Annotated in this window: 50 protein-coding genes and 1 tRNA gene (1 of these 51 running past the window's edge); 22 read left to right on the forward strand and 29 right to left on the reverse strand. The window is 66.0% G+C overall.

The window, feature by feature from the left end:
• Positions 1-309: 309 nt before the first annotated feature.
• The 3 genes from RT614_RS16660 (at position 310) to RT614_RS16670 (ending at position 4776) form a co-directional block, all read left to right on the forward strand.
• Entirely contained in the window at positions 310-1968 is a 1659-nt protein-coding gene (locus RT614_RS16660; protein ID WP_313623241.1) for a CYTH and CHAD domain-containing protein, read from the forward strand.
• 392 nt (positions 1969-2360) lie between these two features.
• Positions 2361-2534, forward strand: a complete 174-nt coding sequence (locus RT614_RS16665; protein WP_313623242.1) for a hypothetical protein — start codon at positions 2361-2363, stop codon at positions 2532-2534.
• Positions 2535-2580: 46 nt separating this feature from the next.
• Positions 2581-4776: a phosphocholine-specific phospholipase C gene (locus RT614_RS16670; protein WP_313623243.1), complete on the forward strand. Its 2196-nt coding sequence runs from the start codon at positions 2581-2583 to the stop codon at positions 4774-4776.
• A 190-nt stretch (positions 4777-4966) separates the two neighbouring features.
• On the opposite strand, the gene ftsY is transcribed toward RT614_RS16670, so the two are convergent.
• Positions 4967-6043, reverse strand: coding sequence for a signal recognition particle-docking protein FtsY (ftsY, locus tag RT614_RS16675; RefSeq protein WP_313623244.1), 1077 nt, complete (start codon positions 6041-6043; stop codon positions 4967-4969).
• Positions 6044-6416: 373 nt separating this feature from the next.
• Here ftsY and rsmD point away from each other — a divergent pair, with 373 nt between their 5' ends.
• The 4 genes from rsmD (at position 6417) to RT614_RS16695 (ending at position 9132) form a co-directional block, all read left to right on the forward strand.
• On the forward strand, positions 6417-6983 hold the full coding sequence (gene rsmD / locus RT614_RS16680) for a 16S rRNA (guanine(966)-N(2))-methyltransferase RsmD (RefSeq protein ID WP_076516703.1): 567 nt from the start codon (positions 6417-6419) through the stop codon (positions 6981-6983).
• Positions 6984-7041: 58 nt separating this feature from the next.
• Positions 7042-7545 carry a pantetheine-phosphate adenylyltransferase gene (gene coaD / locus RT614_RS16685; protein WP_056558877.1) on the forward strand — a complete coding sequence of 168 codons (504 nt, stop codon included), beginning with the start codon at positions 7042-7044 and terminating at the stop codon, positions 7543-7545.
• Positions 7546-7660: 115 nt separating this feature from the next.
• Positions 7661-7912, forward strand: coding sequence for a YfhL family 4Fe-4S dicluster ferredoxin (locus RT614_RS16690; RefSeq protein WP_006391351.1), 252 nt, complete (start codon positions 7661-7663; stop codon positions 7910-7912).
• The gene (locus tag RT614_RS16695) at positions 7909-9132 is read left to right on the forward strand and encodes a benzoate/H(+) symporter BenE family transporter (protein WP_313623245.1); all 1224 of its coding nucleotides are present in this window, start codon (positions 7909-7911) and stop codon (positions 9130-9132) included. Before RT614_RS16690 ends, RT614_RS16695 begins: the two co-directional genes overlap by 4 nt.
• 26 nt (positions 9133-9158) lie before the next feature.
• Here RT614_RS16695 and RT614_RS16700 read toward each other — a convergent pair whose 3' ends face one another.
• Positions 9159-9545 carry an MOSC N-terminal beta barrel domain-containing protein gene (locus RT614_RS16700; protein WP_313623246.1) on the reverse strand — a complete coding sequence of 129 codons (387 nt, stop codon included), beginning with the start codon at positions 9543-9545 and terminating at the stop codon, positions 9159-9161.
• Entirely contained in the window at positions 9542-12037 is a 2496-nt protein-coding gene (locus RT614_RS16705; RefSeq protein ID WP_313623247.1) for an AsmA family protein, read from the reverse strand. The genes RT614_RS16700 and RT614_RS16705 overlap by 4 nt, the downstream gene beginning before the upstream one ends.
• A gap of 343 nt (positions 12038-12380) precedes the next feature.
• On the opposite strand from RT614_RS16705, the gene RT614_RS16710 reads away from it, so the two are divergent.
• Positions 12381-13979 carry an MDR family MFS transporter gene (locus tag RT614_RS16710; protein WP_313623248.1) on the forward strand — a complete coding sequence of 533 codons (1599 nt, stop codon included), beginning with the start codon at positions 12381-12383 and terminating at the stop codon, positions 13977-13979.
• Positions 13980-13982: 3 nt separating this feature from the next.
• Positions 13983-14426, forward strand: a complete 444-nt coding sequence (locus tag RT614_RS16715; RefSeq protein WP_313623249.1) for a MarR family transcriptional regulator — start codon at positions 13983-13985, stop codon at positions 14424-14426.
• 107 nt (positions 14427-14533) lie between these two features.
• Here the strand turns inward: RT614_RS16715 and ychF are convergent, their stop codons facing one another.
• From ychF to RT614_RS16765, 10 genes are all read right to left on the reverse strand, one after another.
• Positions 14534-15625, reverse strand: a complete 1092-nt coding sequence (gene ychF, locus RT614_RS16720) for a redox-regulated ATPase YchF (protein ID WP_313623250.1) — start codon at positions 15623-15625, stop codon at positions 14534-14536.
• Between the two features lie 162 nt (positions 15626-15787).
• A complete protein-coding gene (locus tag RT614_RS16725; protein WP_313623251.1) occupies positions 15788-16558 on the reverse strand; it encodes a type II CAAX prenyl endopeptidase Rce1 family protein in 771 nt (256 codons plus the stop codon).
• Complete coding sequence (gene pth, locus RT614_RS16730; protein WP_313623252.1) at positions 16558-17154, reverse strand: aminoacyl-tRNA hydrolase; 597 nt, start codon at positions 17152-17154, stop codon at positions 16558-16560. Before pth ends, RT614_RS16725 begins: the two co-directional genes overlap by 1 nt.
• A 99-nt stretch (positions 17155-17253) precedes the next feature.
• Complete coding sequence (locus tag RT614_RS16735; protein ID WP_313623253.1) at positions 17254-17862, reverse strand: 50S ribosomal protein L25/general stress protein Ctc; 609 nt, start codon at positions 17860-17862, stop codon at positions 17254-17256.
• Positions 17863-18012: 150 nt separating this feature from the next.
• Positions 18013-18963 carry a ribose-phosphate pyrophosphokinase gene (locus RT614_RS16740; protein ID WP_006227587.1) on the reverse strand — a complete coding sequence of 317 codons (951 nt, stop codon included), beginning with the start codon at positions 18961-18963 and terminating at the stop codon, positions 18013-18015.
• Between the two features lie 160 nt (positions 18964-19123).
• A tRNA-Gln gene (locus RT614_RS16745) sits at positions 19124-19200 on the reverse strand.
• A 1-nt stretch (position 19201) separates the two neighbouring features.
• Positions 19202-20173, reverse strand: a complete 972-nt coding sequence (ispE, locus tag RT614_RS16750; RefSeq protein WP_313623254.1) for a 4-(cytidine 5'-diphospho)-2-C-methyl-D-erythritol kinase — start codon at positions 20171-20173, stop codon at positions 19202-19204.
• Positions 20174-20254: 81 nt separating this feature from the next.
• A complete protein-coding gene (locus tag RT614_RS16755; protein ID WP_313623255.1) occupies positions 20255-21853 on the reverse strand; it encodes a methyl-accepting chemotaxis protein in 1599 nt (532 codons plus the stop codon).
• 212 nt (positions 21854-22065) lie between these two features.
• Entirely contained in the window at positions 22066-22605 is a 540-nt protein-coding gene (gene lolB, locus RT614_RS16760; protein ID WP_313623513.1) for a lipoprotein insertase outer membrane protein LolB, read from the reverse strand.
• A gap of 59 nt (positions 22606-22664) precedes the next feature.
• The gene (locus tag RT614_RS16765) at positions 22665-24551 is read right to left on the reverse strand and encodes a tetratricopeptide repeat protein (RefSeq protein ID WP_313623256.1); all 1887 of its coding nucleotides are present in this window, start codon (positions 24549-24551) and stop codon (positions 22665-22667) included.
• Here RT614_RS16765 and mutM point away from each other — a divergent pair.
• The 4 genes from mutM to RT614_RS16785 all read left to right on the forward strand — a co-directional run bounded on the left by mutM (position 24550) and on the right by RT614_RS16785 (position 28472).
• Positions 24550-25377: a bifunctional DNA-formamidopyrimidine glycosylase/DNA-(apurinic or apyrimidinic site) lyase gene (gene mutM / locus RT614_RS16770; RefSeq protein WP_313623257.1), complete on the forward strand. Its 828-nt coding sequence runs from the start codon at positions 24550-24552 to the stop codon at positions 25375-25377. The genes RT614_RS16765 and mutM overlap by 2 nt on opposite strands.
• Before the next feature lie 139 nt (positions 25378-25516).
• Positions 25517-26470: an MBL fold metallo-hydrolase gene (locus RT614_RS16775; RefSeq protein WP_313623258.1), complete on the forward strand. Its 954-nt coding sequence runs from the start codon at positions 25517-25519 to the stop codon at positions 26468-26470.
• Positions 26471-26583: 113 nt separating this feature from the next.
• Positions 26584-28254 (forward strand): FAD-dependent oxidoreductase, encoded by a 1671-nt coding sequence (locus RT614_RS16780; protein WP_313623259.1) that lies wholly within the window; start codon positions 26584-26586, stop codon positions 28252-28254.
• A gap of 17 nt (positions 28255-28271) precedes the next feature.
• Positions 28272-28472 carry a DUF2783 domain-containing protein gene (locus RT614_RS16785; RefSeq protein WP_313623260.1) on the forward strand — a complete coding sequence of 67 codons (201 nt, stop codon included), beginning with the start codon at positions 28272-28274 and terminating at the stop codon, positions 28470-28472.
• Positions 28473-28476: 4 nt separating this feature from the next.
• Here RT614_RS16785 and RT614_RS16790 read toward each other — a convergent pair whose 3' ends face one another.
• Entirely contained in the window at positions 28477-29385 is a 909-nt protein-coding gene (locus RT614_RS16790) for a LysR family transcriptional regulator (RefSeq protein WP_313623261.1), read from the reverse strand.
• A 162-nt stretch (positions 29386-29547) separates the two neighbouring features.
• On the opposite strand from RT614_RS16790, the gene hmgA reads away from it, so the two are divergent.
• Positions 29548-30846, forward strand: coding sequence for a homogentisate 1,2-dioxygenase (gene hmgA / locus RT614_RS16795; protein ID WP_313623262.1), 1299 nt, complete (start codon positions 29548-29550; stop codon positions 30844-30846).
• A 133-nt stretch (positions 30847-30979) separates the two neighbouring features.
• A complete protein-coding gene (fahA, locus tag RT614_RS16800; RefSeq protein WP_313623263.1) occupies positions 30980-32299 on the forward strand; it encodes a fumarylacetoacetase in 1320 nt (439 codons plus the stop codon).
• Between the two features lie 22 nt (positions 32300-32321).
• Here the strand turns inward: fahA and RT614_RS16805 are convergent, their stop codons facing one another.
• From RT614_RS16805 to RT614_RS16815, 3 genes are all read right to left on the reverse strand, one after another.
• Positions 32322-33341 carry an acyltransferase gene (locus RT614_RS16805; protein WP_409558486.1) on the reverse strand — a complete coding sequence of 340 codons (1020 nt, stop codon included), beginning with the start codon at positions 33339-33341 and terminating at the stop codon, positions 32322-32324.
• Between the two features lie 143 nt (positions 33342-33484).
• Positions 33485-35380, reverse strand: coding sequence for an LTA synthase family protein (locus tag RT614_RS16810; RefSeq protein ID WP_313623264.1), 1896 nt, complete (start codon positions 35378-35380; stop codon positions 33485-33487).
• A 200-nt stretch (positions 35381-35580) separates the two neighbouring features.
• Positions 35581-36309, reverse strand: a complete 729-nt coding sequence (locus tag RT614_RS16815) for a FadR/GntR family transcriptional regulator (protein WP_313623265.1) — start codon at positions 36307-36309, stop codon at positions 35581-35583.
• Between the two features lie 129 nt (positions 36310-36438).
• On the opposite strand from RT614_RS16815, the gene RT614_RS16820 reads away from it, so the two are divergent.
• From RT614_RS16820 to RT614_RS16840, 5 genes are all read left to right on the forward strand, one after another.
• The gene (locus RT614_RS16820; RefSeq protein ID WP_313623266.1) at positions 36439-37278 is read left to right on the forward strand and encodes an NAD(P)-dependent oxidoreductase; all 840 of its coding nucleotides are present in this window, start codon (positions 36439-36441) and stop codon (positions 37276-37278) included.
• Between the two features lie 8 nt (positions 37279-37286).
• The gene (locus RT614_RS16825; RefSeq protein ID WP_313623267.1) at positions 37287-38165 is read left to right on the forward strand and encodes an SMP-30/gluconolactonase/LRE family protein; all 879 of its coding nucleotides are present in this window, start codon (positions 37287-37289) and stop codon (positions 38163-38165) included.
• A gap of 112 nt (positions 38166-38277) precedes the next feature.
• On the forward strand, positions 38278-39255 hold the full coding sequence (locus tag RT614_RS16830; RefSeq protein WP_313623268.1) for a TRAP transporter substrate-binding protein: 978 nt from the start codon (positions 38278-38280) through the stop codon (positions 39253-39255).
• 7 nt (positions 39256-39262) lie between these two features.
• A complete protein-coding gene (locus tag RT614_RS16835) occupies positions 39263-39826 on the forward strand; it encodes a TRAP transporter small permease (RefSeq protein ID WP_313623269.1) in 564 nt (187 codons plus the stop codon).
• Complete coding sequence (locus RT614_RS16840) at positions 39817-41100, forward strand: TRAP transporter large permease (RefSeq protein ID WP_313623270.1); 1284 nt, start codon at positions 39817-39819, stop codon at positions 41098-41100. Before RT614_RS16835 ends, RT614_RS16840 begins: the two co-directional genes overlap by 10 nt.
• Here RT614_RS16840 and RT614_RS16845 read toward each other — a convergent pair.
• The 5 genes from RT614_RS16845 to RT614_RS16865 form a co-directional block, all read right to left on the reverse strand.
• Entirely contained in the window at positions 41093-41839 is a 747-nt protein-coding gene (locus RT614_RS16845; protein WP_313623271.1) for a phosphatase PAP2 family protein, read from the reverse strand. The genes RT614_RS16840 and RT614_RS16845 overlap by 8 nt on opposite strands.
• A 63-nt stretch (positions 41840-41902) precedes the next feature.
• The gene (locus tag RT614_RS16850) at positions 41903-43243 is read right to left on the reverse strand and encodes a HAMP domain-containing sensor histidine kinase (RefSeq protein ID WP_313623272.1); all 1341 of its coding nucleotides are present in this window, start codon (positions 43241-43243) and stop codon (positions 41903-41905) included.
• Positions 43240-43953: a response regulator transcription factor gene (locus tag RT614_RS16855; protein WP_313623273.1), complete on the reverse strand. Its 714-nt coding sequence runs from the start codon at positions 43951-43953 to the stop codon at positions 43240-43242. The genes RT614_RS16850 and RT614_RS16855 overlap by 4 nt, the downstream gene beginning before the upstream one ends.
• 26 nt (positions 43954-43979) lie before the next feature.
• On the reverse strand, positions 43980-45395 hold the full coding sequence (locus RT614_RS16860) for an FAD-binding oxidoreductase (RefSeq protein ID WP_313623274.1): 1416 nt from the start codon (positions 45393-45395) through the stop codon (positions 43980-43982).
• 106 nt (positions 45396-45501) lie between these two features.
• Positions 45502-46134: a BPTD_3102 family carboxylase-like protein gene (locus RT614_RS16865; protein ID WP_313623275.1), complete on the reverse strand. Its 633-nt coding sequence runs from the start codon at positions 46132-46134 to the stop codon at positions 45502-45504.
• 315 nt (positions 46135-46449) lie between these two features.
• Between RT614_RS16865 and RT614_RS16870 the strand changes: the two genes are divergently transcribed.
• Both RT614_RS16870 and pgi read left to right on the forward strand, forming a co-directional pair.
• Entirely contained in the window at positions 46450-47841 is a 1392-nt protein-coding gene (locus tag RT614_RS16870; RefSeq protein ID WP_313623276.1) for a phosphomannomutase/phosphoglucomutase, read from the forward strand.
• A 7-nt stretch (positions 47842-47848) separates the two neighbouring features.
• Positions 47849-49396, forward strand: coding sequence for a glucose-6-phosphate isomerase (gene pgi, locus RT614_RS16875; RefSeq protein WP_313623277.1), 1548 nt, complete (start codon positions 47849-47851; stop codon positions 49394-49396).
• Here the strand turns inward: pgi and RT614_RS16880 are convergent.
• The 7 genes in view from RT614_RS16880 to RT614_RS16910 are tightly spaced (at most 44 nt apart) and all read right to left on the reverse strand, a layout consistent with a single transcriptional unit that may run on beyond the window.
• Positions 49386-50519: a glycosyltransferase family 4 protein gene (locus RT614_RS16880; RefSeq protein WP_313623278.1), complete on the reverse strand. Its 1134-nt coding sequence runs from the start codon at positions 50517-50519 to the stop codon at positions 49386-49388. The two genes, pgi and RT614_RS16880, sit on opposite strands and share 11 nt — an antisense overlap.
• Positions 50516-51673 (reverse strand): glycosyltransferase family 4 protein, encoded by a 1158-nt coding sequence (locus RT614_RS16885; RefSeq protein WP_313623279.1) that lies wholly within the window; start codon positions 51671-51673, stop codon positions 50516-50518. The genes RT614_RS16880 and RT614_RS16885 overlap by 4 nt, the downstream gene beginning before the upstream one ends.
• Positions 51670-52785, reverse strand: coding sequence for a glycosyltransferase family 4 protein (locus RT614_RS16890; RefSeq protein WP_313623280.1), 1116 nt, complete (start codon positions 52783-52785; stop codon positions 51670-51672). Before RT614_RS16890 ends, RT614_RS16885 begins: the two co-directional genes overlap by 4 nt.
• Before the next feature lie 3 nt (positions 52786-52788).
• Positions 52789-54720: an asparagine synthase (glutamine-hydrolyzing) gene (asnB, locus tag RT614_RS16895; protein ID WP_313623281.1), complete on the reverse strand. Its 1932-nt coding sequence runs from the start codon at positions 54718-54720 to the stop codon at positions 52789-52791.
• 44 nt (positions 54721-54764) lie between these two features.
• Complete coding sequence (locus tag RT614_RS16900) at positions 54765-55907, reverse strand: glycosyltransferase family 4 protein (RefSeq protein WP_313623282.1); 1143 nt, start codon at positions 55905-55907, stop codon at positions 54765-54767.
• Positions 55908-57257 carry a murein biosynthesis integral membrane protein MurJ gene (gene murJ, locus RT614_RS16905; RefSeq protein ID WP_313623283.1) on the reverse strand — a complete coding sequence of 450 codons (1350 nt, stop codon included), beginning with the start codon at positions 57255-57257 and terminating at the stop codon, positions 55908-55910.
• A 1-nt stretch (position 57258) separates the two neighbouring features.
• Positions 57259-57671, reverse strand: partial view of an SDR family oxidoreductase gene (locus tag RT614_RS16910; RefSeq protein ID WP_313623284.1) — the 3' end only. It continues 613 nt past the right edge of the window; the window shows 413 of its 1026 coding nt (coding positions 614-1026); the start codon falls outside the window, past its right edge; its stop codon occupies positions 57259-57261.

Genomic DNA, 57671 nt, shown 5'->3' on the forward strand with positions numbered 1-57671 from the left:
AGTCCGGAGCGAAGGCTCCGGACCGCAATCGTAGCCCCGCGCACCCCAGGCCGCCGACGCGCCGGGCGTCACAAGAACACCAGCCTACGCCAGCCCCCTCGGCAACACGATCGGTATCAGACACCAGGCGAAGCCCTCAGCAATACGGTCGGAGGCAAACACGCCCGAAAGCCGCCCCCCCGACGCTGCCAGCAAGTTGTTATTGCGCCGCAAACACGTCTATGCTCAATGTGAACAAAATATGACCGGTCATCAAATAGCACCCCCCCGTTGATTAACATCTCGGCTTTTGCCGTTGGACGCCGCCTCATGTCGGAACAGGAACTGAAACTGCACGTGCCCACGGCTTCGCGCCAAGCCGTGCTTCGTGAAGTCAAGCAACGCGAGGCCACCCGCATCCGCTTGCATGCCATGTACTTCGACACCCCCGAGCGCGAGCTCGCTCGGGCTCGCATAGCGGTCCGGCTGCGCCAGGAAGGCTCCGACTGGGTGCAAACCCTCAAGATGCCCGGCGCCGACGCCATCTCCCGCATCGAAATGAACCACCCTCGGCCAGGCCCCGTGCTCGACCTGTCCGTCTACGCCGGCACCGAAGTCGAAGCCGCGCTCTCCGCAATCAAAGGCGAACTGGGCCTGCGCTACGAAACCGACGTCCAGCGCCTGCTTCGCAAAGTCCGCACCCGCTACGGCACCGTCGAACTCGCCTACGACACCGGCATCCTGCGCGCGGGCACGCTGGAACTGCCCATCTCCGAACTCGAATTCGAACTCGTATCCGGCCGCCCCGCCGCCATCTTCTCGGTCGCGCGCGGCTGGCAGCAACGCCACGCCCTCATCCTCGACCCGCGCAGCAAATCCGAACGCGGCGATGCGCTGGCCCAGCTCGCGCAACGCCTTGCGCAGGTCGACGCCGACGCCGGCGACGGCCATGAACTCCGCCGTGCGCAGGCCATCGCCGAATTCTGGGCCCCGCGCGGCGCCTCCTCGGTCAAGCTACGCGACGACATGACGCCCTCCCAGGCCATGAGCGTCATCGCCGCCGAATGCCTCGACCACATCTGCCGCAACGCCGCCGTCCTGGCCGAGGTCGACACCGAAGGCGTCTACCGCGCCGGCAACTCCGAACACGTCCATCAACTTCGCGTCGGCGTGCGCCGGCTGCGCTCCGCCTGGAAACTCTTCGACGGCTGGATCGCCCCGGTGCCCGACACCCTGCTGCAAGGCGTGCGCACCCACTTCGCGGCGTTCGGCGCCAACCGCGACCAGGACGTGCTGAATGAAACCGTCGCGCCCGCCCTGCAGCGCGCCGGCATGCCCGTCATCCCCATGGAAGCCGCACCGCCCGAGCAGGACGCCCAGGCCATCGCGGGAGGCCAGTCCTTCCAGGCATGGCAGCTTGAATTGCTGGAGTGGACCCTGGACGTGCCCCCCGTGCAACCCGGCGCCGACAGCCAGGCCATCGCCAACGGCACGCCCAGCGATGCTGCGCCAGAGCCTGCCATCCGGCTGGAAGGCGGCGTGGCGAGCCCCGTCGTGAAGCCCACCATCATTCCCCTGGTCGCGCCCGAGCCCGATCCGCAGCGCCTGCACAAGCTGCTCGCGCGCCGCCTGCACCGCTGGCACGGCAAGGTAGCCGACCAGGGCACGCACTTTGCCTCGCTCGACATCCCTACCCGCCACGAGCTGCGCAAGCGCGGAAAGCGCCTGCGCTACGGCCTGTCCTTCGCCGAATCGCTGCTGCCGGCCAGCAAGCTGCGCGGCTATCGCAAACTGCTGTCCAAGGTCCAGGACGTGCTGGGCGAAATCAACGACCTGGCGACGGCCAAGGACTACTACCAGTCGTGTACGGCCACGCATCCGCAAGCCTGGTTCGCGCTGGGCTGGATCAGCGCGCGGCTGGAAGAACTGGTGGTGGAAGCGCAGGACGCCTTCGACGACCTCGCGGCCAGCAAACCGTTCTGGAAGTGATATAGCGCTTTTACGCGCAAGTCCGCTCGGACCGCAACGCGGCCTTCATGGCCGCGTTTTTTCGCGCGCGGCGAACGCCGCAAAAGAAAGCCACAACAAACGCCGCCCGCCGCGCTCGCGGCCGCGCGCGTTTACCGCAGTCACAAGTCCCTCGTTGAATTCGTTTTCACCTGGACACGCATCTAGCACAGCGTTTCAAAAAAGGGACTCCTGACAGCGAATCGTCAGGCCTCTGTCAATTCTTGGACATCCCGCGTGCCAATACTCGATGGCTGTCGTCCGGACACACGGTTCGGACGCATTCGTGGCCCGCAGCATCCGCCCGACACTCGTCCTGTGCGACGGCGCAACGGCCTCTTGCGGGCCGTCAGCCCACCCACGCACACAGACTCATGGAAACCACTTCCCACTTGCTGGTCCTTGCACGACGCGGCCTTATGGCCTGCTGCGCGCTATCGCTGGTGTTCTCGCTTTCCGCCTGCGGCGGCGACGACGACAAGGATGAACCGGCCCCGCCGCCCACGACACCCGCGCCGCAAACCTGCGGCGTGCATTGCGCGCCATGACCCCGGCAGCCCGGCCCTTCCTCGCAACCCAACGACACACCAGCCAATGACGATCGACGCATCCAAGAGAAAGTTCTTCAAGACCACGCTCGGAACCACGGCGGCCATGAGCGCCCTGTCGATGTTTCCGCCCAGCATCCGCCGCGCCCTGGCGATCGAACCGAGCAACGCCACCGGCACCATCCAGGACGTCAAGCACGTCGTCATGCTGATGCTGGAGAACCGCTCCTTCGACGGCTACTTCGGCACCTTCCCCGGTGTGCGCGGCTTCGGCGACCGCTTCCCGATTCCGCTGGCCAACGGAAAGTCGGTGTTCCATCAGACACGCAGCGACGGCACGCTGGAACTGCCCTACCACCTTGATGCACGGCTGGGCAACGCGCAGCGCGCGGGCAGCACGCCGCACTCCTGGCCCAACTGCCAGGCAGCGTGGGACCACGGCCGCATGAACCAGTGGCCCAGCGCCAAGCAACCGCTGTCGATGGGCTACTACGAAACCGCCGAGATCCCGTTCCATCGCGCGCTGGCAGACGCCTTCACGCTGTGCGACAACTACCACTGCGCCATGCACGCGGGCACGATTCCCAACCGGCTGTTCTTCTGGACCGGCACCAACGGCCCCACCGGCGACAACGTGTCCGTGGTGATGAACGAAATGAACGACGGCGCGGATGTGGGACCGTCCACGGAAGGCTGGACCTGGACCACCTACGCCGATCGCCTGCAGCAGGCGGGCGTGAGCTGGAAGGTCTACCAGAACATCCCGGACAACTTCGGCTGCAACGAGATGATGAGCTTCCGCCACTGGCGCGCCGAGATCGAGAAAATGCCCGCGGACCGCCAGGTCACCAACCAGGGCGGCCCCGCGTACAACCCGGCCATCGACGATCAGTACAGCCCTTACGCCAAGGGCTTTGGCAACACCATGCCGGACGGCGGCTTCCTGCAAAGCCTGCGCGACGACGTCGTGAACGGCACGCTGCCCGAAGTGTCGTGGATCATTCCGCCCGCGGCCTACAGCGAGCATCCCGGCCCGTCCAGCCCGGCGAAGGGCGCGTGGTACATCCAGGCGGCGCTGGACGCGCTGACGCAATCGCCCGAAGTCTGGAGCAAGACCGTGTTCCTCGTCACGTACGACGAGAACGACGGCTTCTTCGACCACATGCCCACTCCCAGCGCGCCGTCGCGCAACGACGACGGCACGCTGGCCGGCAAGTCCACGCTGACGGATGCGGAGATGGCGTACGAGTACTACACCTACCCGCCGGCAACGCCCAAACAGCTGACCGCCGATGGCAAGCCCTATGGCCCGGGCATGCGCGTGCCGATGTGGGTGATCTCGCCATGGAGCCGCGGCGGCTGGGTCAATTCGGAAGTCTTCGACCACACCTCGGCGTTGCGCTTTCTTGAGCAGCGTTTCGGCGTCGTCGAACCCAACATCAGCGCGTTCCGCCGCGCGGTGTGCGGCGATCTGACGTCCACGCTGAATTTCGTTTCGCCCAGCAGCGACCCGCTGCCCACGCTGTCCGGCCGCAGCACGAAGAGCGACGCGGACGGACTGACCACTTGGCAGGAAGCGCAGCCCGCAATCGCGATTCCCGCGCAACAGACCCTGGCCGCGCAGGCGCAAGGCACGCGGCCGTCGCGCGCCCTGCCGTACGAGCTACATGCCAGCGCGCGCGAGGACCAGCGCGAAAACCGCGTGAGGCTGCTGTTCGCCAACGCCAGTTCCCGGCAGACCGCGGCGGTGTTCCATGTGTACGACAAGCTGCACCTGGACCGCATCCCGCGCCGCTTTGTGGTCGAAGCGGGCAAGTCGCTGGAAGACACCTGGGACCTGTCCGCGGACGCCGGCAAATACGACCTTTGGGTGCTGGGACCCAACGGCTTTCATCGCGCCTTTGCGGGAGACCTGATGCAGGCGCCTGGCGCCGTGCCCGAAATCCAGGTGTGCTACGTGCCTTGCGACGATCCGCAGGTGCAGGTCAAGCTGCGTAACAACGGCGGCGCGGCTTGCACGTTTACGGTCAAGGCGATGGCGTACCGCAGCGACGGCCCGTGGACCGTCACCCTCGACCCTGGACAAATCGGCGAGCTGGCCTGGCAAGTTGCAGACAGCGGGCAGTGGTATGACTTCGCCGTGGCCTGCGAGGGTTACGCCGCATTCCAACGCCGCTTTGCGGGCCGGATGGAGACGGGCAAGGACCTGATCAGCGATCCCGCGATGGGGCAGGTCGGATAGGCCTGGGCCGGCGATCGAGCCGCATTTGGTCGCCCGGGCAACCGGCGACCGGATGTGGCTCGATCGGTTACGCGAGCGGCCGCAGGCAAAGGCTCACAGTCGCCTTTCACCGCTGCCAAAACGACTGCGGGACGGCGCTTGCGCACCGTCCCGCGTGGCCTGCCGAGGCAGGCTCCATCGATCGATCGGATCAGTCGGCCAGCAACGCCGCCGCGAACTCGTCCGCCACGAAAGGCTGCAGGTCTTCAAGGCTTTCGCCGACGCCGATCCAGTAAACCGGAATCGGGCGCACGCCCTGGCTGCCCGCGGCCACGGCCGCCAGCGTGCCGCCCTTGGCGGTGCCGTCCAGCTTGGTCACCACCAGGCCGGTCAGGTTGATCGCGGCGTCGAACGCGCGAATCTGCGCCAGCGCGTTCTGCCCCGTGTTGCCGTCCACCACCAGCAGCACTTCATGCGGCGCGGCCGCGTCCGCCTTGCCGATGACGCGGCGGATCTTCTTCAGTTCTTCCATCAGGTGCAGCTGCGTGGGCAGGCGGCCGGCGGTGTCCACCATGACCACGCCCATGCCACGCGCGCGCCCCGCGTTGACGGCGTCAAACGCCACGGCGGCAGGGTCGCCGCCATCCTGCGAAATCACGCTGACGTTGTTGCGGCTGCCCCATTCAACCAGCTGCTCGCGAGCCGCCGCGCGGAACGTGTCGCCCGCGGCCAGCAGCACGCTGGCGCCCTGCCGCTGGAACGTATGCGCCAGCTTGCCGATCGACGTGGTTTTACCGGCGCCGTTCACACCGGCGATCATCACCACCAGCGGTTTCGTGCGCTTCACGTCGAAGGCGCGTTCAAGCGGGCGCAGATGATCGGCCAGCAGTTGGCGCAGGGCCACCTTCACCTTGGCGGGGTCTTCGATGCGTTCCTTCTTGACGCGCGCGCGCAGCGCGGTCAGCAGCTTCTCGGTGGCCTCCAGGCCCGCATCGGCCATAATGAGGGCCGATTCGAGTTCTTCGAACAGGTTCTCGTCGACTTTGACGCCGACGAAGATGCCGCCGATGCTCTGGCCCGTGCGCGACAGGCCCCGTTTCAGGCGCGACAGCCACGATGCCTTCTTGGGCGCATCGGCCGGCGCGGGTGCGGCGGTTTCTGCGGCGACGGGCTCGGGCAGCGGTGCCGGCGGCGTTGGAGCGACGACGGGCGCAGACGCCGGGGCAGGCGCTGGCACTGGCGCGGGCTGCGACGTGCGGACCGGCTCGATGACCGGCGACGGTTGCACAGCAGGTGCAGGCGCAGCGTTAACTGAATCGAACGCGGGCGCGGGCGCCGGGGCGGGTGCTGCAGCGGAAGCCGGAGCGCCTGCATTAGCGGGTGCCGGAGCAGGAGCAGGTGCAGGAGCAGGAGCAGGTGCAAACGCGGGAGCGGGAGCAGGTGCAGATGCAGGTGTCGGCGCAGAAACCGGCGCAGGCGTCGAAGCAGGCACCGGAGCAGCAGCCGGCGCGGCAGGCGCTGCAGGCGTGGCTGGCGCGGGAACGACCGGAGCCGCTGCGGGCTCCGCGGGCGCTATGGTGGCGTCCACAACCTCCGGCGGCGGCGCGGGCTGGGCCGGCGCGGCGGGCGGAGGGGATTTTTTCTTGAAGAAGCGGCTAAACATGGGTAACAAGTATATTCGTATCGTCGGGGGCCAATACAGGCGCACCCCCATCGTCGTGCCCGACGTGGAGACGCTGCGTCCCACGCCCGACCGGGTTCGCGAAACGCTTTTCAACTGGCTTACTCACCTGTGGGGCGGGGAATTCGCCGACAAGCAGGTGTTGGATCTGTTCGCCGGCAGCGGCGCCCTGGGCTTCGAGGCGGCCTCGCGCGGCGTGGCGCACGTGCAGATGGTCGAGCGGGACAAGACCGCCGCGTCCGCGCTGCGGACACTGCGCGACAAGCTCAAAGCCGACATGATACGCATCCATGTCGGCGATGCGATGCAGGTCGCCGAAAGGATGGATGCGTCCCGCTTTGACCTCATCCTGCTGGATCCGCCCTTTGGCCAGGGCTGGCTGCCCCGGCTATGGCCGATTCTTCCGGGCATCCTGACCGATCATGGGCTAGTCTACGTAGAGGCGGAATCCGCCATCGAAGCACCCGAAGGTTTCCAGATTGTGCGGCAGGACAAGGCCGGCGCCGTCCACTTCCATTTGCTGGAATTTGCTGCATTGCGGAAATAGATCAATAATCCGGGCTTCGGAGGATGGTGTACACCACTAATAACGGTACGGAGCTCGCATGATCATCGCTGTTTATCCCGGCACTTTCGACCCGCTGACCAGGGGCCACGAAGACCTGGTTCGCCGTGCAGCCACGCTTTTCGACAAAGTCGTGGTTGGGATCGCCATTAGCCGCAACAAGAAGCCCTTTTTCAGCATCGACGAACGCGTGGATATCGCGCGCGAAGTGCTGGGCCACTATCCCAACGTGGAAGTGCAAAGCTTTGGCGGTCTGTTGAAGGACTTCGTCCGCGAACAGAATGGCCGCGTCATCGTGCGCGGCCTGCGCGCCGTGTCCGACTTCGAATACGAATTCCAGATGGCCGGCATGAACCGCCACCTGCTGCCCGACGTCGAAACCCTGTTCATGACGCCGTCCGATCAGTACCAGTTCATCTCGGGCACCATCGTCCGCGAAATCGCCCAGCTGGGCGGCGACGTCAGCAAGTTCGTGTTCCCGTCCGTCGAACGCTGGCTCCAGGAAAAGGCCAAGGAACGCCGCGAGCAATCCTGGCCGGGCTGAAATACCCGACCGCAGCATCCCCGAAGGGCGCGTAATGCGCCCTTTTCGCGCTTTCCGGCGCGGCCCCTGCCAGCGCTACAATGTCAGCGCCCTTCGCTTTACTCCGCTGCCCATCATGGCCCTGACCATCACCGAAGAATGCATCAATTGCGACGTTTGCGAGCCCCAGTGCCCGAACGACGCAATTTCCATGGGCGAGGACTATTACGTCATCGACCCGGACCGCTGCACGGAATGCGTGGGCCATCACGACGAGCCCCAATGCAAGGTGGTCTGTCCGGTGGAATGCATCGAACTGCATCCGCAATGGAATGAAGGCCAGGAACAGCTGATGGCCAAGTACCGCCGCCTGACCGGTGCCGCATGAGCGACGCCGGACCGCCAAGCATCGACCTCCCCTCTACCCCACCCCACGCCCGACGCGATATTTCCGCGTCTGCGGTCGCGGCCGGGCTGGTTGCCGTTCTGGTCAGCTTTGGCGGCACCGCCGTGCTGATGGTGCAGGCCGGCCACGCCGCCGGCCTGGACGCCGCGCATATCGGCTCGTGGATCGGATCGCTCAGCCTGGTGCTGGGCCTGGGCGGCGCGTTCTACAGCCTGCGCACCGGCCTGCCCGTGGTCATGGCCTGGTCCACGCCCGGCGCGGCGCTGCTGGTCACGGCGTTGGCCGGTGTGCCATTCAATGAAGCCGTCGGCGCCTTCGTGCTGGCCGCCGCGCTGACGCTGGCCTGCGGCCTGTTCGGCTGGATCGATCCCATCCTGCGGCGAATCCCGGGCGAAGTCGCCGCGGCCATGCTGGCCGGCGTGCTGCTCAATTTCGGCATGGGCATCTTCAGCAACATCGGCAAACAGCCCGCGCTGGTGCTGACGATGTGCGCCGCCTACCTGCTGTGCCGCCGCTGGGCGCCGCGCTACGCCGTGCTGGTCGTGATGGGAGTAGCCGTCGCCATGGCCGCCGCGCTGGGGCTGATGCAGGTCGATCAACTGGACTGGCGCCTGACCGAGTTCGTCTGGACGACGCCCGCCTTCAGCGTGCAGGCGGCGGTCAGCCTGGGGATTCCGCTTTTCGTGGTGGCCATGGCGTCGCAGAACCTGCCCGGCCTGGCCATCCTGCAGGCGGCGGGCTATCGTCCTCCGGCGTCGCGCCTGGTGGCCGCCACCGGCTTCCTGGGCCTGTTGGCCGCGCCCTTCGGCGCGCACAGCGTGACCATGGGCGCCATCAGCGCGGCCATCTGCACGGGCCCCGAGGCGCATGTCGATCCCAACAAGCGCTACATCGCCGCCGCCACCTACGGCATCAGTTACGTCGCGCTCAGCATCGTTGCGGGCGCGGTTGCGGTGTTCTTCCAGGCGCTGCCCGCGGCATTGCTGGCCGCCCTGGCGGGCCTGGCGCTCCTGGGCACCATCATGGGCGGCATGGCGGCGGCCATGGCGAATCCGCAGCGGCGCGAAGCCGCGCTCATCACGCTGCTGGCCACCGCGTCGGGTTTCAGTTTCTGGGGTATTGGTTCGGCCTTCTGGGGCCTGGCGGCGGGCCTGCTGGCCCACACCGCCTTTGAATTCAAGCGTGGCCGCGCCGGCGCGTGAAATGCCGGCTCAAGCCCGCCAATAGATCACGCGGGCCAGGCGACCACGGGCGTTTCGGGGTGCACCTTCATGATGCGGCAAGGCACCTGCACGAAATTGGAAATCCAGGCCGCGGCAAGCTCGCCTTCGTCGACCACGTCGATGGTCTGGTCACCCACCTTCATGCTGTAGCGCACGCTGTCGTCGTCTTCGATGACGTCCAGCGGAATGTCCATGCGCAGCATGCCCGGCGCCTTCAGCACCAGATAGCCCAGACGCAATTCAACGGACACGTCGGCAAGCTTCGGGCAAAGCTCGCGGTTCAGCCATTGTCCGGAATCGTTGGCGACAAGCCACTGCCGGTGGTAGCCGGCGGCCTGCGCCTGCGCCGTTACGCCGCATTCGGCGATGGGCTGGAATTGGTCGGCGCTCATTTGCCCAGCAATCCCTTCAAGGCCTTGTCCACGGCGGCGCCGCTCTTGCCCTTGCCTGTCACCGCTTCTTTAAGCTTGTTTTCCAGGCTGCGTTTCAGGATGCCGCCGATGGCGTCCTTCCAGAGCAGCGTATAAGCGGGCTTGTCGAACGGTCCTTTCAGGTGGACGGGAATGGTCACGTCCTTGAAGTCGATCAGTTCCTTGCCTTCGGGATTGGCGGCCGGATTGATGACACGCGCCCGCGCCACCAAATCCAGTTCGCTCTTGACGAAGTCGATCGTGGCCGGATCGCCCTGCGTCACGCGCAGCAGCGGCGACACGAAGTTCAGGCGCTTTACGGTCGCCACGCCTTTGGCGATGGCCAGGTCCGCGTCCAGTTCGGAAAACTCGGTACGCTTGCTGGTATCGGCGGGAACGGTCTCGTCCTGCTTGTCCGGCGCGAACGTGGCCTTCAGGTCGCGCAGCGTCTGCGCAAGGTCGATGCCCTTGACTGCGCCATCGCGCAGACGCAGCTGCACGGTGCCGCCCAGGCCGCTCTTCATGGCATAGGCGTTCGCGCCGCCCGTCTTCAGATCCAGCGCCAGATTGCCCGTGCCGCTGAGCACGTTGCGCTGCGCCAGGTCCACCAGCAGCGGCTCGATCGCAATGTCGGCCAGCGTCATCTTGGTGGCCACCTGGTTGCCCTGCGCGGCATCCACGGACAGCGCGCCCGCCAGCTTGCCGCCGTACAGGCCCGCCGTCAGGCTGGAGATTTCAAGCTTGCCCTTGGCCAGCTTCACCGCAGCCGACACCTCGTCAGCCTTCAGGCCGCGCACGACCAGCTTGCCGACCTTCAGCGTGCCGTTGACGCTGGGACCGACCAGCGCGGACAGGTTGATCGTGTCGTCAGGCGGCGCGGCCGGTGCGGGTTGCGCCGGCTTGCCTTCGTCCTTCTTGCCGTCCGCGGGCGGCTTGGGCGGTGCGGCCACCACCGGCGGCACCAGCTTGTCCAGGTCCAGCGTATCCACGGCCAGCGCAAACTTCATCTGCGGCGATTCGGACAGCTTCGTGATGTCGGCGCTGAGGTCGAACTTGCCGCCTTCCAGCACGGCGTTGATCTTGCTGGTGGCCTGGTCCTTCAGCAGGTCTACGGTCAGGCTGCCGATGACGGGGATCTGCAGGCTGCCCTTGGGCAGGCCGGGGTCGGTGATATTTACATCGCCGCGCAGCGCGGACATCGCGCCGCTACGTTGCAGCAGATTCACGCTGAGCGGCGACGCGAAGTTCAGCTTCACCACGCGTTCGCCATTCTTGGACGTGCTGTCCAGCTTGGCTTCCTTGATGTCGAGTTCGCCGGCGTTGCCGCTGATGCCGTTCATGCCGAAGCTGGCGTCCAGGCCGCTGATGCGGACGCGGCCGGTCAACGCTTCGCCGGTAGCCGACGCCGGCGAGATATTCAATGCCGGCGCGTCCACGGCAAGCTCGAACGGACCATCGGCCACGCCGCCCTTGGCGCGCACGGCGAGCTTTTCGATCTGCAGCTGGCTCTTGTGAGGATCGATGGCCAGCTTGGGAATCGCAACGCTGGCTTCCACGTTGGTGGCGCGCGCGCTGGGCTCGGTCACGTCGCCCTGGAACAGGAGTTCCAGGCCAGCGACGTCAAGCGCCGACTTCTGGCCGTTGAACGCCAGGTTGCCGCGCATCACAAGGCTCTTGGCCTCGGCGCCCGGCAGCTTGCCGTCCATGCGCAGGTCAAGCTTTTGCGCCGCGTAGCGCTTGGCCGAAGGATCCAGCGTCAGCAGCGCCTGGCCGGTGAGGTTGGCGTCCACGCGGGGATAACCGCCCTCGACGCGCGCCGACATCCGGACGTCAAAGGGCTGATTGAACGTAACGCGGCCGGTGTTCGCATTGATGCGCGTCACGGCGACGGCCATCCCGGTCATGGCGTCCTGCATCTGCACCTCGCCATCCTTCAGGTCCAGGCCCGCGATGTCGATCTGCATGTTGTTGCGCGACGGCGGCATGGTGCCGCTGGTGATCGCCTGCGCGGCGGTCTGCGCCGCACCGACCAGGGCCTCGGCGGGATTGCTGGACGATTCGGTGACCGGCTGCGTGCCGCCCACCAGGTTGCTGAAATTGAACTGGCCTTGCTTGTCCCGCATCACGCGGGCCTTCAGGCCGCTGATGGCGACGTGGTCCACCACAAAGCTGTTCGACAGCAGGGGCCACACGGCGACAGCCAGTCGCGTGCTTTCGATGGACGCGAAGGTTTCAGTGCTGTTGGGTTCGGACAGCGACACGCCCTGCACCGACAGGCCGATCCGCGGGAAGAGCGAAAGCTCGATTTCGCCGTCGATCGTCAGCGTGCGCTGATAGCGTTCCTGGACAAGCTCTTCCAGCTTGTACTTGTACGCGTTGGGGTCGAATGTCAGCAAGAAGATGGCCAGGCCGACGACGGCCACGACAACCAACACCACCAGGCCTATCAAAATGCGCTTGAACCACGTTTTCATTGCTGCCCCGTCGGGTACCTCGACTGGTAATCCATGATGCCGCCCACCGCGCGACGCGCGGGGAAGGTGCGTTGCCGGCGGAAGACCGCCTGGCATGGTGAACTGTCTGCCCTTCAGGGCTTGCCTTTTAGGGCGTGTCCTCGCGTCTGCCGAGCCTGCGGCAATGGCGACAAGGGGAGGTACTACCGAGGAAGGCCTGCTGAAGACGCCGGTAACCCAGCGTACAGATACCGCTATCGTAACAAATCGAGCCGCCGAGCGGGACCGCCCAAGCTGACGACTTCCTGTTCGGAGCATTGTAGGACTAGAATAATTGATCGATCAATTATTGATATGTCCAACAATGCCCGCCCCCGCTCCCATCACTCCGCACTCGCCCGGCCAGGTTCTACCCTTCCGGCAGACCCTGCTTGCCATGCTGGGCATGTGCTTCGTCATGATGATGGTCGCCATCGACCAGACGGTGGTCGGCACCGCGCTGCCGACCATTGTGGCGGAACTGCGGGGCTTCGAACTGTATGCATGGGTAGCGACGTCTTACCTGCTGACCTCCGTCATCACCGTGCCCATCTTTGGCCGGCTGGGCGACTACTTCGGTCGCAAGCCCTTCGTCGTCGCGGCAATAGTGCTGTTCACGCTGGCGTCCGTCCTGTGCGGCGCGGCCGACACCATGCTGGAGCTGGTGCTGGCCCGGGCCCTGCAAGGCATCGGTGGCGGCATGCTGGTAGGCACCGCCTTCGCCTGTATCCCGGATCTGTTTCCCGACCCGCACGTCCGGCTGCGCTGGCAGGTCATGCTCAGCTCCGCCTTCGGCATCGCCAATGCCGTGGGCCCCACGCTGGGCGGCGCCCTGACCGAACACTACGGCTGGCGCTCGGTCTTCTACGTCAACCTGCCCATCGGCATCCTGGGCCTCATTTTCGTCACCCGCTACCTGCCCCACCTGCGCAATCAGACCACCGGCAAGGTCCGGCTGGACTGGCAGGGCGCTCTGCTGATCGCCGTGGCGCTGGGCGCCCTGCAATTGCTGGTCGAACTCCTGCCCAAGGATGGCTTCACGCCCCCGCTCCTGCTGCTGGGCGCCGGCAGCATCGCCGCATTCGCCGCCCTGATCTGGTGGGAGCGCCGGTGTCCGCATCCCCTGCTGCCGCTGGACATGTTCCGCAACAAGGGCCTGGCCATGCTCTTCATGCTGGCCCTGCTGGTCGGCGTGACGATGTACTCGCTGCTTTTCTACGCGCCGCTGCTGCTGCAGGGCGGCTTCGGGCTGTCGCCGCAGGAGGCCGGACTGCTCATCACCCCCATGGTCGTCTTCATCACCGTGGGCAGCATCGTCAATGGCCGCATCATCACCCGCATCCGCAACCCGAACCGCATGCTGTACGCCGGCTTCATCCTCATGGCGTTCTCGTGCCTGGGCATCGTCACCACCCACAACTACACGTCGCATGCGCTGATTGCCGCCTACATGCTGATGGCCGGGCTGGGCATGGGATTCATCATGCCCAACCTGACCGTCTTCGCCCAGCAGACCGCCGGACGCAGCCATCTGGGCATCGCCACCGCGCTCCTGCAATCCCTGCGCATGATTGGCGGCATGCTCGGCACCGCGGTTGTCGGCACCATGGTCAGCCACAGCTACTTCAGCGGCGTCGAGTCCACCTTGCGCGGTTCGTCGGCCCAATGGCTGCCCAAGCTGAACGACCCGCAGATGCTGGTCAATCCGGCGGCGCAGACCGAGTTCCTGGCACAATTGGCGCATCAAGGCCAGGATGGAACGTCGCTCATCGAGATCGCGCGCGTCGCGCTGGTGGGCGCCATCCACGAAGGGCAACTCATCGCCCTGGCCGTCGCCGTCTTCGCCCTGTGGTGCGTGCGGCGCGTGCCCCTGGTGAAACTTGTCCGGCCCAGCAAGCCGGAACCCGCCGGCGTCGGAGAGTAGCTTTTGCCCAAACAACAACAAGGCCTGCAAGTCATCCAGCACATGGGCCAGACGTACCGCGTCATGCAGAGCGCCTTCAGCAGCAAGGTCGGCCACGCGCTGCCGCGCTGGCGGATTCTGCTGGCGTTGCATGAAAACGGGCAGTGCTCGCAGAAGCACCTGGCCGAGCGCTGCCGGTTGGATCCCGCGTCACTTACGCGTCAGCTGCAGGCCATGCAGAAGCTGGGCTGGATTTCGCGCGCGGTGGATGCGGACGACAACCGGCTGACGAACGCCACGTTGACGGCCACCGGCCAGGCCGTGGTGAACGAAGCGCTACCCAGGCGTGCCCAGTTTTTCGACGAGTCGCTCAGGGGATTGTCTGGCGCGGATATCGATACGCTGAATCGAGTGCTCAGCGTGCTCGAAGCCAATTTCGTGCGGGCGGCGGGGGAACGCGGCGGCTAGCCGGCCCCCGCTGCTGGAATCGAAATAAAAAACCCTCCGCCATACGGGGAGGGTTTCAGTCAGGCTGACGAACCGCCTTGCGGCGGCGTGCCTGCGAAGTCGCGGGATCAGACGTTGAACAGGAAGTTCATCACATCGCCGTCCTGCACGATGTATTCCTTGCCTTCGGCGCGCATCTTGCCTGCTTCCTTGGCGCCCTGCTCGCCCTTGTACGCGATGTAGTCTTCGTACGAGATCGTCTGCGCGCGGATGAAGCCGCGTTCGAAGTCGGTGTGGATGACGCCGGCGGCCTGGGGCGCGGTGGCGCCGATCGGCACGGTCCAGGCGCGCACTTCCTTGACGCCTGCGGTGAAGTACGTTTGCAGGCCTAGCAGCTTGAAGGCGGCGCGGATCAGGCGGTTCAGGCCCGGCTCTTCCATGCCCATGTCCTTCAGGAACGCCTCGCGGTCGGCGTCGTCGAGGTCGACGATTTCGGATTCGATGGCGGCGCAGATGGCCACGACGGGCGCATTGCGGGCGGCTGCGAATTCGGTCAGGCGGTCGAGCAGCGGGTTGTTCGTGAAGCCGTCGTCGGCGACGTTGCCGACGTACATCGCGCGCTTGGCCGTGATGAAGCACAGCTGGGCGATGTCGGCGTTTTCTTCGGTGGACAGGTCCATCGCGCGGATGGGCTTGGCCTGGTTGAGCTGGGCGATGCACTTTTCCAGCACGGCGACGATGCGCTGCGCTTCCTTGTCGCCGGAACGCGCGGTCTTCTGATGGCGCTGCAGGGCCTTTTCGGCGGTTTGCAGGTCGGCCAGGGCCAGTTCGGTTTCGATGACTTCGATGTCGGCGATGGGATCGACCTTGCCGGCCACATGGATCACGTTGGGATCTTCGAAGCAGCGCACGACGTTGACGATGGCGTCGGTTTCGCGGATGTGCGACAGGAACTGGTTGCCCAGGCCTTCGCCCTTGCTTGCGCCGGCGACCAGGCCCGCGATGTCGACGAATTCGACGGTGGCGGACAGGATGCGCTCGGGCTTGACGATTTCAGCCAGCTTCTGCAGGCGCGGATCCGGCACTTCGACCACACCGACGTTGGGCTCGATGGTGCAGAACGGATAGTTCTCGGCGGCGATGCCGGCGCGGGTCAGAGCGTTGAAGAGTGTCGATTTGCCAACGTTGGGCAGGCCGACGATGCCGCATTGCAGAGCCATGGGAATCCTGTGTAAGTACGGTATTGAGCGTTAACGTTGTAGTTTACCCCGGCGGGGTGGATCCGAGCCTTCGGGCGGGGCGGCGATGCGACCCCGACGACGCGGCGCCGCCCGCAGGGCAGGATCGAGGCGACTCCCTCCCCCACCCAGGCTCGTCGTCCCTCAACCCGCCGCCGTCGGTGCGTAGCGCATGACCAGCCAGATCATCAGGATAGGCCCGGCATTGAAGATCGAATGCAGCAGGATGGCCGCGCCAATGCCGCGGCGCACGCGGATCCAGCCCAGCACCAGGCCGGTCAGCCATTGCGGCAGCACCAGCAGGGGCAAGAGCCAGTACGGGGTTTTGTTGAAGACAAAATTGGTCAGGTGAACGGCGGCAAATGCCAGCGCAACCAGGTGAAAAATCAGCCCGAAGTGCTGCAGGTAGTACCGGCGCCAGCTCGTGTCCCAGCCCTTCAAGGCGTCGGGGCGTTGACGCACGCCCCAGCAGGCCAGGATGACGAAGGCGGCCAGCAGCAGGCCCGTCCAGAGTTTGGGCCCCCACAGCACCACTGGCACCATCGCGGGGATCAGCCACAGCGCCTGGCGGGGCCGTCGCAGTCCGTAGCGGAACAGCATTTCTTCGACCAGCGGAGCCCATAGCACTGCGGTGAGCCATGGAATATTGTTGGGGTCGAGCCGATGCTTGACGCCACCCAGGCCGGCGGCCGCAACGGCGACCGGCCCCAGCGCGAACAGGTTGATGGCCCACAGCACGGCGGCCCAGGCCAGGATGCGGCCCGGGCTGACACCCGGCCACCACTCCGCGGCGAGTCCGTTCGCGCAGGGACGGCCCGGCTGGCGCGACAGCGGATGCGGATGGCGGATGAAGTGCCAGAAGTCCGCGACTTCGCTGCGGAACCGCACTTTCCGGGTGGGCTGGCCCTGATCCATCAGGCTTCGTTGCCGGTATGCAATTGGCGGGTGGCCAGCGGGAAGTCGCCGGCGAGCATGGCTGGGATTACTGCGCGACAGCGGTCGATGACGGCTTCGATTTCCTTCTGCTCGTCCCGGCGCGGCGGGTGCAGGACGAAATCAGCGACTTGCTGCGCCAAGCCAAGCGTGCGCGGATGGCCGATGCCGATGCGCATCCGCCAGAAATTGGGGCTGCCCAGCGCGGCCTGGATGTCCTTCAGGCCGTTGTGGCCGGCATGTCCGCCGCCCTGCTTGAGCTTCACCTGGCCGGGCATCAGGTCCAGTTCGTCGTGCAGCACCAGCACCTGCTCCGTCGTCAGCTTGTAGAAGCGCGCCAACGCGCCGACCGCCTGGCCGGACCGGTTCATGTAGGTGTTGGGCTTGAGCAGCAGCACGTTGTCCGCGCCCAGCCGCGACTTGGCCACCATGCCGAAAAACGACTTTTCAAGCGCAAAAGAAGTGCGCAAGTCGTCCGCCAGGTGGTCGGCGAGCCAGAAGCCGGCGTTGTGCCGGGTGGTTTCGTAGTCAGGACCGGGATTACCCAGTCCCACGATGAGACGTATCGGAGTAGACATGATGGGGGTGTTTAAACCAAAAAACCCTGCGCATGCAAATGCACACGCAGGGTTTCGGGCATAAGCCGCGGGAAAGCCGCAAGGGCCTTCCTGCAGGACTTAGGCAGCCGGAGCGGCTTCGGCTTCGTCGGCAGCAGCAGCGCCGCCCTTGGTGACGGCAGCAGCCAGCAGCGGGTTGTCTTCACCGCCGTGGGGGACGTAGGTCACGCCCATGGGCAGCTTGATGTCGGCCAGGTGGATCGAGCCGCCGGCCAGGATGTCGGCCAGGTTGACTTCGATGAACTGGGGCAGAGCCGACGGCAGGCAGGTGACTTCCAGTTCGGTGGCCACGTGGCTGATGATGGCGCCGCTCAGCTTCACAGCCGGCGAGATTTCAGCGTTCACGAAGTGCAGCGGCACCTTGGTGCGCAGAGCCTGGTTGGCGTCAACGCGCTGGAAGTCCACGTGCAGGACTTGCGGCTTGTAGGCGTGCCATTGAACCGAACGCAGCAGAACTTGCTCATCCTTGGCGCCGTCGAGCTGCATTTGCAGGATCGATGCGTGGAATTCTTCCTTGCGCAGCGCGTGGTAGATCTCGTTGTGGTCGAGTTCGATGTTCAGGGGGGCAGCCGTACCACCATAGACAATGGCGGGAACGCGGCCCGCGCGGCGCAGGCGGCGGCTCGCACTCGAACCCTGGACGCTACGCGCAGTGGCAGTAAATTTCATGGATAACTCCAAAACAATAGGGTGAAAAAAGCTTCACCGGTTGAATTCACGGCGCGCAAGGTGCGCGCCGTGTTTGCTTGCACCTTGCCGCGACCAGCAAGGCGCAAAAAAAGGGGGTATCAGGCCGTCGGCCCGATCAACGCTGATGCGTCAGTCGACGAACAGCGAGCTGACCGATTCCGCGTTGGAAATACGCAGGATGGTCTCGCCCAGCAGCGCGGCGCACGACAGCTGGCGGATCTTGCCGCTGGCCTGGCCTTGCTCGGAGAGCGGAATGGTGTCGGTCACGACGAGCTCGTCGAGTTCCGAGGCTTCGATGCGGTCGATGGCGCCGCCCGACAGCACGGGGTGCGTGCAATAGGCGTAAACGGCGCCGGCGCCGCGGTCCTTCAGGGCCTGGGCCGCCTTGCACAGCGTGCCGGCAGTGTCGACCATGTCGTCCATGATGATGCAGGTGCGGCCGTCGACTTCACCGATGATGTTCATCACTTCCGACACATTGGCGCGCGGACGGCGCTTGTCGATGATGGCCAGATCGGCTTCAAGCTGCTTGGCCAGCGCGCGGGCGCGGACCACGCCGCCGATGTCCGGGGACACGACGACAAGGTTCGAGAAATTGCGGCGCCAGATGTCGCCCAGCAGGATCGGACCGGCGTAGATGTTATCCACGGGGATGTCGAAGAAACCCTGGATCTGGTCGGCGTGCAAGTCCATGGTGAGGACGCGGTCAACGCCGGCGACCTGCAGCATGTTGGCCACGACCTTGGCCGAGATGGCCACGCGCGCGGAACGCGGGCGACGGTCTTGGCGGGCATAGCCGAAATAGGGAATCGCGGCGGTGATGCGGCCGGCCGAAGCGCGGCGCAGGGCATCGACCATCACCATGATTTCCATCAGGTTGTCGTTGGTGGGCGCACAGGTGGGCTGCAGGACGAAGACGTCCTTGCCACGCACGTTCTCGTTGATCTCGACCATCACTTCGCCGTCCGAGAAGCGACCGACGGTCATCTTTCCCAGGGACATATCGAGGTGGTTGACTACGTCCACGGCCAGCCGAGTGTTGGCGGTGCCCGTGAAGATCATGAAGCTATCGTTTGCCATGATGGATGATGCGATGGTCGTTTAAGACACTAACGATTGATGCGGGTGATGCCTGGTGACGCACAAACAACTTACACCAGCGAATCCGGAAAATAAAAAAGCTGCTGAACCCGGGCCAGTGTCTTACAGGCGTGTTCAACAGCTTTTTTATGTATTCGGTTGGCTGGGGAGGAAGGATTCGAACCTTCGCATGCCGGAATCAAAATCCGGTGCCTTAACCAGCTTGGCGACTCCCCAACTATCTTGCAATCCAATTCCGCAACGGATGTTCAGCTAACCCAGTACATGCCTGCACTAGCCGAAACCGTGGATGCGTTTGGCTGAATGTTTTATCAGCGCCGCGCATTATAGCGGTAATTTCTGCTTCTGCCAAAACGGCTTTCGATGTTTCGGAAAATTCGGCGAATAAACACGCGCCTGATCCCGACATGCGAACAGGTATGCCCTGTTCAGCAAGCCACCGCGATGCCCCAAGTACTTCAGGATAAAGGCGGTAGACCACCGGCTCCAGATCATTTCTTCCGTAAAGCTTCTCTGGCGTTCCTGCACTGCTGGGTTGCCCCGCACTGCCGGGTTTTTCCGAAGAAGCTTCGCTGGCCAAAAATGTTTGCGAAGCAAGAAAGTCCGCTATTGTGATGTAAGAAGAATCCCTTGTCAAATCGGGCGCTGAAAATATTCCAACAGTCGGCACGCTGGCGTCGGGTTGCGCCACCAGATAGCCGTGTTCGGGCAGCGTCACTGCCGTGAGATCCTCGCCAATTCCCTGCGCGAACGCCGATTGGCCGAACACGAAAACCGGCACGTCCGCCCCCAGCGGCAACGCCAGCGCCATGAGCTCGCGTCGCGACAGTCCCGTGCCCCACAACTTGTTCAACGCGATCAGCACCGATGCGGCATCGCTAGATCCGCCACCCAGCCCGCCGCCTTGCGGGATGCGCTTGTCAAGGCTGATCTGCGCGCCCTGGCGCGTGCCGGTGGCCTTTTGCAGCGCGCGCGCGGCGCGCACTGTGAGGTCCTGGTCTTCGGGCACGCCCGGCAGGTCAGTGGCCCTGCCAATGACGCCATCGGCGCGCACGTCGAAATGCAGCGTGTCGCAAAGATCGATGAAGCGAAAGACGGTCTGCAACAGGTGGTAGCCGTCGGCGCGTCGGCCCACCACGTGCAGAAAGAGATTCAGCTTGGCGGGAGCGGGAACGTCGTAAAGAGTCACGGAGAGACTGCCGGTGCGGGACAATCCGTCATTCTAGCCAGACCTGCCGGACCGGCGCGCCGGTCCGGCAGCGGATATGCGCTATGCGAGTTGCGGCGTCAGGCTTGCACCCAGCCTTGCGGCGGGCGCATCGATCACCTGCCCCTCGGGCAACTTGAACACCGCCACCGCGCCGGCAAGCTGCCGCGCCTGTTCTTCCAGCGCGCCTGCTGCCGCGGCAGCCTCTTCCACCAGCGCGGCGTTCTGCTGCGTCACGCTGTCCATCTGCGACACCGCGCGGTTGACCTGGTCGATGCCCGTGGCCTGCTCTTCAGACGCCGCCGAGATTTCGCCCATCAGGCTGGTCACGCGCTGCACGGATTCAACGATCTCGCGCATGGTGGCGCCGGCATTTTCGACCTGTTCCGAACCCACACCGACCTTCTGCGCGGAGTCTTCGATCAACTGCTTGATTTCCTTTGCGGCTGCGGCGCTGCGCTGGGCCAGCGTGCGCACTTCGCTTGCCACGACGGCAAAGCCCTTGCCCTGCTCGCCCGCGCGCGCCGCTTCCACGGCGGCGTTGAGCGCCAGGATGTTGGTCTGGAACGCGATGCCGTCGATCACCCCGACGATGTCGGCGATGCGAGACGAACTGCCCGAGATGGCGCGCATGGTTTCGACCACGCTGGACACGGCTTCGCCGCCGCGCTGCGCGACCGCTTCGGACGCGGCCACCATGCGATTGGCTTCGCGCGCGGTGTCGGCATTCTGCTTCACCGTGGTGGCCAACTCTTCCATGCTGGCCGCGGTTTCCTCAAGGGACGCGGCCTGCTCTTCGGTGCGGCTGGAAAGATCAGCGTTGCCGGAAGAGATCTCGCGCGCGCCGACGTTGATTTCATCAACGCCACGCCGCACGGCCGACACAGTGCGCACCAGACTGTCCTGCATGCCCTTGAGCGCACTGAGCAGCGCGCCGATCTCGTTCTTGCCGAGGTCCGCCACGCGGCGGGTCAGGTCGCCTTCGGCGATGCGGCGAAAGACCTCACCGGCCTCCAGCAGCGGACGCACGATCATGCGGCGGATCAGCACGTGCGCGCCGACGGCCATCAGCAGGCCCAGCGCAAGAAGCCCGGCCAGCAGCATGCTAAACAGGCGGTTAAACATGGAAATCTCGTCCATGACGGCCTGGCCAGTTCCCTCGGCGCGCAGAATGAACGCGTCGCGCTCGCTTACGAGCTTTTCCTGAACACCTTGCGTGCCCTGCTTGAAATAGGCCTCCATGTCCCCGGCCTCAAGCACCCTGCCCACGTTCTGCAGGTTGGTGCTGAGCTTGGTGTAGGCGTCGATGAGGCTGGCGGATTCCGCTTTTTCCTCGGCGGACAGTCCGCCGGAAAAGCCCTGGAAGGCGCGGTCGGCGGACACGATGCGCTGGCGGGCCGTCTGCAAGGATGTCTTGTCGTCGGTATTGCCCTGCGCAACGCGCGTCGCGTAGCGGCTGAGGTCGGTGCGCGCCGCCACGAGCGACAGCGACGCGGAGTTCACCGCGTTCACCTGTTGCGACGAAAGGCGATAAAGCTGCGCGACGTCCTGGTTGGTTTGCCGCAGGGCGACAAAACCCATGCCGCCGATCAGCAACTGGAAGGTGAAAAATATCGCGATGATTCCCAATAGCACCGTCGCGATGCGTGTATTCCTGAACATGAGCACTCTCCGTAAGGGTGGCGGCAGACAAGCGTCGACCCCCCATTGCTGCACCGGGCGCTGATCGCGCCGGGACGCAGGGAGAATTATTCGGTCAGGGCAATATATTCAAGCCGTAACAGAGCCGACTTTACGGCCCCTATTTGCTTGAATGAAAACCGCGCAATGTGATAAGGGTTAACCCGAACTCACTGCGCGCTACCCGAGCGATGTCAGGATTGGTTGACGACCAGCCGCACCACGATGCGGCGGCCAGGTTCCTGGCGTTCCAACACCAGCAATTGAGGGCCCAGGGCGTCATAGCGCGACAGGCGCGCCTGCCAGCCGCCCTGCTCGAAGGCGATGGGGCGGCCCTGGTCGTCGCGAGCGACCTGGGTGGCCAGCGGATCCGCCGGCAGCCTGCCACGCAGCCAGTCACGCAGACCGGACACCGGCATGCTGCTGCCGAAGGCTTCCTCGGCCAACGCATCGGGATTGTCGGCCACCAGGCGAGTGCCGTCGGCCTTGGTGAGGCTGGCCGCGCCCGGGCGTCCTTCGACGCGGGCTTCGGTAGAGCCCAGCGGATTGGTCAGGTCCAGCACATAGCGCCGGCCGTCGTCGGACCACGAAAAGCCGCCCTGCACGGCGTTCTGCTTGCCGCTTTCTTCGTTGACGGTGATCGCGAAGCGCCCGATGCGGGAAAACGCATCGGCGCTGGCGCCTTCGATGGGCTTGGGCAGGGACGTGCAGGCGGCAAGCGTGAAAGCCAGCATCGCCAGCAACGCCCAGCGCAACCACGCAGTTGTCTGCCGGATTGCGGGGAATGCTGCCGTCACGGGCGAACCCCCAGGCGCTTCACGACATCGAGGACGGTCTTGTTCCTGGGGTCCTTCTGCAGCGCGGCGCGCAGCAGCTCGGTCGCCTGGTCACGCTTGCCCTGGCTCCAGAGCACTTCGGCCAGGTGCGCCGCGATATCGGCTTCGGGGCGAACGCTGTAAGCCCGGCGTAGGTAATCGGCAGCGGCGGTGGAGTCGCCCATGCGGTATTTGACCCAGCCCATGCTATCCAGGATGAACGGATCGTTGGGCGACAGCTCCAGCGCCTGCGTGATCAGGTCCAGGGCCTCGGGCAGACGCTGGTTGTGGTCGGCCAGGGTGTAGCCCAGTGCGTTGTACGCGTGGGCATGATCCGGATCCAGCGCGATGACCTGGCGCAGCATGCGCTCCAGGTCGGCAAGGCGGTTCTGGCGTTCGTACAGCATGGCCAGTTCGTATTTGATCTCGACCGTGTCCGGCAGCGCCTGGTCGGCGGCTTCAAGCGCGGTGACGGCTTCGCCCACGCGATCGGCGTCTCGGAGGATCTGCGCCTTGGTCAAGGCGCCCAGGGCGCGCTCTTCTTCGTCCTGCGGCCCTGCCGTGTCGATCATGGCCAGGGCGTCGTCCACCCGGCCGCTCTTGGCGCGCAAGGCGGCCTGGCGCATGCGGACCGAATAGCGCAGCGTGGGGTCGTCGATGCGGCCGAGTTCGGCGATGGCTTCGTCGTAATGCCCCTGGTCTTCGGCGATGCGCGCCAGCAGCACGTGCGCGTCGGCAGCCGCGGCGCCGGCGTCCGTGGCGCCCGGCACCGTGGCGCGCTGGCGCTGGTTCTGGACATCCAGGTACTGCTGAAGAAGCGTCTTGGCTTGCGGCAGGTGGCCGGACTTGTAGGCCAGTTGCGCCTGCATGAAAAGCAGATCGAAATCTTCAGGCGAACGGCGCGACATGGCCTGCAGTTCCGCCAGGGCGGCATCGTAGTCGCCGCTGTCGGCCAACTGGCCGGCCAGCATCAGGCGCACCTTGCGCGCGCCCGGATTGCGGTTGATGAAGGCTCGGGCCTCGGACTGCGCGCGCTTGGGATCAACCTTGGAGCCGTATTCCAGTACGCGTTGTGCTGCGGGTTCGGACTTGGGCTCGGCGGCCAGGGCGGCGCGGGATTCCTGCGCCGCGCGCTCGTAGTCGCCGGCGGCGGAGGCGACGTCGGCCAACGCCAGGTGAGCCGCGGGCAACTTGCGCACGCTATCGCTCAGGGATTCGTCAAGGATGCGCAGCGCCAGGCGGCGGTCGTTCAGGCGGCTGAGCACGGCAAGCGCCTGGCCGATGGCGGCCGGCTTGTCGCGGGAGCTGTCGATGCGTTTGCGCAGGGCTTGCGCCAGGCCCTTGGTCTGGCCGTTGGCCGCAGCCAGCGCCAGCTCGGTGGAGCTGGCCTCGACATCGTTGGGCGCCAGGCGGGACCACACACGGGCGGCCTCAAGCGCGCCGGGCAGGTTGCCGCCTGCAAGCTGGAATTCCAGGCCGCGACGGGCGAGGCGAGGGTCTCCGGTGTCCCGGGCCAGACCAACCATGGTGGTGGCCGCCGTTCCGTACATGCCGCGCTGGGCGGCAATTTCGGAGGCCAGGACGCGGTAGAAGATGTCGCCGGTGAGCGAAACGTAGGGCAGTTGCCCCGGCCGCAGGCGGATGACTTCGGTTTCGGGCTGACGGCTTTGGGGGGCCATCCGCGGGCCCGTCGCGTCACGCGACCGGCTGTCCGCGGCCTGGGCCGGCGGGGCCATGATTGCTGCCAGCGCAAGCCCCAACGCGGCGATCCCGATATTCATTTGTTTAAAAGACGACTTCACGCGGCCCGTCCGGTTGATGGCACAATCTTCGTACACGCAATTGATGATCTTACACTGGCTCATGCCGGAACTGCCCGAAGTCGAAACCACGCGCCGAGGAATCGACGCCATCATCACCGGCCGGACGCTCACGCGACTGGTCGTCCACGAACCCCGAATGCGCTGGCCCATCCCGCCGGACCTGCCGTCCCTGATCGGCGGGCGCACGGTGCTGGAATGCGCGCGCCGCGGCAAGTACCTGCTTCTGCGTTTCGAACATGGCACCCAGATCGTGCATCTGGGCATGTCGGGATCCTTGCGCAGCGTCGCGCCGGGCGAATTCCTGCGCAAGCACGATCACGTGGAATGGATCTTCGACGGCGCCGTCCTGCGGTTGCATGATCCTCGGCGCTTCGGCGCCGTGCTGTGGCATGCGGATGCCGACGGCCCCATCGACGCGCATCCTCTCCTTGCCAAGCTGGGCATTGAACCCTTCGACCCGCGCTTTGACGGCGCCTGGCTGCACCGGCACTTCAAGAACCATTCGGCCGCGGTCAAGCAAGTGCTGCTGGCCGGACTGGCGGTCGTGGGCGTGGGCAACATCTACGCGTCCGAAAGCCTGTTCCGGGCGCGCATCAACCCCAAGACCCCCGCGAACAAACTGTCGCCCGCCCGATGCGAGCGGCTTGCCGACATGGTGCGCGCCACGCTTGCCGACGCGCTGACCTCGGGCGGCAGCACCCTGCGCGACTATGTGGGCGCCAGCGGCGAGCCGGGCGCGTACTTTGAGATCCACGCCGCAGTCTACGAGCGGGAGGGCCTGCCTTGCCGCGTGTGCGCAACCCCGATCCGCCGCTTTGTCCAGGGACAGCGGGCCACCTATTACTGCCCGAAGTGCCAACGAAACTGACCTGATCCGCCCCTGAAATCGGGAGCAAAACGCCCTTACATCCTAGGGAATTCGTTTATAGCAAACGTATTGCACAAAAACTAACGCAGGACTATATTTCCTTCCACACCCTATTCCTATAAAAGTGGAAGGAGCCTCCATGAGCAAGCAATTCGCCTCGCACGCGGACCTGGACGACAAGGTCGTCTCGTTCGAAAAACTGTCCGACAACGCCTACGCCTACACCGCCGAAGGCGATCCCAATACGGGCGTGATCATCGGCGACGAGGCCGTCATGGTGATCGACACCCAGGCCACGCCGGTCATGGCGCAAGACGTCATCCGCCGCATCCGCGAAGTCACGGACAAGCCCATCAAGTACATCCTGCTGTCGCACTACCACGCCGTGCGCGTGTTCGGCGCGTCCGCCTACAACGCCCAGGAAATCCTGGCCAGCCGCGACACCTACGACCTGATCGCCGAACGCGGCGAACAGGACAAGGCCAGCGAAATCGGCCGCTTCCCGCGCCTGTTCCGCAACGCCGAGTCGATTCCCCCGGGCCTGGTCTGGCCGACCATGACGTTCAAGGGCGAAATGACGGTCGACCTGGGCAATCTGGAAGTCAAGCTGCTGCAGGTGGGACGCGGTCACACCAAGGGCGACACCATTGCCTGGCTGCCCGAGCAGAAGATCCTGTTCGCCGGCGACCTGGTCGAATACCAATCCACGCCCTATTGCGGCGACGCGTACTTCCGCGACTGGCCCACCACGTTGGACGCCCTGTCCGGCTTCGAGGCCGAGAAGATGGTGCCCGGCCGCGGCCCGGCCCTGAAGAACGCCACCGAAGTCCGCCAGGGCCTGGCCGGCACGCGCGCCTTCCTGACCGACCTGTACGGCGCCGTGAACCGTGGCGTGGCCGAAGGCAAGGACCTGAAGACGATCTACCGCGAGGTCTACGACTTCATGAAGCCGCGCTACAGCGACTGGGTGATCTTCGACCACTGCATGCCGTTCGACGTGTCGCGCGCCTACGACGAGGCCACCGGCTACACCGACCCGCGCATCTGGACCGACAAGCGCGACCTGGAGATGTGGGCGCAACTGGAAGGCTGACCAGAGGGCCGGCCCGACCGGCTCCGGTTCCACCCGCAAGATCCGGACACGCGCGCCCACCGCGGCGCAGCGTGTCCACACAAATATAAAAATGACCCACACAGGAGACAAACGTGGGAGACATCGACTTTCAGGCGATGGAGTTCGCCTATGAAAAGCACGCCGACCAGACGGCCAGCGAACTGGCGCGACATCGAGTCGTGGTGGTGGGCGCAGGCCCGGTCGGGCTGACCACCGCGCTGGACCTGGCCCGCCAGGGCGTGCGCGTGGTGGTGCTGGATGACGACTACCGTCTGTCGACGGGATCGCGCGCCATCTGCTTTTCCAAGCGCACGCTGGAGATCTGGGACCGCCTGGGCGTAGGCCAGCGCATGATCGACAAGGGCGTGTCGTGGAACGTGGGCAAGGTGTTCTTCCGCGAACAGGAGGTCTGGCGATTCGACCTGCTGCCCGAACCCGGCCACCGCCGTCCGGCCTTCATCAATCTGCAGCAGTACTACGCGGAAGGCTATCTGTACGAACAGGCGAGCCGGCAGCCCAACATCGAACTGCGCTGGAAGAACAAGGTGGCCGGCATTACGCAGGGCGACGACGGCGTGACGCTGACCGTTGAGACCCCTGAAGGCCCCTATCAGCTTCACGCCGACTGGCTGATCGCGTGTGACGGCGCGCGCTCTCCGGTGCGCAAGCTGATCGGCCAGGAAAGCCATGGCCGCATCTTCCGCGACCGCTTCCTGATCGCCGACGTGAAGATGACGGCCGACTTTCCGTCCGAACGCTGGTTCTGGTTTGACCCGCCCTTTCACCCGAATCAATCCGTTCTGCTGCACCGGCAACCCGACAACGTCTGGCGCATCGACTTCCAGCTTGGCTGGAACGCCGACCCCGTCGAAGCGGTCAAGCCCGAGAACGTGCTGCCGCGAATCCGCGCGCTGCTGGGCCCGGACGCGCAGTTCGAACTGGAATGGGTCAGCGTCTACACCTTTGCGTGCGAGCGCATGGACAAGTTCCGCCATGGCCGCATCGTGTTCGCCGGCGACTCCGCGCACCGCGTATCGCCGTTCGGGGCGCGCGGCGCCAACAGCGGCGTGCAGGACGCCGAGAACCTCGCCTGGAAACTCAAGCTGGTGCTGGCCGGCCTGGCGCCCGACGCGCTGATCGACAGCTACAGCGCCGAGCGCGAATTCGCGGCTGACGAGAACATCCTGAATTCGTCGCGCGCCACGGACTTCATCACGCCCAAGAGCGACATCAGCCGCAGCTTCCGCAACGCGGTGCTGAACCTGGCCAAGGATCATCCGTTTGCGCGTTCGCTGGTGAACAGCGGCCGCCTGTCATTGCCCGCCACGTACACGGCGTCGCCCTTGAATACGCCGGACGCCGACGCCTTCACCGGCCGCATGGCGCCGGGCGCGGTGGCGCTGGACGCGCCTGTAGAGGCCAATGGCGGGACAGACTGGTGGTTGGGGCAACTGGACGGCGATTTCGTGTTGGCCGTGTTTTGCGCCGACACGCTGCCGGACCGCGAAACGCTGCAGGCGCTGCAAGCCCTGCGCATGGCGCCTGTGCCGATCAAGGCGGTATTGGTGGCGGGCTCGCAGTGCGAATTGACGGCAGACCTGCCCGTGGTCAGGGATATCGAAGGATGCCTTGCCAAGCGCTATGACGCGCAAGCCGGCACCGCCTACCTGATCCGCCCCGACCAGCACATCGCCGCGCGCTGGCGCGCCGTCAATCTCGATGCCGTTGCCGCCGCCGTCAGCCGCGCGACGGGCAACGCGTGAACACAGAGGCCCATCCCATGCTTATCACCGACACCAACCTGGGCTCGCCGGATGACTTCTACGAAGCGCTGATCGACGCCCATCGGGACCTGACCAACGAACAAAGCCAGGAACTGAACGCGGCGCTGATCCTGCTGCTGGCCAACCATCTTGGCGACATCGCCGTGCTGAAAGAAGCCCTGCAGCATGCGCGCGCGTCCGTGACGCGCGGCGGTTGACGTATCAGGAGCCGACCGCGAAGGTGTTCACGATCAGGGCGCGCAGCCACTGATTGCCACCGTCGCGGTCCACCCTGCGCTGCCAGTACATGTTCGTCTGCAGCGCAGGCACTTTCAGCGGTGGCGTCATGAAGCGCAGGCTGAATGGCGCCGCGGCGCTTGCGGCCAGCTTTTCGGGCACGGTGGCCAGCAGATCCGTCGCGCTGACGATGTAAGGCACCGCCGAAAAGTGCGGCACGCTGAAGTGCTCGGCCAATTCCACGCCCGCCCGTTCCATCGATTGATTGACCTGCCCGTAGGGCGCCGCGCGCGACACGATGAGATGCTGTTCCGCGCGGAAGGCCTTGATGCCCATTCCCGCATGCGCGGTCGGATGGGCCTGTCGGAACAGGGTCGCGTAGCCCTGGCGGAACAGCATGCGCTGCAGTGTTCCCGCCCCCATTTCGTCAAACGCGCCGATCGCCAGATCCACCCTGCCCGACTCCATTTCGCGCGGCAGATCCGGCCCCAGCACCCGCACGGAGTCGATGCGCACCAGGGGCGCCATCTGCACGCACACTTCCATCAGGCGGGGCATGAAATGGATCTCGCCCACGTCCGTCATGGCGACGCGAAATCGCCGGCTGCTGGTCGCGGCGTCGAAGACGTCCTGGTCCTGCAGGGCTTGCGAAAGCATCCCCAGCGCCTCGCTGACCGGCCCGGCCAGCCGCTGGGCCCGCGGCGTGGGCAACATGCCTTGCGCGGTGCGCACGAAAAGCTCGTCGCCGAATGCCACCCGCAGCCGGCGCAGCGCGTTGCTGACCGCAGGCTGCGACAGGTCCATCCGCCGCGCCACGGCGGACAGGTTGCGGTCTTCCAGCAAATGCTGGAACAGCAGCAACAGATTCAGGTCCACATCGCGAAGCTCGGCCATACACCCCTACTATTTACAAAATTTATAGTCTCTATTTTTGCATTCCCGTAGCCGCAAGTGGGTTTTTTTCCGACAATGGCATATCGGTTCGGATCACCCCCGCCCCGCCAATCAAACCAAGCCGCGCGGCCAAGCACCGCGCACGCCGCCCAGGAGGATCCCATGGAACTGCAATACCAGACCGGCTTCGGCAATGAATGTGCGACCGAGGCCTTGCCTGGCGCTTTGCCGGCAGGCCGCAATTCGCCGCAGCAATGCCCCTATGGCCTGTATGCCGAACAACTGTCCGGCACCGCGTTCACCGCCCCGCGCGCCGAGAACCGCCGCTCCTGGCTTTACCGCATCCGCCCCGGCGCCCAGCACAAGCCTTTCGAAGCCTTTGGCGGCGCAGCCGGCTGGCTCAGCACTTTCGGCCACGGCCCGGTCACGCCGAATCAGCTGCGCTGGAGCCCGATGCCGATTCCCGACGCCCCCACGGACTTCCTGGAAGGCGTCAAGACCTGGGGCGGCAACGGCGGCCCGGACGAACAAGGCGGCGTGGGCATCCACCTGTACGCCGCCAACCGGTCGATGCAGGGCCGCTACTTCTACAACGCCGACGGCGAACTGCTGCTGGTGCCCCAGCAAGGCAGGCTGCGCCTGGCCACGGAACTGGGCCTGATCGATCTGGAACCGCTGGAGATCGCGGTCATCCCGCGCGGCGTGCGATTCCGCGTGGAATTGCTGGACGGCACTGCGCGCGGCTACATGCTCGAGAACTTCGGCGCGGCCCTGCGGCTGCCCGAGCTGGGACCCATCGGGTCTAACTGCCTGGCCAACGCGCGCGACTTCAAGTCGCCGGTGGCCTGGTATGAAGACATCGAAGGCGACTTCGAACTGATCGCCAAGTTCACGGGCGGTTTCTGGCGGGCGTCGATCGACCACTCGCCGCTGAATGTGGTGGCCTGGCACGGCACGCACGCGCCCTACAAATACGATCTGCGCAACTTCAACACCATCGGCTCGATCAGTTTCGACCATCCGGACCCCTCGATCTTCACGGTGCTGACCGCGCCGTCCGACACCCCGGGGACGGCCAACATGGACTTCGCCATCTTCCCGCCGCGCATCCTGGCGATGGAAAACACGTTCCGTCCGCCCTGGTTCCATCGCAACATCGCCAGCGAATTCATGGGCCTGATCCAGGGCGTGTACGACGCCAAGGCCGACGGCTTCGCCCCCGGCGGCGCCAGCCTGCACAACTGCATGAGCGGCCACGGACCCGACGCCGACACGTTCGAAAAGGCCTCGCACGCAGATACCAGCAAGGCGCACTACATCCGCGACACCATGGCGTTCATGTTCGAAACGCGCCGCGTCATCCGCCCGACCGAGCAGGCGCTGGCATCGGTAGAATTGCAGGGCGACTACTACCGGTGCTGGCAGGGCATCGCAAAGCACTTCGATCCCAACAAGGCGTGACACGAGAGCGCTTGCTTTCCACGCCCGCGGCGATGAGCGCAAGCTCATCGCCGTTTGGCTTTTGATTCATCCGGCGCACGGACCCGTCCGCCGGGCCGGCCACTCATAAACACACTGACAGAGACACGCAGCCATGACCACCGCGATCAACGAAACCCACGACCCGTCCCTCAAGAGCTGGGTTGCCAGCGCCAATTCGGAAGCGTCGGATTTCCCCGTGCAGAACCTGCCTTACGGCTCGTTCCGCCGCAAGGGCACGCAGGAATCCTTCCGTCCGGGCGTCGCCATCGGCGACCAGATCCTGGATTTGGCCGCACTGGCCGGCAAACAGCCGTTCGAGGGCCTGGCCGCGGACGCCCTGGCGGCATGCGCCACCGACAGCCTGAATGCGCTGATGGGATTGGGCCAACCGCACTGGAGCGCCCTGCGCCTTGCGCTGTCTCGCGCGCTGCGTGAAGGCGCCGCGTTGCGCGCCGTCGTCGAACCCTTGCTGGTGCCCCAGGCCGATGCCGAATTCACGACGCCCGCCCGCATCGGCGACTACACCGACTTCTACATTTCGGTGCATCACGCCACGGCCGTGGGCAAGCAGTTCCGCCCCGACAATCCCCTGCTGCCCAACTACAAGTGGGTGCCCATCGGCTACCACGGCCGTGCCTCGAGCATCGGCGTGGACCAGAAATTCCCACGCCCCGTTGGCCAGACGCGTCCCGCCAACGAAGGCGAAACGCCTCAGTTCGGCCCCTGCGCACGGCTGGACTACGAACTGGAACTGGGCATCTTCGTAGGCACGGGCAATGCGCAAGGCGACCGCGTGGCCCTGGCCGACGCGGAATCGCACGTGTTCGGCCTGTGCATCCTGAACGACTGGTCGGCGCGCGACATCCAGGCCTGGGAATACCAGCCGCTGGGCCCCTTCCTGTCCAAGAACTTCGCGTCCACGATCTCGCCGTGGATCGTCACCATGGAAGCGCTGGAACCCTTCCGCACGCAGTGGAGCCGCGGCGCCGGCGAACCGCAGCCCCTGCCGTACCTGGCCTCCGACGCCAACCGCGCGAAGGGTGCGTTCGACGTGCAGATGGAAGTGCTGCTGACCACTGAGAAATCCCGCGCCGCGAACGAGCGGCCGCTTTCGCTGTCCAGCAGCAACTTCCGCGACGCCTACTGGAACGTGGCGCAGCTGATCACGCACCACACGGTCAACGGCTGCAACCTTCAGCCGGGCGACATGTTGGGCACGGGCACGTTGTCCGGCCCCCGTCCGTCGGAAGCGGGCTCGCTGCTGGAATTGAGCAACGGCGGCAAGTCGCCGATCGAACTGCCGTGGGGCGAAAAGCGCACCTTCCTGCAGGACGGCGACCAGATCATCATCCGCGCCGAATGCGTGAAGTCGGGCTACCCGCGGATCGGGTTCGGGGAATGCTCGGGCGTCGTGCTGCCGGCACGCCTGTAATGCAAGCCGCGCCGGCAGTCCGTCAGTTTGTTGGCGGATTCCCGGCGCGTGCGACCAAGGCTTCGATCTCGTCGTCCTTGGCTTGCCACTGCTCGCCCAACCAGTGGTGGAACGTGGCGCGGAAGGCCTTGTCCCGGGTGTAGTCGGCCTCGGAAAAGGCCTGCGGCACCGGCAACTGGCGCATGCGCACCACCACCTGGCCCGCGCGCCCGCACGCAAAGTGCCAAAAGCTGGGAACGCCCTCGGGGTACGCAATGGTGACGTCGATCATCGAGCGAAAGCGCGCGCCCATCGCATTCAGCGATACCGCCAACCCGCCCGCCTTGGGTTTGAGCAGATGGCGGTAAGGCGAGCCCTGCGCAGCGCGCTTGGCCTGGCTGAAGCGCGTGCCTTCGGCAAACACCATCACGCTGGTCGGCACCAGCGAAAACTTTTCGCAGGCGCGCCGCGCGGCCTCCTGGTCCTGGCGACCGAGATCCGGATTCTTGCGCAGCGCGGCCTTGCCATGGCGCTTCATGAAAGGAAAATCCAGCGCCCACCACGCCAGACCAATGACCGGGACGTAGATGAGCTGTTGCTTGAGGAAGAACTTGAGCAGCGGAATGCGCCGGTTCAGCGCATGTTGCAACACGAAGATGTCGACCCACGACTGGTGGTTGCAGTTGACGAGATACCAGTCCGCGTAGCGCAGGTCTTTGTTGCCCTGGATGTCCCAGGCTTGCGGCTGGATGTGGGCGAACCAGGCGGAATTGCAGGCCACCCATGCCGTGGCGATGCCATTGAGGACTGGGTCGATGACCCGCCTGACGGAGGCAAAGGGCAACGCCAGCTTCAGCAGCGAGATCGGAAACAGCAACAGGCACCAGAACAGCGTGTTGATTGCGAGCCAGATCGAGCTGATGACACCCGTGATCCACGCAAAACGCCCCCGCGGCACGGGGAACGCAAGGTGGCGCCGCGGACGCGGCACAGGTTCTTGGGCAGAGGACAGCGCCGGGGGGGCGGCGCGGGAGGCTCCCGAGGAGGGGTTGGGCGTTTTCATGGTCGCCAGTGTGCTATTTGCGGCCGGATGTCGGCTTGAGCGGGATCAAAACGGTCAGCCTGGGCGGGCCGGCCAAGGGTCGGCCGCACCTGGCCCGCCGCGCCTTGCCGGCCGCGCCTTGCCGAACGCACCACGCCCCTTCATCAAGGCAGACGATATTTTTCTTCCCGGTAGGCCCAGCTTGCCCACAGCGCGTGCGCAAGCGCCTCTTGCGTCAGCGCCGGATCCGCCGGTTCGACAGGCGCGTAGACTTCGTCGCGCCCTACCGGCGCGGCTTCGTAGCGGAACTGCCGCGGCGGCTTGGAAGGTTCCAGCACCAATAGCTGATCGCCCTGCAGATAGCCGAAGTTGTCCGCGTACTGCATCATCGCGCGGTTCGGATCGCGCTGCGTCAGATCCACGCCCAGCATCGGGTTCACGTTGTCCAGCCCGATCAGGGACAGCAGCGTCGGCGCCATGTCGATCTGACTGACCAACCGGTTGTCCTGCCGTGGCTCGATGCCCGCGCCCAGGATCAGCGCCGGGATCTGGAAGTGCCGCACCGGCACGGGGATGGAACCATAGACCCGAGAATCGTGGTCCGCGATCACCAGGAAGACCGTGTTGTCCCAGTAAGGCGCCTTGCGCGCCTTGTCGAAGAACTGGCCCAGCGCCCAATCCGCGTAGCGCACGGTGTTGTCCACCGTGGCCGGATCGCCCTCCGTCTTGATGCGTCCGGCGGGGTATTCCCAAGGCGAATGGTTGGTGACCGAAAACGCCAGCGTGAACACCGGCTTGTCTCCGTCGGCGCGCAGCAGGCGGTCCACCTGGTTGAACATGTCTTCATCCGAGGCACCCCACGATCCTTCGAACACCGGGTCCACGAACTTGGGACGGTCCACGATCTCGTCAAAGCCGTTGCCCAGGAAGAACGCGCGCATATTGTCGAAGTGCGACTCGCCGCCGTACACGAAGCGCGAATGGTAGCCGTGCTTGCCAAGCAGCTGCGCCAGTGTGAAGAAGCCCGTCTGCGAGCGCGGAAGCTTCACGACCGCATCCGCCACGCTGGGCATGAAGCCGGCCGTCACCGCTTCGATGCCGCGCACCGAGCGCGTGCCGGTGGCGTAGGCGCGGTGGAACATCCATCCTTCCTTGCCCAACCGGTCGATATTCGGCGTCAGATCGCGTCCACCGAGGCTGCCCACGTATTGCGCGCCCAGGCTCTCCTGCAGGATGATCACCACGTTCAGCGGCTTGTCGCGGCGCACCGTCGCCTTCTGCTCATGCAGGCTGGGCAGGTTCGGATCCATCGGCGCGCCTGACATGCCCGCCTCTTCGCGCACGATGGCGTTCATTTCGTCCACCGCCATCTTCGGATACATCGCGGCCGAAGAGCGCTCGTCACCCATGCGATATGCCGCGTCGAACACGCTATACAGCGAATTGAGCGCCAGCGCGTTCACCATGGCGTCCGAGCTGAAGGCCACCTTGGCCGGGTTGATCGGCCGATGCTCCAGTGTGCCGCGTGCACCCAGAAACACCAGGGCCAGTATCACGAACGACGCCACCGGCCGCTTCCACCACGACATGAAGGAATCGCGCGCTCGCGTCGGGAAAAGTTTCACCGCCAGCCACGCCGCGATCACCAGCACCACGAAGGCGGCCAGCAGCACGCCCTTGTAGCCCTGCCACAGCATCGAGCCGACTTCCTTCGGATTGAGCAGGTAGATGAAGTAGAGACGGTTGGGGCGCGTGTCGTATTCGGCGATGAACTGCGGCGTCGAGACTTCCAGCAGCACGTACAGCATCCACCAGACACGGAACCACCAGGCGGTGATGCGCGCGGCGAGCGGGCGATGCCCGAACCACGGCGACAGCACCGCGGGCAACGCAATCACCATCGACAAGAGGCAGGCATCGATACGCAGCCCGCCGATCAGCAGCGGGACAAGACCGCCGGCGGCCTGCACGCGGTCCCACATCCAGAAGGCCAGCCCCAGTCGCGACAGCGTCAGCAGGACCAGGATGGCGACGATGAACCGCAGTATCAGGCGACGCATGACGAGGCCCTCCGCGAGCGGGCGCGCATGCGCCTCGGTGATGAAGGAACGCCCTCGAAAATGCCTTGCAAACCCATGCCGCCTCAATGCGCAAAAACAAACCGCGCCAAGATTAACGCGGTTTCAAGCGCAGTCACAGCGGCGTAATACTCTTAAACGTTGTACGACATCACACGTTCAGACTAGGGACAGATTGAGCGCTACTGAGCGCGACGCAGTCGCTCGCGGCTATTGCTCAAATGGGTGCGCATCGCCGCGCGCGCGCCTTCGGCGTCCTGCCGCGTGATGGCGCTGTAGATGTCTTCGTGTTCAAGGTTCACGCGGGCCAGATAGGCGGCGCGATCTTCGTGCGCAAATTTGGCCGAATTGATGCGGGTGCGGGGAATGATCGCCGAGCCCAGGTGGGACATGAGATCCGCGAAGTAGCGGTTGTCGGTGGATTGCGCCACCAGCAGATGGAACTGGAAGTCCGGGGTGATGGTGTCGCCCCCGATGTCCAGCGCATGCTTGAAGGCGTCGAGCGCGCGCCGCATGTCCTGCAATTGCGTGTCGCTGCGCCGGATGGCGGCCAGGCCAGCGGCCTCGCTTTCCAGGCAGATGCGCAGTTCCAGCAGGACCAGGACATCGCGCACCGTGGCGATGTCCGCGGGATCCACGCGGAAGTCGCCGCCGCCGCTGGGTTCCAGCGCGTACGTGCCCACGCCATGATGGGTCTCGACCAGGCCGGAGGCCTGCAGGCGCGAAAGCGCTTCGCGCACGACGGTCCGGCTTACGCCGAACTGACGCATGATCTCGGACTCGGTGGGCAGCTTGTCGCCGGGACGGATTTCTCCGCCGCGAATGCGTTCGGAAATGCTTTCCACGAGCCCCTGCGCCAGGTTACGGGGACGACGCTGCGGCAAAACGGAGGTATCGACAGGAGCGTTCATCAGGGATTATCCGGAAGCGGTTGCGCAAAGCTTGACGCTGAAAATTGGCGGTCATTATACTTTGCGACAGTTGTACGATAACGTACCAGACAAGTCCACTCCACCGCGCCATTTACAGAGCGTTGCGTCATGAGCCGAGCTGTCAAAAACATGCCTGCATCTTTTCGGTGTCATCGTTTGTTATTGACCGGCGCCGCCGGCAACCTGGGACTGGTCTTGCGGCCCCGGTTGAATGCCCATGCGGACATTTTGCGCGTCTCGGACGTCGTGGCCATGGCCCCCGCCGGCCAAGATGAAGAGGTCGCGCCCTGCGATCTTGCCGACGCGTCCGCGGTGCTTGAATTGGTGCAGGGGGTCGACGCCATTGTCCATTTGGGCGGCGTGTCGGTGGAACGGCCATTCGACGAAATCCTGCCCGCCAACATCCAGGGCGTCTACAACGTGTACGAAGCAGCACGCCTGCACGGCGTAAAGCGCATTGTGTTCGCCAGTTCCAACCACGTCATCGGTTTCTACGAGCAGGGCCAGACCCTGGACGCGGACGTGCCCTTGCGCCCCGATGGCTACTACGGCTTGAGCAAGGCCTACGGCGAAAACCTGTCCCGTTTCTATTTCGATCGCTACGGCATCCAGACCGTCTGCCTGCGGATCGGCTCGTCCTTCCCCGAACCCAAGGACCGCCGCATGATGGTCACCTGGCTCAGCCATGACGACCTGACCGATCTGGTCGTGCGATCCCTGTTCACGCCGGACGTCGGCCACCTCATCGTGTACGGGGCTTCGGCCAACCGCGACAGCTGGTGGGACAACAGCGGCGCGGCCGTGCTGGGCTTCGCCCCCAAGGACTCGTCCGAGCGCTTTCGCGCACAGGTCGAGGCGCAGGCGCCGCTACCCGCGGACGATCCTGCCGCCCGCTATCAAGGCGGCGCTTTCGTGAAGGCTGGCCCCTTCCCCTTTCCCAAGGCCTGAAGCCGACCATGCCCACGACCGCCGAACGTATAGGAACAATGTTGTGCGGCGTGGGAGAAAGCCCCGTCTGGCGCAGCACCGAGCAGGCCTTCTACTGGACCGACATCCCCGGCAGGACACTCTGGCGCTGGACGCCCGCAACCGACGCCTTCGCGCAGTGGGCGTTGCCCCAGATGGCGGGCAGCATCGCCATGCGCGGCGACGGCTGGCTGCTGGCGATGGAAGACGGCCTGTATTCGTGCGCCGCCCTGGAGCTGGACAAGGATTGCGCCCCCTGGCCACTCGCCGCCGTCAGCCACGCCGCACCCGGCATGCGTTTCAACGATGGCCGCTGCGACCGGCAGGGCAGGTTCGTGGCGGGCACCATGGTCATGGAGATGGGATTGGCGTCGCCCGCGGGCGTGCTGTACCGCCATGACGCCCAAGGCCTGTCCGTGCTGATGGACGACCTGATCGTCCCCAATGGGCTGGGATTCAGCCCGGACGGAAAGACGATGTACCTGTCCGATTCCCATCCGTCGCGCGCGACGGTCTGGGCCTTCGACTACGACTCCGACGCAAGCGAGCCACGCAATCGCCGCGTGTTCATCGACGCCCTGCCCGCCGGCCGCCCCGACGGCGCCGCCGTGGACACGGACGGCTGCTACTGGATCTGCGGCAACGATGCCGGCAAGGTCTATCGGTACACGCCCGACGGCCGCCTGGACCGCACCCTGGACGTGCCCGCCGCCAAAGTCGCCATGTGCGCATTTGGCGGCCCGGGCATGGACACCCTGTTCGTCACTTCCATCCGCCCCGCGAACGCCGCCCCCGGCTCGCCGGACGGGGCAGTATTCGCCTTGCGCCCCGGCGCGCAAGGCCTGGAGGAAGCCGCCAGCGCCGGTTAGCACCCGATGGCGCCACATCACGCGCCGACTACGAGCAGGTCAGTACCTATCAAAGAGCTTCGGGGCCGCTGCGGCCCTCAACGAAACGCCGTACTCCCAACCGGAGGTAGACATGCTGCACCCTCGCCTGACCCGCGCCATTCTGGCGGCGGCCGCCTTCCTGACGCTTGTTCCCGCCACCCATGCCGCCGAGCTGCGCTCCGCGGACATCCACCCCGACGATTACCCCACCGTCCAGGCCGTGCGCCACTTCGGTGAACTGGTCAAGCAACGGACCAATGGCCGCATCACCGTCAAGGTGTTTTCCGGCGCCGCGCTTGGCAACGAAGACGATTCGATCGAACAGGTGAAACTGGGCGCTCTGGCCATGGCCCGCGTGTCGAGCGCCGCCATGCACAACATCTGCCAGACCACGCGCGTGCCATCGCTGCCCTTCCTCTTCCGATCCAAGGAGCATCTGCACAAGGTGCTGGACAGCGAGATCGGCGACCAGATCCTGCGTTCGTGCGAAGGCGCCGGCTTCGTGGGCCTGGCCTGGTACGACAGCGGATCGCGCTCCATGTATACGACCAAGAAGCCCATCAAGACGCTGGCCGACGCCAAGGGCCTGAAGATCCGCGTGCAGCAGTCGGACTTGTCCGTGGCCATGGTTGAAGCGATGGGCGGCAACGCCACGCCGATGCCCATGGGCGAGGTCTACACGTCGCTCAAGACGGGCCTGGTGGACGCCGCCGAGAACAACTTTCCCAGCTACGAAAGCGCGCATCACTACGAGGTTGCCAAGTTCTACTCGCTGACCGAGCACACGATGACGCCCGAGATCCTTATCTTCTCCAAGCGGCAATGGGACAAGCTTCCTCCCGACGACCAGAAGATCCTGCGCGAGGCGGCGCGTGAATCCGTGCCCTTCATGCGCAAGCTGTGGGACGAACGCGAGCAGAAGTCGCGCGCGGTGGTGGAAAAGGCCGGCTCGCAGATCTCGCAAGTCGACAAGCCTTCGTTCCAGGGCGCGATGAAGCCCGTGTACGACCGCTTCGTCACGACCCCTGAAATGAAGGACCTGGTCTCGAAGATCCAGGCCGTGCAGTGAGGACATCATGTTGGCCACACCCACGAATGAACCAGATGTCGCCGCGGGGGGCCGGGCGCAAGCCCTGGCTGCCCCGCTGGATGCCTACACCCGCGCCTGCGCCCGGCTGGCGCGGGCGTGCATGTGGACCAGCGTGTTCGGGCTGGTCTGCCTGATCATCGCGGTCTCCCTACAGATCTTTGGCCGCCACGTGCTTAACAGCACGCCGACCTGGGCGGAAAGCCTGGCCCTGCTGCTGGTGCTCTACGTCACCATGCTGGGCGCCGCCGTCGGCGTGCGCGACGCCGGCCATATCGGCTTCGAGTCGCTGCTGGACGCCCTGCCCGCCGCCGGGCAGCGGCGGCTCCGCATTTTCATCCATCTGCTGGTGCTGCTGTTTGGCGTGCTGATGGCCTGGAACTGCGGCGTGCTGGCCGAGTCCGTAGCCGCCTACAAGATTCCCAACCTGGGCATCTCGAACGCCTGGAAGTACATCCCTGCAACCCTGTCGGGCACCTTGATCGCGCTCTTCTCCATCGAGCACATCATCGCGATCCTGCGCAATCAGAAGGTGGTCCCGGCATGGCGCTGACACTGCTGTCCTTCACTTTCATGGGGTTCCTCGTGATCGGCGTGCCGGTGGCCTTCGCCATCGGGCTGTCGTCGATCACGGCCATCATGTACGAAGACCTGCCGCTCGCGGTGGCCTTCCAGCAGATGACCTCGGGCATGAACGCGTTCTCGTTCCTGGCCATCCCCTTCTTCATCTTCACGGGCGAACTGATGCTGTACGGCGGCATCGCCGACCGCATCGTGGCGTTCGCGAAGTCGCTGGTCGGCCATGTGCGGGGCGGCCTGGGCATGTCCAACGTGGTGGCCTGCACGCTGTTTGGCGGCGTGTCGGGTTCGCCGGTGGCTGACGTGTCGGCGATGGGATCCGTGATGATCCCGATGATGAAACGCGAGGGCTATCACGCGGACTACGCGGTGAACGTCACGACCCACGCGGCACTGGTGGGCGCGCTGATGCCCACCAGCCACAACATCATCATCTACACGCTGGCCGCCGGCGGCAAGGTGTCCATCGCGGCGCTCATCGCGGCCGGCGTCGTGCCAGCCCTGATCCTCACAGCGTGCAACCTGGCGGCCGCCTATTTCGTGGCGCGCAGCCGGGGCTACCCGGCGGGCACTTTCCCGGGATGGCACATCGTGGTCCGGTCGCTGGTCGCGGCGGCGCCAGGACTGTTCGTGGTGGTGCTGATCATTGCGGGGATCCTGAGCGGCGTCTTCACCGCGACGGAATCCGCGGCCGTGGCGGTGCTGTACGCGCTGGCGCTGACGATCTTCGTCTACCGCTCGCTGACCTGGGACCAGTTCGTGCGCGCCGCCAGCAAGGCCGTCAAGACCACGGGCGTGGTGTTGCTGCTGATCGGGATTTCCGCCACGTTCGGCTACCTGATCAGCTTCTATGGCGTGGCCGAAAAGACTGGCCAGATGATGGCGGCGATTTCGACGGAGCCGTGGGCCATTTTCCTGATGGTCAACATCATCCTGTTCGTGCTGGGCACGTTCCTGGACATGGCCGCCACCATCCTGATCTGCACGCCGATCTTCCTGCCGATCTGCATGCAGTACGGCATGGGACCGGTGCAGTTCGGCATGGTGATACTGCTGAACTGCGCGCTGGGACTGAACACGCCCCCGGTGGGCACGACGCAGTTCGTGGGATGCGCCATTGGCGGTGTATCGGTGGGCACGGTCATGCGGACCATCTGGCCGTTTTACGGCGCGCTGCTTGCGGCGTTGGCCCTGGTGACCTACGTCCCCGCGTTCTCGTTGTGGCTGCCGGGCGTATTGCTCAACTGAGCGGCGAAGCGCGGGGCGGCTCGCCAGTGGACCGCCCCGCGATCACCGGATAGAAGAACACCGCCGCCAGCAGCCACATCAGCGCGGCCGACCAGATCGTCTGGCTGAGAAAATGCGCTCCCTGCAGGATGCGCACGGCCGAGAACCCCAACCCGGCCGCCAGGCCCACCGTCAGGCCCCACCAGCGCCATGCAGGCCGGCCCAGCGCCCATCCGGCAAAGTACAGGCTCAACAGCGCGTAGCCGGCACCGGCATGGCCGCTGGGCAAAGCCCCCCCGGCGCGCGCGCGCGCCCAGGTCCACCAGTGCACCGGATACGGGGTATAGCCGCCCAGCGTTTGCAGGTCGTAGGGACGCGGCAGCATCGTATGGTGCTTGAGCTGATTGATCAGCAGCTGCCCGGTCAGACAGGTGGCCGCTACGGCCAGCGCCGTCCCGCGCCAGCGGCGCCAGGCCGCCACGCGGAAACTTGCCGCCGCGACGCCGACGGCGGCCAGGCCGACGCTGATCGGCAAGGCGAGCACCATGCGATGGCCAAGCAGTTCCAGCCAACGGTTGCCGTGCAACGGAAAGTCGTCCAGGGCCGGGTCGAAGAGCGTCCGCGCCAGCCGCAGGTCCAGTCCAGAGACCTGGACCCACCAGGCCAGGCAGGCCAGAATTAGCGTCACGCCCAAGACGTGGGTCAGCAGATAGGTAGCTTTCGCGGGCGCACGCGGCGCCGGCAACGAGGTGGGCGGCATGGAGGCGATTCAGGACGTGTCGGGCAAGCCACAGACTGTACGAGCCCGACAGTCGAAAAATCGTCAAATTCGCGCTTCGGTCGGGCCCGCCACGCCGCCTTCGAAACGCAACAGGAACCGTGTGCCGCGGGCCTGACCTTCCTGGGACGAGTCGACGGTGAGCGACCACCCCTGCATGTCACAGACGCGCTTGGCGATCGCCAGGCCCAACCCACGGGCCGCCTCGGCGCCGCCAGCGTTGTCCGAATCCCGCATGCGGCCGCTGTAGTAGCGGCGGAACAGGAAAGGCAGGTCGCTGGCCGCGATGCCCTTGCCGTCGTCGCGCAGTTCCAACGCGCCGTCGGTGTCCAAAGACGCCGCCAGCGTGGCCGGTGCGGCGTGCTCGACGGCGTTGCGGACCAGATTGCGCAGCACGGTCAGCAGTGCATAGCGGTCAAGCGCCTGGACCCGCCCTGTCGGGATGCGGTTTTCGAAACGCAGGTCCGCCAGGCTGGCCTGGGCGGCATAGCCCCGCCACGCGTCTTCCATGCATTCGGCAATGTCCACGGGCTCCGGCGTGCGGAGCTGGTCGCGCGCCATCGCCCGCGCGCTTTCCAGGCTGACGATCACGTCGTCCACGTTTTCCACGATGCGCGTCAGGCGCTGATGCTGGTCCGGCGTCAGCGCCTGCGTCAACAGCATCAACTCGCTGTCGGAGCGGATCGCCGCCAACGGGGTCCGGACCTCGTGGCTGAGGTTGCCCGCGAACTCCCGTTCGCGTGCAATCGACCTGTCCACCTGGTTCTGCACACGATTGAACGCTTCGATCAGCCGGCCCGCCTCGTCGTCGCGCGTGACCGCCATGTCTGGGGCCCCGGGCGCCCAGGTCGCCAGGCGGTCCGTCAGGTCCAGCAACGGCCCGACCGCCACCGCCGCCACCCGCCGAGACAGCGCGTACGCCAGCACGACGCAGATGGCGCCCATGCCCAGCACGATGAGCCCGAAGTCGTGGACTCGGGCTTCGTTGTCGGTTGCGTCGTACAGCAGGTACACCATGCCCTTGCCGGTCTCGGCCACCATCACGTGCCACGTGTAGGCGCCAGGTTCGATCAGGTGCAAGCCGATATCCAGGGGCAGGAGATCCGGCGGCATCCCGGCGGGCGGCTGTCCGTCGACGCTGAGCCACGCGCGCATGGAGCCACCCAGTTCACGCCCGCCCTGGCGCGGCAGGAAATCATCGCTGGTACGCGCATGCTGAACCAGACGATCCATTTCCGTGTTGAGAATTTCGTTGACCAGGTCGTCTTCCATCTGGTCGAACGTCAGGTAGGCAAGGAGCGCCAGCGCGGTGACGAACAGCGCCACCGTTCCCGTCAGCGCCCACACGACGCGCTGGGTCAACGTGCCGGTTGCGGCGCGGCTCATGGCTGGGCGCCGGGCAGCGCCAGGCGCCAGCCGGTGCCGTGCACGGTTTCAATGCCGTCGAAGCCGGCGTCGCTGAGCGCGCGGCGCAACAGATGCACCTGGCTGCGCAGGGCATCGGACGACGGAGGTTCATTGCCCCACAGAACGGACTCCAGCTCTTCACGGGCCACCACGCGACCCGGATCGCGCAGCAGGACTTCCATGATGAGGACGGCCTTGCGCGTCAGGTGGACGGGAACGTCATTGACCGAGACCGCGCGGCTGCGAGTGTCGTATTGCAACGGCCCGAAGGCGCGCACGGAATCCACCGTCGAGCCCTTGGCGCGCTGGATCAGCGCCAGCAGCCGGGCTTCGACCTCGAGCAAGGCAAAAGGCTTGGTAAGGTAGTCGTCCGCGCCGAACGAGAATCCCGCCAGCTTGTCTTCCAGGCTGTCTCGCGCGGTCAGCATCAGCACCGGAACGTCCAGCCGCCTTTCGGTGCGCATGGCATGCAGCACGGCGTTGCCGTCCATGCCAGGCAGGCCGATATCCAGCAGCACCGCGTCGAAGCGATGCTCTTGCAGGCGCTGCAACGCGGCGGGCCCGCTATAGGCCACGTCGGGTAGAAAGCCGCGCGCCTCGAGGAAGCTGTACAGGTTGCCGGCGATGATGTGGTCGTCCTCGACGATCAGCACTCGCCGGTGCGCACCCGCTGCGGGACTGGCTGCCATGGTCTGGTTCCTGGATAAAGGCGCGACTACGCCTGCAGCACCTTGCCGGGATTCATGAGCCCTTGCGGATCGAGCGCGCGCTTGATGCGCCGCATGAGCGCGAGTTCGACGGGGTTCTTGTATCGCGGCAATTCGTCGCGCTTGAGCTGGCCCACGCCGTGCTCTGCGCTGATCGAACCATTGTGGGCGTGCACGCTGTCGTGGACCACCCCGTAGATCTCGCCTTGCAGCGCCAGCAGTTCCGTTTCGGTCTGTCCGGGCGCATTGGCCACGTTGTAATGCAGGTTGCCGTCACCCAGATGGCCGAAGATCACATGGCGCACGCCGGGGAAGCGCGCTTGCAGCAAGGCGTTGGTCTTGTGCACGAAGCCCGCGATGGACGAGATGGGAATCGACACGTCATGCTTGACCGACTTGCCCAGTTCCGCCTCGGCCAGCGGAATGCTTTCGCGCAGGTGCCACAGCGCCTTGCTTTGCGACACATTGGCGGCAATGGCGGCGTCGTTCACCAAACCGGCTTCGATCGCGTCGCCCAGCACGGCTTCAAAGCGTTCACGCGCATGGCTTTCGCTTTCGCTGTCGGAGAGCTCCAGCAGGGCGAACCACGGCGATGCGGCAGACTCGCCTTCGAAGGGCAGCCGCTGTTGCGGGAACAGCCGCACGACCGCCTGCAGGCAGGCGCCGCTCATGAGTTCGAAGCCGGTCAGCGAGGCGCCGAACCCGGATCGGGCGCGCGACAGCACTTCCACGGCATTGTCGATGCTGTCCAGCGTCAGCAGCGCGGTGCAAGACGCCACCGGGCGCGGATACAGCTTGAGCGTGGCGGCGGTGATGATGCCGAGTGTGCCTTCGCTGCCGATGTACAGGTCGCGCAGGTCGTAGCCGGTGTTGTCCTTGCGCAGGCCGCGCAGTCCGTCCCAGATCTCGCCTTCGGCGGTCACGACTTCCAGTCCCAGCGTGAGATCCCGCGTGTTGCCGTAGCGCAGCACCTGGGTGCCGCCGGCGTTGGTGGCCAGGTTGCCGCCGATCGTGCAGCTGCCTTCGGCGGCGAGGCTCAGCGGGAACAGCCGGTTCGCCGCCGCGGCGGCCTCCTGCACGGCTTGAAGGATGCAGCCCGCTTCAACCGTGATGGTGTCGTTATCGGTGTCCAGCGCGCGTACCGCGGTGAGCCTGGCGGTGGACAGGACGACGGCCGTGCCGGAATCGTCCGGCGTGGCGCCGCCGCACAAGCCGGTATTGCCTCCTTGCGGCACCACCGGCACGCCATGCTGCACGCACAGTTTCATCGCCGCGGCGACCTCGGCGGTGGTGCCGGGGCGGATCACCGCCAGCGCCGTGCCGCGATAGCGGCGGCGCCAATCCAGCACGTAGGTCTCGGCGTCGGCGCCCGTCAGCACATGGGAGACGCCCAGGAGGGACTGTAGATCGCTCAGCAATGTCATGGATGTCGCACGCGGAAGGCCTGGCCGGGGCCAGGCGCGGTTCTAAGGATGTGCGAACTATTGTAGGGGCTGGCCGGCCGGCGCCGAAGCGCCGCGTTATTGCGGATCAGCCGACGGCCTGGTCCAGCCTTCTGCCAGTCATGCCCGAGCAGAACGCCCGGGACGCGATGCGGTTCATCAGAAAGGCGCGGTCAACGCCGGCGGGTCCGGGCAGTTCGGACAGGGCGCGATAGGCGCGGCGCAGGACTTCGCCACGCGTGGCGCCGCACACCATGAGCCGCGTGCACGGCAGGCGGCGGTCGCCGCAGCCGTCAATGCGAATTTCAAGAACGTGAGCGGCGATGGGTTCGTGGTCGGCCGCGGGCATGGCTTGGGAACGGGGCTGCGCCTGGGCGTCGATGACGCGGAATACGCCGCTGCGATCGTCCAGCGAGAAAGAGACCGTTCCGGCGCCCTGCCACCCGAGGTCGCGCGCCAGGCTGGCGGCCACGGTGCGCAGCGCGCTTTCCATCGAGACCGCAAGGTGGGGCGCTGGACACTCCGCGATCAGGACACGGGCTTCGCGCCATACGCTGCGCTCCCATGCGCGGCTGGCGGCCAGCTGGCCGTCCGTCGCCAGGGCGATGTGGATATCAAGCCGGCGTTCGCGGCCGGCGGATGGCCCGGCAAAGTCCGTGGGGGGACCTCGCCGACTGGTGGCGCCGCCCGATGACATGACTGTGGATACTTTGGCGCCCATGGCCCCTCCTGGTCTTTCTGCTTGCATGGCAAGCGTATCACCTTCGGATGACGAGCAACTTCCATGCCATGCCGCCCGTCCCCCTGCGCGGGATTCCACGCCGCCCGATTCTGCACCGCAAGGCAGCCTTTCGCCCTGCGCCGCGCACCGTCTCGGGGCACACCCCCGGGTAAACGCCCTACTCCGCCCGAAGGATGAAGCCCTTTGCGCCGATGGGGGATAATCCTGCTTTGACCCTTGCCATAGCGGCCTTGATGTACGGGTTTACCATTACCCCCGTGCCAATCCGCGCTGTCTCTTTAACGAGGAATCGTCGTGGGCAACAATACACAATTTCCGGCCTCTGTTTTCAAGGCCTATGACATTCGCGGCACGGTGCCGGACCTCATCGACGCCGCTTTCGCCCGTTCGCTGGGCGTGGCGCTCGCCGCGCGCGCCCGCTCGGAAGGCGTGCAGACGCTGGTGGTAGGCCGCGACGGCCGCCTCAGCAGCGAAATGTTGTCCCTGGCCCTGCAGGAAGGCATGCTGGAAGGCGGCGTGGACACGCTGGACGTCGGCATGGTCCCCACCCCGCTGGTCTACTTTGCCGCGAATATCATGCAGACCGGTTCGGGCGTGGCCATCACCGGCAGCCACAACCCGCCGAAGTACAACGGCTTCAAGATGATGATGGGCGGCCGCGCGCTCTACGGCGATGACGTGCAGGCGCTGGCGCAGGCGATGAACGACCCGACGCCCGCAGCCGCTGTCGCCGCCGGCACGCGCCGCCAGCTGGATCTGGCGCAGGCCTACATCGCGCGCGTCGCCTCCGGCGTCAAGCTTGCGCGTCCCATGAAAATCGCCATCGACTGCGGCAACGGCGTGGCCGGCGCGATCGCGCCCCAGTTGTTCCGCGCACTTGGCTGCGAGGTCGACGAACTGTTCTGCGAAGTGGACGGCAACTTCCCCAACCACCATCCCGATCCCGCCGAACCCAAGAACCTGCAGGACCTGATCAAGCACGTCGCTGAAACCGACTGCGAACTGGGCCTGGCCTTCGACGGCGACGGCGACCGCCTGGGCGTGGTCACCAAATCCAGCCAGATCATCTGGCCCGACCGCCAGCTCGTGCTGTTCGCCCGCGACGTGCTTGAGCGCAATCCCGGCGCCACCATCATCTACGACGTGAAGTGCAGCCGCCACGTCGGCCTGTCGGTCGAAGCCGCTGGCGGCGCCCCCCTGATGTGGAAGACGGGCCACTCCCTGGTCAAGGCCAAGCTGGCCGAAACCGGCGCGCCCCTGGCCGGCGAAATGAGCGGGCACATCTTTTTCAAGGAACGCTGGTACGGCTTTGACGACGGCCTCTACACCGGCGCGCGCCTGCTCGAGATCGTGTCCCGCTTTGCCGATTCGTGCGCTCCGCTGGAAGCCCTGCCCCAGGACGTATCGACGCCCGAGCTCAAGCTGGAGATGGAAGAAGGCCAGCCTTTCGTGCTGGTCAATGCGCTGCAGGAACAGGGCCAGTTCCCTGACGCCAATCGCGTCATCACCATCGATGGCGTGCGGGCCGAGTACCCGGACGGCTTTGGCCTGGCGCGGCCGTCGAACACGACGCCCGTTGTCGTGCTGCGCTTCGAAGCGCAGTCCCAGCAAGCGCTGGAACGCATCCAGGCCGACTTCCGGCGTGAACTGACCAAACTCGCGCCGAACGCCACCCTGCCTTTCTGATCCGCCCATGCCTTTATCCAACAGCCCCGCGTGGCAGCAGTTCATCGCCGCAACACACGCAGCATCCCGCGATGGCCAGAAGCTGCGGCTCATCAATGCGCCCGGCCTGCGCCTGGACTTGACCGCCCAGGCGCAGTCGCCGGATCTGCTGGCCGCCTCGCAGGCCTTGTTGGCGGAGCAGGACTTCGACACCTGGCGCGCGCGGCTGTTTGACGGCGGGCAGGCCAACTGGACCGAGGGTCGGGCCGCCTGGCACACCGCCTTGCGCGCGGCCGAGCCGCCCGCCATGGTGGCCAAGGCGGTGCTGGCCGAACGCGAACGGCTGCGCGAATTCGTGCGCGCGGCCGACGCGGCCGGCCGCTACAGCAACGTCCTGCATCTGGGCATCGGCGGCAGCGACTGGGGGCCCCGCCTGGTCACGCGCGCCCTGCGTCACGAAGGGGCGCGCCGCGAAGTCCGCTTCGCATCCAACGTCGACTCGCATTCGGTCGCCGAGGCAATGAGCCGCCTTGACCCGCACAACACGCTGGTCATCGTCGCGTCCAAGTCCTTCACCACCACCGAACCGCTGGCCAACGCCGAAGTCGCCATGAACTGGCTGCGGGACGCCGGCGTGGCGGATCCGATCAAGCAGGTCGTGGCCATCACCTGCAACGTCGAGGCCGCGCTGAACCTGGGCATCCTGCCCGATCACATCTTCCAGATCTGGGACTGGGTCGGTGGGCGCTATTCGCTGTGGTCCGCCATCGGCCTGCCTATCGCGCTTGCGCTTGGCAACGACGCCTTCGATCAGTTGCTGGCGGGCGCCGCGGCCATGGACGACCATTTCCGCAACGCGCCCTTCGCCGAGAACGCGCCCGTGCAGATGGCGCTGACGGGCGTGGCCAACCGCAGCGTGCTGGGCTATGACTCGCTTGTCATCGCCCCCTATGATTCCCGGCTGTACAACCTCGTGCCGTGGGCGCAGCAGCTGGAAATGGAATCGCTGGGCAAAGTCGCCACCGCCGACGGCAGCCCCGTCGGCGTGCCGACCGGGCCCGCGGTGTGGGGCATGCCGGGCACCGACTGCCAGCACACGTTTTTCCAATGGCTGCACCAGGATGCGGCGGGCGCGCCCGTCGATTTCATCCTGTGCGAGCAACCGGACCACGCCTACGCGCGGCACCACGAACTGCTGATCGCCAATTGCCTGGCGCAGCGCTCTGCGCTGCTGCGCGGCAAGTCGTACGCGGAAGCGCTGGCGGAAACCTCCGCGACGGAACGGGACCCGGCGCGCGCGCGCCTGCTGGCGCAGCACCGGGTACACCCCGGCGGACGCCCGTCATCCCTGATCGTGCTGCCGCGCCTTGAAGCCTACACTTTGGGCGCGTTGCTGGCCCTGTACGAACACAAGGTGTTCACGCAGGGCGTGATCTGGGGCATCAACCCCTTCGATCAGTGGGGCGTGGAGTTCGGCAAGGTGCTGGCCAAGAACATCATGCGCGAGCTGGATGCGCCTCAGGCCAGCCAGCAGGATCCGTCCACGCGGTTCTGGATCGACGCGATCAGGCGCTGAGCGCGTCGTACACCGCCACGTGGACGCGCGCCACCTGGTTGATATCGAATTCGCGTTCTGCAAGCGCCCTGCCTGCAACACCCATGGCTTGGCGCAACGCCGCATCCTCGGCCAGGCGGGCGATGGCGTCGGCCAACGCCGACGCGTCGCGCACCGGCACCAGCAGCCCGGTCACGCCGGGTTCGATGGCGTCGCGGCAGCCCGGCACGTCGGTCGTCACGACCGCACGAGCGCATGCCGCAGCTTCGATAAGCGACTTGGGCAGACCCTCGCGATACGACGGCAACACCGCAATATGCGAAGCCGAATACAGCGCGGCGACGTCGGAACGTTCGCCCAGCGCTTGCACGCAGCCTTCGTTGCGCCACGCCTCTATGTCGTCCTGCGTCGCGGAAGTGGGATTGCCGGCGTCCAGGCCGCCCACCAGCTGCATCGTCACCGGCACGCCACGCTCGCGCAGCAGCCTGGCGGCCTGCACGAATTCCTGCACGCCCTTGTCGCGCAGCAGCCGCGCCACCATGGTGACGACGACCGGCGGCGCCGGCGGTTCCGGTGAAGGCCGATAGGCGTCCAGATCGACGCCTGCGCCGCGGATGATGACCACCTGGTCATCCCGCACCGCACCCAGCGACTTGAGCAAGTCGCGGTCGTTGGCATTCTGGAAAATCACCCGGCTGTTGGGATGGCCCAGCGCGATCCGGTACAGGCGCGCCACCACGGAGCGCACCAGCCGCATCTTCAGCGAATTGGAAAGAAAGACGAAACCCAGGCCCGAAATGGCCGCCACCATGCCCGGCACGCGCGTCAGGCGCGCGGCGATGCCGCCATACAGCACGGGCTTGATGGTGACCAGATGCACGACCGTGGGGCGCAGGCGCTTAAACAGCCGGATCAGGGCCATCAACGTGCCCAGCTCCTGCAATGGATGCTTGCCGCTACGGGTCATGGGGATGGGGTGATGCGTCATGCCCAGCGTCTGGATGTCGGCCACGGCGGGGCCATCCATGGTGGCGACATGCACGTCGTAGCCGGCCCGCTGCGCGGCCACCGCCACGGGCACGCGGTGCGACATGAAGAAGGCCGGGTTGTTGACCACAAACAGCAGGCAGCGTCCGGCGCTCATGCTTGGACTCCAGAAATACGGCGCCAGACGGCGATATAGCTTTGCACCATGCGCGCAAGGTCGAAATTTTCGAGGACGCGGGCGCGTCCGGCCTCGCCGGCGCGCTCGCGGCCGCGCGCGGCCACGTCGCACAGGGCGGACTCGATGCCGCGGGCCAGCGCCTCGGGCTGCTCGGGCGGCACGACCACGCCCGTGTCGCCGACGATGTAGGACGCGTCGCCGACGTCCGTCACCACGCAATACACGCCGCACGCCATGGCCTCGGCCACCACGTTCGGAAAGCCTTCGGCGCAGCTGGACAACACATGCACGTCCAGGCCGTTCATCACGGCGGGCACGTCGTCGCTGGGTCCGTTCAGCACCACGCGATCGCGCAGGTCGAGTTTGTCCAGCAAGGCGGCCAGCTGCACGTTGTCGGGGGTCATGTCGCGGCCGATGAGCACGCAGCGCAGGCCGGCATCGCGGCCGTCGCGCACCAGCGCGGCCACGGCGCGCAGCAGGTTGGCATGGTCCTTGAGCGGATCCCACCGCGCCACGCAGCCGATCACGGGGACGTCCTCGGACAGTCCCCATTGCGCGCGAACTTGGGTACGGGCCTGCGGATCCGGCGCATAGCGCGACAGATCATAGCCATTGGAGATGACGACCAGCCGGTCGCGCCGGTAGCCCTTGTCGGCGTGGCGCCGCGCCGCGTTCTGCGCCGCGCACACGATAGCCCGCGGCACGATGCCGGACAGCATCGCGCAGGCGCGCAGGACCAGCCGCGCCGAGCGGCTGCTGCGTTCAAGGTGCTCACCTGAGTTGCGGATGCCCCACGCCACGGCTCGCACGCCCGCCATGCGAGCCGCCAAGCCGCCGATCAGGTCGGCGTGATACATCCAGGTCTGCACGGCGTCGGGGCGGATCCGCGCGATCAGGCCGCGCAAGGCCATGAAGCCGCGCAGGCTGACGCGTCCGCGCTTCATGCCCAGCGCATGCACGGCCACGCCCGCCGCGCGCAGGCGTTCTCCGTAGATGCCATCGTCGGTCAGCGACACCACCGTGTGCTCGGCGCCGCCTTCCGGCCAGGTCGCCAGACGGAACAGCACGGATTCCGCGCCGCCCTGGCCCAATCCCGTGATGACATGCAGCACACGTAAAGGAGCGGCGCTCATCGCCCCTCCCGAACGGCTTCGAAAAGCTCATCCCATTCGGCCAGCACGCTGGAAAGCGCATAGCGCTGGCGCACGGCCGCGGCGCCGCGCGTGCCCAGTTGCTGGCGCAGGGACGCGTCGCTCATCAGGCGATGCAAGGCGTCGGTCATCGCCACGCGGTCGCCGGCTGGCACCAGCAGCGCGTCCTGGCCGTCCCGCGTCATTTCGCGAGGGCCGCTGGGGCAGTCGAAGGCGACGCAGGGCAGGCCCAGCGACATGGCTTCCAGGAGAACGTTGGGAAAGCCCTCGACCAGCGAACTCAGCACAAAGGCCTGCCCGCGCGCCAGTTCTTCCCACGGGGCCTCGGTTCGTCCGGGCAGGCTGACGCGAGATTGCAGCCGCAGGCGCGCCACCTGCTGCTGGAGCGCTTCGCGCTCGGGGCCTTCGCCCCAGATGCGCAGGTTCCAATCGGGAAACTCGGGCGCGAGCTGGGCGAAGATATCGATCAACAGATTGAACTGCTTGTCGGGAACCAGGCGTCCCATCGCGACCAGTTCGCGAGGCGCGCCGTCTTCAAGCTGCTGCACCAGCGGCGCATCGAGCAACGGCGCCGGCAGCGGATTCGGGATGACGGCCAGGCGCTTGATGCCCGGCACCTGGCGCCCGAACGGGCCGGCGGTGTCTTCCGCCTGCACCGTGACCATGTCGGCGCGGGGATACAGGATGCGGCGCAGCCGGCGCCAGACGGATCCCGTGGTGGTTTCAGCGACGGGATTGGTGCGCTCGCAGACGATGAGCGGCACGTTCAGGCCACGCGTGGCCAGGATGGCGGCCACATTGACGTTGGTCAGGAAGGACACCACGACGTCCGGCCGCGTGTCTCGGATGTGCTTGCGCAGCGTCAACAGCCGCTTGAACGCCGCCATCGGGCCCGACACCCGCGTACCGGCCAAATCGGCCAGCCATGCCAGTTGGACTTTGTCCGACAGCGGGTAGAAGCACGTGCCTTTGGACGAGTACGTGGGCGTCAGGACGACGCTATCTCCACGTTCCGACCATGCGTTCACCAGGGTGGCGGCGACTCTTTCCGCGCCGCCGGCGTGCATGGAACTGACCAGCATCAGTATTTTCATTCGTCAACGGTCCTCAATCGGTCCCCCTTGGTCCATGCCCGCGCGATAGCAGTCCAGCCAGGCCTGCATCATCAGCACGCCCCAGAGATGGCTATCCCAGTTGCGATGCCCCGACGTGTGCTCGCGCCATTTGCGCAGGATGGGCTCGGGCTCGAACCAGCCTTCCTGGCGCAGGCGAGTCGGGTTCAGCAACGCATCCGCCCATTCCCGCAAGGGGCCGCGCAACCAGGCGGCCAGCGGCACGGCAAACCCGCGCTTGGGGCGGTCGACCAGCGCCTGGGGTACGTGGCGGTGCAGCACCTGGCGCAGCAGCCATTTGCCCGTGTTGCCGCGCACCTTGTACTGGTGCGGCAGGCTCCAGGCGAATTCGTAGACACGATGGTCAATGAGCGGCACGCGGGTCTCCAGGCTGACCGCCATCGCGGCGCGGTCCACCTTCACCAGGATGTCGTCGGGCAGGTAGGTCACCGTGTCCAGCTTCATCATCGATTCGAAGGTGGATCCCTGCATGGCCCGCTCGAATTCCGACACGGGCTCGACTCCGCCCTTCACGACGCTGGACGGATTGGCCCAGTACGAAACGAAATGGCGGTAGAAGTCGCCGCGCGTGTCGGCGCGCAGCAGTTCGCCCAGCTTGCCGACCTTGCCGCGCCAGGCCCCTCGGCCCGGCAGGTGGGTGGACGCGCTGAGCATCGCGCCCCCGGGCTTGCGCAGGAACGCGGGCACGCGTTCGAACTGGTTCCACCAGTTGTCCACTCGGAAGTAGCGCGAATAGCCGCCGAAGAGTTCGTCGCCGCCGTCGCCGGACAGCGCCACGGTCACGTGCTGGCGGGCCATGCGCGTCACGAGCGACGTGGGGATCTGCGACGAATCCGCGAACGGCTCGTCGTACATGTCGGCCAGCGTCGGCACCACGGCCAGCGCGTCTTCCGCGGTGACGTAGAGTTCCGTGTGGTCGGTGCCCAGGTGCGTGGCGACGGCCTTGGCGTGCTGCGCCTCGTCGTAGCCCTTTTCGTGGAAGCCGATGGCGAACGTGCGCACGGGCTGCGAACTTTGCGCCTGCATCAGGGCCACGATGGTGGACGAGTCGATGCCGCCCGACAGGAACGCGCCCAGGCTCACGTCGGACAGCATTTGTCCGCCCACGGCCTTGGACAGCACGCCTTCCAGCGCGTCGGTCGCCTGTGCGTCGGAATCGAACGACAGCCGCGAGCGGGCGGCCGTGTCCGCGGCCTCGCGCGCCGACCAGTACACGCGCGGCTCGGGCATGCGCCGGCTGCGGGTGTCGTCGGCGGTGAATTCGATCCACGTGCCCGGCGGCAGCTTGGCAATGCCTTCGTAGATGGATTGCGGCGCCGGAATGTAGTTGTGCCGCATGAACGACGCCAGCGCGTTGCGGTTCAGGTTGCGGCCAAAGCCCGGGATGGGCATCAGGCCCTTGAGCTCGGAGGCGAACACCAGTTCCGCGTTCGAATAGCCGTAGTACAGGGGCTTTTCGCCCATGCGGTCGCGCGCCAGCACGAGCTTGCGCGACGCCTTGTCCCACAGCGCGATGGCGAACATGCCCACCGCGGCCTGCAAGGTGGCCTCGATGCCCAGCGCGGTGAAGCCCGCGAGCAGGGTCTCGGTGTCGGAGTGGCCGCGCCACGCGGGGGCCAGCGCCGACTGTTCCAGCTGCTTGCGGATGTCCAGGTGGTTGTAGATTTCGCCGTTGAACACCATCACGTAGCGGCCGCAGGCGGACGTCATGGGCTGGTGGCCCGCTTCGGTCAGGTCCAGGATCGCCAGGCGCACGTGCGCCAATGCGACTCCGGCGTCGGCGTCTTCCCAGAAGCCATTGCTGTCGGGCCCGCGGTGGCGAATGCGGCGGCAGCTGTCCGCCAGCACTTGCGCCTTGTTCCCCATGGGGCCCCAAATTCCGACTATTCCACACATGATGAGGTTCTCGTGGTCACCGTAGCAACGGCGCGCGCAGGGCTCTAGCGGCCCGATGCACGCACGCCGTCAAAAAGTTCCTGCCATTTCTGCAGCACGCGCGCGGCCGAGAAGCGGTCGCGCACTTCCGTCGCCGCTTGCGCCATGCGCCCGCGGCCATTGTCATCGCTCATGACGGCGTCCAGCGCCTGGCACAGCGCGGGCACGTCGCCATTGGGCCGCACCAGCACGCCGTCCACGCCTTCGCGCACGATTTCGCGCGGGCCCGTATCGCAATCGAACGACACCGCGGCCAGCCCGCTGGCCATGGATTCCAGCAGCGTATTGGACAGCCCTTCGAAACGCGAGGTCAGCACGTACAGATGGGCGCTGTCGTACCAGTCGCCGACATTGCCGGCGCGTCCGGGCATCGATATGCGCGATTGCAGTCCGGCGTCGCGCACCTGCGCTTCCAGCGCGCCGCGCTCGTCGCCTTCGCCCAGGATAACCAGATCCCAGTCGGCATGCGACGGCGCCAGCCGCGCGAACGCCTGGATCAACAGGTCGAATCCCTTGTCCCCGTGCAGCCGGCCGACCGCCAGGAGACGCTTGCGTTCCGGCGCGGCGGGCGGCGTCAGGATGGGTTCGGCGCGCGGCAGCGGAAAGTGGACGGGGTTGGGGATGACCGCCAGCCTTGAGCCCGGAACATGCTGTTCCAGCCAGTCCGCGGTGCCTCGCGTCAGCGCGACCACCCGCGCGGCGCGCGGATACGTCAGGCGGCGCAGCCGCTGCCAAAAGCCCGAGAGGGTCTGGGAGGGCGGATGCGTATGTTCGGTGGCGATGACGCGGCAGCCGAGCCCCGCGCACGCCAGCACGGACAGCACGGACGCCGTGGTCATCATGCCCAGCACGATGTCCGGCCGGAACGCCTTGACCACCTGCCGCAATGCTCGCACGCGCTGCACGTTGCTAAGGATGCCGCGCAGTCCGCCGCCCTCGCCTGCCGTATGCAGGACTTCGCGGCGAACCTTGGGATGCAGCGCATAGACATCGCCCTCGGCGCTTGCCTGCGTCACCACCATGACCTCGCTGCCTTCGGCGGCCCAGTGGGCGCTCAGGTCGGCGGCGACGCGCTCAGCCCCCCCGCCATGCAAGGAATGGATGAACAGCAGGACGCGCGCCGGACGGGCGGAGTCGGCGTTGGACATTCAATCGGCCCCCTTGGGTTCAGCCTTGCGCATCGCCACCACCAGGTAGCAGGCAAAGGAAAGCACATACATGAGGCTGGTTGCCAGCATGATGCCGGCCGCGCCCATTCGGGGCGCAAGCACGGTGTTCAGCACGGCCTTCAGCGCAAAATTGGCGACCGCGATGGCGGCCATGATGCGATAGCGGTTCTGGCTGGCCAGGAGCTGCACCAGGATCAGCACGCCGAAATAGAAGGGCAGCTGCAACAGCCCCCAGCGCAGCACATGCGCGACGGCTTCGGTATTTTCAGCGGTAAAGGCGCCACGCTGGAACAGCACGGCCACGCCCCACGGCGCCAGCACCCAACCCACGGCCACCGCCGCCGCGCCCGCGCCCACCATCAGCAGCGACCACTTGAGCGCCATGCTGCGCGCCCGCGCGGTGTCGCCGCGGGCCTGGACGTCGGCCAGCACGGGCAGCGCGGCGCGTCCCACCGACACCGCACCGATGCCCAGCAACAGGGACAAGAGCCGGCTGGCGTAGCCCAGCGTCGCGTTGGCGTTGGCGCCAAGGTTGGCCGCCGCGTATTGGTCCAGGGGGCCGACAAAGCTCATGGCCACCTGGCCGATCAGCATCACGCCGGCAGCGCTCATCAGTTCGGGCCAGTGGGGAGACTTCATGGACAGGCGCGGCGCGCCCCAGAAATTGCCGTCGGCCCGCGCCGCCAGCCAGGCCAGCCAGGCGGTCTGGATGGCGTAGCCGACCAGCGTGCCCCACAGGAGCGGTCCGACGCCATCGGCACTGGTGGCCAGCATCACCCACGCCAGGGTGGCGACGGCGGGCACGCTGTCCAGCAGGGTATTGACGTGCCGCTCCTGCGCGCGAAGGCGCGCGGCGCTGATGCCTGCAATGAGCAAGAGGGCCGACACGGGGGCAAAGGCGACAAGCAAGTCGCCCGTCATGTCGCGCACGTGGTCGGACAGGCCTTTGCCCAGCCAGTTCACCACATAGGGCCAGCCAAACCACGTCAGGATCGCCAGCGCGATGCCGGCGGCGGCCACCCAGCCCTGGAGCTCACGGATGAATTGTTCTTTTTCGGCGCGCTCGGCGCGGCTCAGCCGCACCAGCACGGGAATCAGCACCACCGACAGCACGCCCACGATCGTGACCGGCAGCCAGGTGGCCATGGTCATCGAGAACTGGTAGGCGTCCACGGCGTCGCTGACGCCGTAGCGGTACGCCACCGCCATTTCCTTGATGGCGCCGGCGGCCTTGCCCAGAAGCAGGAACACCGCCACCCGGAACGCGCCTTTGAAGATGCGCTGATGGTCCGGGTGGATATTGCCGAGTTTTCGGACGAGTGCTTTCAAATCAACGCAGGAATTGCGTGTACCAGGGCATGGCGACTTCCAGGCCTTGCAGCACCGTGTGCGTGGGCGCGTAGCCCAGCAGCCTGCTTGCCTTGCCGATGTCCGCCTGCGAGTGGCGCACGTCGCCGGCGCGGAATTCGCCGTACACCGGCTGCTTGCCGTAGTCCACGCCCTGATTGCCCAGGGCCTGCACCAGGAAGCTGAACAGCTGGTTCAGGGTGCTGCGGCCGCTGACCGCCACGTTGTAGACCTGGTTGCGGGCTTCGGGCGCAGCCATGGCGCCCAGGATGTTGGCCTGCACCGCGTTTTCCACAAAGCAGAAATCGCGGCTGGTCTCGCCGTCGCCATTGATGGTGACGTCCTTGCCCTGGATCATCGCGGCGGTCCACTTCGGGATCACGGCGGCGTAGGCGC

It is taken from the genome of Achromobacter sp. (assembly GCF_032102605.1).
Classification (GTDB): Bacteria; Pseudomonadota; Gammaproteobacteria; order Burkholderiales; family Burkholderiaceae_B; genus Achromobacter.

What these genes read in the sequence shown, in the direction of transcription:
- RT614_RS16805 (WP_409558486.1), bottom strand. Translation starts at nt 33,341, where the DNA reads ATGAAAACGCCCAACCCCTCCTCGGGAGCCTCCCGCGCCGCCCCCCCG.
- RT614_RS16855 (WP_313623273.1), bottom strand. Translation starts at nt 43,953, where the DNA reads ATGGCAGCCAGTCCCGCAGCGGGTGCGCACCGGCGAGTGCTGATCGTC.
- RT614_RS16845 (WP_313623271.1), bottom strand. Translation starts at nt 41,839, where the DNA reads ATGCCGCCCACCTCGTTGCCGGCGCCGCGTGCGCCCGCGAAAGCTACC.
- RT614_RS16865 (WP_313623275.1), bottom strand. Translation starts at nt 46,134, where the DNA reads ATGGGCGCCAAAGTATCCACAGTCATGTCATCGGGCGGCGCCACCAGT.
- RT614_RS16810 (WP_313623264.1), bottom strand. Translation starts at nt 35,380, where the DNA reads ATGCGTCGCCTGATACTGCGGTTCATCGTCGCCATCCTGGTCCTGCTG.
- RT614_RS16705 (WP_313623247.1), bottom strand. Translation starts at nt 12,037, where the DNA reads ATGAAAACGTGGTTCAAGCGCATTTTGATAGGCCTGGTGGTGTTGGTT.
- RT614_RS16825 (WP_313623267.1), top strand. Translation starts at nt 37,287, where the DNA reads ATGCCCACGACCGCCGAACGTATAGGAACAATGTTGTGCGGCGTGGGA.
- mutM (WP_313623257.1), top strand. Translation starts at nt 24,550, where the DNA reads ATGCCGGAACTGCCCGAAGTCGAAACCACGCGCCGAGGAATCGACGCC.
- RT614_RS16830 (WP_313623268.1), top strand. Translation starts at nt 38,278, where the DNA reads ATGCTGCACCCTCGCCTGACCCGCGCCATTCTGGCGGCGGCCGCCTTC.
- RT614_RS16785 (WP_313623260.1), top strand. Translation starts at nt 28,272, where the DNA reads ATGCTTATCACCGACACCAACCTGGGCTCGCCGGATGACTTCTACGAA.
- hmgA (WP_313623262.1), top strand. Translation starts at nt 29,548, where the DNA reads ATGGAACTGCAATACCAGACCGGCTTCGGCAATGAATGTGCGACCGAG.
- RT614_RS16790 (WP_313623261.1), bottom strand. Translation starts at nt 29,385, where the DNA reads ATGGCCGAGCTTCGCGATGTGGACCTGAATCTGTTGCTGCTGTTCCAG.
- RT614_RS16820 (WP_313623266.1), top strand. Translation starts at nt 36,439, where the DNA reads ATGAGCCGAGCTGTCAAAAACATGCCTGCATCTTTTCGGTGTCATCGT.
- RT614_RS16840 (WP_313623270.1), top strand. Translation starts at nt 39,817, where the DNA reads ATGGCGCTGACACTGCTGTCCTTCACTTTCATGGGGTTCCTCGTGATC.
- RT614_RS16765 (WP_313623256.1), bottom strand. Translation starts at nt 24,551, where the DNA reads ATGAGCCAGTGTAAGATCATCAATTGCGTGTACGAAGATTGTGCCATC.
- fahA (WP_313623263.1), top strand. Translation starts at nt 30,980, where the DNA reads ATGACCACCGCGATCAACGAAACCCACGACCCGTCCCTCAAGAGCTGG.
- RT614_RS16890 (WP_313623280.1), bottom strand. Translation starts at nt 52,785, where the DNA reads ATGAAAATACTGATGCTGGTCAGTTCCATGCACGCCGGCGGCGCGGAA.
- RT614_RS16670 (WP_313623243.1), top strand. Translation starts at nt 2,581, where the DNA reads ATGACGATCGACGCATCCAAGAGAAAGTTCTTCAAGACCACGCTCGGA.
- RT614_RS16735 (WP_313623253.1), bottom strand. Translation starts at nt 17,862, where the DNA reads ATGAAATTTACTGCCACTGCGCGTAGCGTCCAGGGTTCGAGTGCGAGC.
- RT614_RS16860 (WP_313623274.1), bottom strand. Translation starts at nt 45,395, where the DNA reads ATGACATTGCTGAGCGATCTACAGTCCCTCCTGGGCGTCTCCCATGTG.
- RT614_RS16700 (WP_313623246.1), bottom strand. Translation starts at nt 9,545, where the DNA reads ATGAGCGCCGACCAATTCCAGCCCATCGCCGAATGCGGCGTAACGGCG.
- asnB (WP_313623281.1), bottom strand. Translation starts at nt 54,720, where the DNA reads ATGTGTGGAATAGTCGGAATTTGGGGCCCCATGGGGAACAAGGCGCAA.
- RT614_RS16665 (WP_313623242.1), top strand. Translation starts at nt 2,361, where the DNA reads ATGGAAACCACTTCCCACTTGCTGGTCCTTGCACGACGCGGCCTTATG.
- rsmD (WP_076516703.1), top strand. Translation starts at nt 6,417, where the DNA reads ATGGGTAACAAGTATATTCGTATCGTCGGGGGCCAATACAGGCGCACC.
- RT614_RS16740 (WP_006227587.1), bottom strand. Translation starts at nt 18,963, where the DNA reads ATGGCAAACGATAGCTTCATGATCTTCACGGGCACCGCCAACACTCGG.
- RT614_RS16690 (WP_006391351.1), top strand. Translation starts at nt 7,661, where the DNA reads ATGGCCCTGACCATCACCGAAGAATGCATCAATTGCGACGTTTGCGAG.
- lolB (WP_313623513.1), bottom strand. Translation starts at nt 22,605, where the DNA reads ATGCTGGCTTTCACGCTTGCCGCCTGCACGTCCCTGCCCAAGCCCATC.
- RT614_RS16885 (WP_313623279.1), bottom strand. Translation starts at nt 51,673, where the DNA reads ATGAGCGCCGCTCCTTTACGTGTGCTGCATGTCATCACGGGATTGGGC.
- ychF (WP_313623250.1), bottom strand. Translation starts at nt 15,625, where the DNA reads ATGGCTCTGCAATGCGGCATCGTCGGCCTGCCCAACGTTGGCAAATCG.
- pgi (WP_313623277.1), top strand. Translation starts at nt 47,849, where the DNA reads ATGCCTTTATCCAACAGCCCCGCGTGGCAGCAGTTCATCGCCGCAACA.
- RT614_RS16710 (WP_313623248.1), top strand. Translation starts at nt 12,381, where the DNA reads ATGCCCGCCCCCGCTCCCATCACTCCGCACTCGCCCGGCCAGGTTCTA.
- pth (WP_313623252.1), bottom strand. Translation starts at nt 17,154, where the DNA reads ATGTCTACTCCGATACGTCTCATCGTGGGACTGGGTAATCCCGGTCCT.
- RT614_RS16815 (WP_313623265.1), bottom strand. Translation starts at nt 36,309, where the DNA reads ATGAACGCTCCTGTCGATACCTCCGTTTTGCCGCAGCGTCGTCCCCGT.
- RT614_RS16775 (WP_313623258.1), top strand. Translation starts at nt 25,517, where the DNA reads ATGAGCAAGCAATTCGCCTCGCACGCGGACCTGGACGACAAGGTCGTC.
- RT614_RS16835 (WP_313623269.1), top strand. Translation starts at nt 39,263, where the DNA reads ATGTTGGCCACACCCACGAATGAACCAGATGTCGCCGCGGGGGGCCGG.
- RT614_RS16900 (WP_313623282.1), bottom strand. Translation starts at nt 55,907, where the DNA reads ATGTCCAACGCCGACTCCGCCCGTCCGGCGCGCGTCCTGCTGTTCATC.
- RT614_RS16850 (WP_313623272.1), bottom strand. Translation starts at nt 43,243, where the DNA reads ATGAGCCGCGCCGCAACCGGCACGTTGACCCAGCGCGTCGTGTGGGCG.
- RT614_RS16755 (WP_313623255.1), bottom strand. Translation starts at nt 21,853, where the DNA reads ATGTTCAGGAATACACGCATCGCGACGGTGCTATTGGGAATCATCGCG.
- RT614_RS16725 (WP_313623251.1), bottom strand. Translation starts at nt 16,558, where the DNA reads ATGGATCAGGGCCAGCCCACCCGGAAAGTGCGGTTCCGCAGCGAAGTC.
- RT614_RS16880 (WP_313623278.1), bottom strand. Translation starts at nt 50,519, where the DNA reads ATGAGCGCCGGACGCTGCCTGCTGTTTGTGGTCAACAACCCGGCCTTC.
- coaD (WP_056558877.1), top strand. Translation starts at nt 7,042, where the DNA reads ATGATCATCGCTGTTTATCCCGGCACTTTCGACCCGCTGACCAGGGGC.
- RT614_RS16660 (WP_313623241.1), top strand. Translation starts at nt 310, where the DNA reads ATGTCGGAACAGGAACTGAAACTGCACGTGCCCACGGCTTCGCGCCAA.
- RT614_RS16695 (WP_313623245.1), top strand. Translation starts at nt 7,909, where the DNA reads ATGAGCGACGCCGGACCGCCAAGCATCGACCTCCCCTCTACCCCACCC.